This window comes from Streptomyces lucensis JCM 4490 (assembly GCF_014650035.1).
GTDB classification, from domain to species: domain Bacteria; phylum Actinomycetota; class Actinomycetes; order Streptomycetales; family Streptomycetaceae; genus Streptomyces; species Streptomyces lucensis.
Window position 1 is genome coordinate 57,672 of sequence record NZ_BMUE01000014.1, and the last position, 54,775, is coordinate 112,446.

The 54,775-nt window shown below is 73.2% G+C and carries 56 protein-coding genes and 1 riboswitch (2 of these 57 only partly in view); of the genes, 28 read left to right on the forward strand and 28 right to left on the reverse strand.

Annotated elements, in window-relative coordinates; genetic code table 11:
* Nucleotides 1-264, reverse strand: partial view of an NADPH:quinone reductase gene (locus IE177_RS26935; protein ID WP_190018036.1) — the 5' portion only. It extends 720 nt beyond the left edge of the window; only the first 264 of its 984 coding nucleotides appear in the window; its start codon is at nt 262-264; the stop codon falls past the left edge of the window.
* On the opposite strand from IE177_RS26935, the gene IE177_RS35640 reads away from it, so the two are divergent.
* Nucleotides 263-412, forward strand: coding sequence for a hypothetical protein (locus IE177_RS35640; RefSeq protein ID WP_190018037.1), 150 nt, complete (start codon nt 263-265; stop codon nt 410-412). The two genes, IE177_RS26935 and IE177_RS35640, sit on opposite strands and share 2 nt — an antisense overlap.
* A 206-nt stretch (nt 413-618) precedes the next feature.
* On the opposite strand, the gene IE177_RS26945 is transcribed toward IE177_RS35640, so the two are convergent.
* The 3 genes from IE177_RS26945 to IE177_RS26955 all read right to left on the reverse strand — a co-directional run bounded on the left by IE177_RS26945 (nt 619) and on the right by IE177_RS26955 (nt 2,887).
* Nucleotides 619-774 (reverse strand): DUF6131 family protein, encoded by a 156-nt coding sequence (locus tag IE177_RS26945; RefSeq protein ID WP_190018038.1) that lies wholly within the window; start codon nt 772-774, stop codon nt 619-621.
* 82 nt (nt 775-856) lie between these two features.
* Nucleotides 857-1,300, reverse strand: a complete 444-nt coding sequence (locus IE177_RS26950; RefSeq protein WP_190018039.1) for a DNA-binding protein — start codon at nt 1,298-1,300, stop codon at nt 857-859.
* A 93-nt stretch (nt 1,301-1,393) separates the two neighbouring features.
* Nucleotides 1,394-2,887, reverse strand: a complete 1,494-nt coding sequence (locus IE177_RS26955) for a long-chain-fatty-acid--CoA ligase (protein ID WP_190018040.1) — start codon at nt 2,885-2,887, stop codon at nt 1,394-1,396.
* 159 nt (nt 2,888-3,046) lie between these two features.
* Here IE177_RS26955 and IE177_RS26960 point away from each other — a divergent pair, with 159 nt between their 5' ends.
* Nucleotides 3,047-4,213, forward strand: a complete 1,167-nt coding sequence (locus IE177_RS26960; protein ID WP_229816287.1) for a PucR family transcriptional regulator — start codon at nt 3,047-3,049, stop codon at nt 4,211-4,213.
* Nucleotides 4,214-4,395: 182 nt separating this feature from the next.
* On the opposite strand, the gene IE177_RS26965 is transcribed toward IE177_RS26960, so the two are convergent.
* On the reverse strand, nt 4,396-6,588 hold the full coding sequence (locus IE177_RS26965) for an MMPL family transporter (RefSeq protein ID WP_190018041.1): 2,193 nt from the start codon (nt 6,586-6,588) through the stop codon (nt 4,396-4,398).
* A gap of 310 nt (nt 6,589-6,898) precedes the next feature.
* Here IE177_RS26965 and IE177_RS26970 point away from each other — a divergent pair, with 310 nt between their 5' ends.
* The 5 genes from IE177_RS26970 to IE177_RS26990 all read left to right on the forward strand — a co-directional run bounded on the left by IE177_RS26970 (nt 6,899) and on the right by IE177_RS26990 (nt 10,536).
* The gene (locus tag IE177_RS26970) at nt 6,899-7,843 is read left to right on the forward strand and encodes a MerR family transcriptional regulator (protein WP_190018042.1); all 945 of its coding nucleotides are present in this window, start codon (nt 6,899-6,901) and stop codon (nt 7,841-7,843) included.
* Nucleotides 7,844-7,907: 64 nt separating this feature from the next.
* The gene (locus IE177_RS26975) at nt 7,908-8,552 is read left to right on the forward strand and encodes an FMN-binding negative transcriptional regulator (protein WP_190018043.1); all 645 of its coding nucleotides are present in this window, start codon (nt 7,908-7,910) and stop codon (nt 8,550-8,552) included.
* A gap of 64 nt (nt 8,553-8,616) precedes the next feature.
* Nucleotides 8,617-9,198, forward strand: a complete 582-nt coding sequence (locus tag IE177_RS26980) for a sugar O-acetyltransferase (RefSeq protein ID WP_190018044.1) — start codon at nt 8,617-8,619, stop codon at nt 9,196-9,198.
* A 14-nt stretch (nt 9,199-9,212) separates the two neighbouring features.
* On the forward strand, nt 9,213-9,761 hold the full coding sequence (locus IE177_RS26985; RefSeq protein ID WP_190018045.1) for a TetR/AcrR family transcriptional regulator: 549 nt from the start codon (nt 9,213-9,215) through the stop codon (nt 9,759-9,761).
* 145 nt (nt 9,762-9,906) lie between these two features.
* Nucleotides 9,907-10,536, forward strand: a complete 630-nt coding sequence (locus tag IE177_RS26990; RefSeq protein ID WP_190018046.1) for a hypothetical protein — start codon at nt 9,907-9,909, stop codon at nt 10,534-10,536.
* 53 nt (nt 10,537-10,589) lie between these two features.
* On the opposite strand, the gene IE177_RS26995 is transcribed toward IE177_RS26990, so the two are convergent.
* The 5 genes from IE177_RS26995 to IE177_RS27015 form a co-directional block, all read right to left on the reverse strand.
* Nucleotides 10,590-11,627 carry an MBL fold metallo-hydrolase gene (locus IE177_RS26995; protein ID WP_190018047.1) on the reverse strand — a complete coding sequence of 346 codons (1,038 nt, stop codon included), beginning with the start codon at nt 11,625-11,627 and terminating at the stop codon, nt 10,590-10,592.
* A gap of 133 nt (nt 11,628-11,760) precedes the next feature.
* Complete coding sequence (locus tag IE177_RS27000) at nt 11,761-12,933, reverse strand: histidine kinase (RefSeq protein ID WP_190018048.1); 1,173 nt, start codon at nt 12,931-12,933, stop codon at nt 11,761-11,763.
* Nucleotides 12,934-12,967: 34 nt separating this feature from the next.
* On the reverse strand, nt 12,968-14,692 hold the full coding sequence (locus tag IE177_RS27005; RefSeq protein ID WP_190018049.1) for a sodium/solute symporter: 1,725 nt from the start codon (nt 14,690-14,692) through the stop codon (nt 12,968-12,970).
* Nucleotides 14,693-14,741: 49 nt separating this feature from the next.
* A complete protein-coding gene (locus IE177_RS27010; protein ID WP_190018050.1) occupies nt 14,742-15,161 on the reverse strand; it encodes a hypothetical protein in 420 nt (139 codons plus the stop codon).
* A 77-nt stretch (nt 15,162-15,238) separates the two neighbouring features.
* Complete coding sequence (locus IE177_RS27015; protein WP_190018051.1) at nt 15,239-15,964, reverse strand: FAD binding domain-containing protein; 726 nt, start codon at nt 15,962-15,964, stop codon at nt 15,239-15,241.
* Nucleotides 15,965-16,163: 199 nt separating this feature from the next.
* Between IE177_RS27015 and cpt the strand changes: the two genes are divergently transcribed.
* The 3 genes from cpt to IE177_RS27030 all read left to right on the forward strand — a co-directional run bounded on the left by cpt (nt 16,164) and on the right by IE177_RS27030 (nt 18,274).
* Complete coding sequence (cpt, locus tag IE177_RS27020; protein ID WP_190018160.1) at nt 16,164-16,688, forward strand: chloramphenicol phosphotransferase CPT; 525 nt, start codon at nt 16,164-16,166, stop codon at nt 16,686-16,688.
* Between the two features lie 91 nt (nt 16,689-16,779).
* Nucleotides 16,780-17,529: an SDR family oxidoreductase gene (locus IE177_RS27025; RefSeq protein ID WP_190018052.1), complete on the forward strand. Its 750-nt coding sequence runs from the start codon at nt 16,780-16,782 to the stop codon at nt 17,527-17,529.
* Between the two features lie 154 nt (nt 17,530-17,683).
* Nucleotides 17,684-18,274, forward strand: coding sequence for a YdeI/OmpD-associated family protein (locus tag IE177_RS27030; protein ID WP_229816288.1), 591 nt, complete (start codon nt 17,684-17,686; stop codon nt 18,272-18,274).
* 112 nt (nt 18,275-18,386) lie between these two features.
* Here the strand turns inward: IE177_RS27030 and IE177_RS27035 are convergent, their stop codons facing one another.
* From IE177_RS27035 to IE177_RS27045, 3 genes are all read right to left on the reverse strand, one after another.
* Complete coding sequence (locus tag IE177_RS27035; protein ID WP_190018054.1) at nt 18,387-18,836, reverse strand: peptidoglycan-binding domain-containing protein; 450 nt, start codon at nt 18,834-18,836, stop codon at nt 18,387-18,389.
* Nucleotides 18,837-19,035: 199 nt separating this feature from the next.
* Nucleotides 19,036-19,917 carry a diacylglycerol kinase family protein gene (locus tag IE177_RS27040; RefSeq protein ID WP_190018055.1) on the reverse strand — a complete coding sequence of 294 codons (882 nt, stop codon included), beginning with the start codon at nt 19,915-19,917 and terminating at the stop codon, nt 19,036-19,038.
* Nucleotides 19,918-19,976: 59 nt separating this feature from the next.
* The gene (locus IE177_RS27045; protein WP_190018056.1) at nt 19,977-21,569 is read right to left on the reverse strand and encodes an FAD-binding oxidoreductase; all 1,593 of its coding nucleotides are present in this window, start codon (nt 21,567-21,569) and stop codon (nt 19,977-19,979) included.
* Between the two features lie 119 nt (nt 21,570-21,688).
* Here IE177_RS27045 and IE177_RS27050 point away from each other — a divergent pair, with 119 nt between their 5' ends.
* Both IE177_RS27050 and IE177_RS27055 read left to right on the forward strand, forming a co-directional pair.
* A complete protein-coding gene (locus tag IE177_RS27050; RefSeq protein WP_190018057.1) occupies nt 21,689-22,288 on the forward strand; it encodes a TetR/AcrR family transcriptional regulator in 600 nt (199 codons plus the stop codon).
* Complete coding sequence (locus tag IE177_RS27055; protein ID WP_190018058.1) at nt 22,285-23,868, forward strand: glycerol-3-phosphate dehydrogenase/oxidase; 1,584 nt, start codon at nt 22,285-22,287, stop codon at nt 23,866-23,868. The genes IE177_RS27050 and IE177_RS27055 overlap by 4 nt, the downstream gene beginning before the upstream one ends.
* Nucleotides 23,869-23,944: 76 nt before the next feature.
* Here IE177_RS27055 and IE177_RS27060 read toward each other — a convergent pair whose 3' ends face one another.
* From IE177_RS27060 to IE177_RS27070, 3 genes are all read right to left on the reverse strand, one after another.
* Complete coding sequence (locus IE177_RS27060; RefSeq protein WP_190018059.1) at nt 23,945-25,396, reverse strand: WGR domain-containing protein; 1,452 nt, start codon at nt 25,394-25,396, stop codon at nt 23,945-23,947.
* A 104-nt stretch (nt 25,397-25,500) separates the two neighbouring features.
* Nucleotides 25,501-26,463: a threo-3-hydroxy-L-aspartate ammonia-lyase gene (locus IE177_RS27065; protein WP_190018060.1), complete on the reverse strand. Its 963-nt coding sequence runs from the start codon at nt 26,461-26,463 to the stop codon at nt 25,501-25,503.
* 15 nt (nt 26,464-26,478) lie between these two features.
* Complete coding sequence (locus tag IE177_RS27070; protein WP_190018061.1) at nt 26,479-27,114, reverse strand: helix-turn-helix transcriptional regulator; 636 nt, start codon at nt 27,112-27,114, stop codon at nt 26,479-26,481.
* A gap of 279 nt (nt 27,115-27,393) precedes the next feature.
* Between IE177_RS27070 and IE177_RS27075 the strand changes: the two genes are divergently transcribed.
* From IE177_RS27075 to IE177_RS27100, 6 genes are all read left to right on the forward strand, one after another.
* On the forward strand, nt 27,394-28,872 hold the full coding sequence (locus IE177_RS27075) for a glutamate-cysteine ligase family protein (RefSeq protein ID WP_190018062.1): 1,479 nt from the start codon (nt 27,394-27,396) through the stop codon (nt 28,870-28,872).
* A 197-nt stretch (nt 28,873-29,069) separates the two neighbouring features.
* Nucleotides 29,070-29,747 (forward strand): maleylpyruvate isomerase N-terminal domain-containing protein, encoded by a 678-nt coding sequence (locus tag IE177_RS27080; protein ID WP_190018063.1) that lies wholly within the window; start codon nt 29,070-29,072, stop codon nt 29,745-29,747.
* 101 nt (nt 29,748-29,848) lie between these two features.
* Complete coding sequence (locus IE177_RS27085) at nt 29,849-30,130, forward strand: hypothetical protein (protein WP_190018064.1); 282 nt, start codon at nt 29,849-29,851, stop codon at nt 30,128-30,130.
* Nucleotides 30,131-30,372: 242 nt separating this feature from the next.
* Nucleotides 30,373-30,537: a hypothetical protein gene (locus IE177_RS27090; RefSeq protein WP_190018065.1), complete on the forward strand. Its 165-nt coding sequence runs from the start codon at nt 30,373-30,375 to the stop codon at nt 30,535-30,537.
* 2 nt (nt 30,538-30,539) lie between these two features.
* The gene (locus tag IE177_RS27095; protein WP_190018066.1) at nt 30,540-30,815 is read left to right on the forward strand and encodes a DUF4190 domain-containing protein; all 276 of its coding nucleotides are present in this window, start codon (nt 30,540-30,542) and stop codon (nt 30,813-30,815) included.
* Between the two features lie 40 nt (nt 30,816-30,855).
* Nucleotides 30,856-31,530: a hypothetical protein gene (locus IE177_RS27100; protein WP_190018067.1), complete on the forward strand. Its 675-nt coding sequence runs from the start codon at nt 30,856-30,858 to the stop codon at nt 31,528-31,530.
* 42 nt (nt 31,531-31,572) lie between these two features.
* Here the strand turns inward: IE177_RS27100 and IE177_RS27105 are convergent, their stop codons facing one another.
* The gene (locus IE177_RS27105) at nt 31,573-31,992 is read right to left on the reverse strand and encodes a CBS domain-containing protein (protein WP_190018068.1); all 420 of its coding nucleotides are present in this window, start codon (nt 31,990-31,992) and stop codon (nt 31,573-31,575) included.
* A 264-nt stretch (nt 31,993-32,256) separates the two neighbouring features.
* Here IE177_RS27105 and IE177_RS27110 point away from each other — a divergent pair, with 264 nt between their 5' ends.
* Complete coding sequence (locus tag IE177_RS27110) at nt 32,257-33,138, forward strand: DMT family transporter (RefSeq protein WP_190018069.1); 882 nt, start codon at nt 32,257-32,259, stop codon at nt 33,136-33,138.
* A 39-nt stretch (nt 33,139-33,177) separates the two neighbouring features.
* On the opposite strand, the gene IE177_RS27115 is transcribed toward IE177_RS27110, so the two are convergent.
* The 3 genes from IE177_RS27115 to IE177_RS27120 form a co-directional block, all read right to left on the reverse strand.
* The gene (locus IE177_RS27115) at nt 33,178-34,224 is read right to left on the reverse strand and encodes a cytochrome P450 (protein WP_190018070.1); all 1,047 of its coding nucleotides are present in this window, start codon (nt 34,222-34,224) and stop codon (nt 33,178-33,180) included.
* A 118-nt stretch (nt 34,225-34,342) separates the two neighbouring features.
* Nucleotides 34,343-34,423: a tryptorubin family RiPP precursor gene (locus tag IE177_RS35860; RefSeq protein WP_358268116.1), complete on the reverse strand. Its 81-nt coding sequence runs from the start codon at nt 34,421-34,423 to the stop codon at nt 34,343-34,345.
* A 386-nt stretch (nt 34,424-34,809) separates the two neighbouring features.
* A complete protein-coding gene (locus IE177_RS27120) occupies nt 34,810-35,421 on the reverse strand; it encodes a TetR/AcrR family transcriptional regulator (RefSeq protein WP_229816289.1) in 612 nt (203 codons plus the stop codon).
* A 93-nt stretch (nt 35,422-35,514) separates the two neighbouring features.
* Here IE177_RS27120 and IE177_RS27125 point away from each other — a divergent pair, with 93 nt between their 5' ends.
* Nucleotides 35,515-36,345 (forward strand): SDR family oxidoreductase, encoded by an 831-nt coding sequence (locus IE177_RS27125; protein ID WP_190018071.1) that lies wholly within the window; start codon nt 35,515-35,517, stop codon nt 36,343-36,345.
* Nucleotides 36,346-36,369: 24 nt separating this feature from the next.
* On the opposite strand, the gene IE177_RS27130 is transcribed toward IE177_RS27125, so the two are convergent.
* Nucleotides 36,370-36,771, reverse strand: coding sequence for a RidA family protein (locus tag IE177_RS27130; RefSeq protein ID WP_190018072.1), 402 nt, complete (start codon nt 36,769-36,771; stop codon nt 36,370-36,372).
* Nucleotides 36,772-36,854: 83 nt separating this feature from the next.
* On the opposite strand from IE177_RS27130, the gene IE177_RS27135 reads away from it, so the two are divergent.
* Together IE177_RS27135 and IE177_RS27140 are read left to right on the forward strand one after the other, a co-directional pair.
* Nucleotides 36,855-37,772 (forward strand): LysR family transcriptional regulator, encoded by a 918-nt coding sequence (locus IE177_RS27135; protein WP_190018073.1) that lies wholly within the window; start codon nt 36,855-36,857, stop codon nt 37,770-37,772.
* A gap of 118 nt (nt 37,773-37,890) precedes the next feature.
* Nucleotides 37,891-38,865, forward strand: coding sequence for a pirin family protein (locus IE177_RS27140; protein ID WP_190018074.1), 975 nt, complete (start codon nt 37,891-37,893; stop codon nt 38,863-38,865).
* 91 nt (nt 38,866-38,956) lie between these two features.
* Here IE177_RS27140 and IE177_RS27145 read toward each other — a convergent pair whose 3' ends face one another.
* Complete coding sequence (locus tag IE177_RS27145) at nt 38,957-39,481, reverse strand: peptidylprolyl isomerase (RefSeq protein ID WP_229816290.1); 525 nt, start codon at nt 39,479-39,481, stop codon at nt 38,957-38,959.
* Between the two features lie 402 nt (nt 39,482-39,883).
* The gene (locus IE177_RS27150) at nt 39,884-42,520 is read right to left on the reverse strand and encodes a beta propeller repeat protein (protein WP_190018076.1); all 2,637 of its coding nucleotides are present in this window, start codon (nt 42,518-42,520) and stop codon (nt 39,884-39,886) included.
* A 219-nt stretch (nt 42,521-42,739) separates the two neighbouring features.
* On the opposite strand from IE177_RS27150, the gene IE177_RS27155 reads away from it, so the two are divergent.
* Nucleotides 42,740-43,975 carry an epoxide hydrolase family protein gene (locus tag IE177_RS27155; RefSeq protein ID WP_190018077.1) on the forward strand — a complete coding sequence of 412 codons (1,236 nt, stop codon included), beginning with the start codon at nt 42,740-42,742 and terminating at the stop codon, nt 43,973-43,975.
* A 73-nt stretch (nt 43,976-44,048) separates the two neighbouring features.
* Here the strand turns inward: IE177_RS27155 and IE177_RS27160 are convergent, their stop codons facing one another.
* The 3 genes from IE177_RS27160 to IE177_RS27170 all read right to left on the reverse strand — a co-directional run bounded on the left by IE177_RS27160 (nt 44,049) and on the right by IE177_RS27170 (nt 47,260).
* Nucleotides 44,049-45,149, reverse strand: coding sequence for an enoyl-CoA hydratase/isomerase family protein (locus IE177_RS27160; protein WP_190018078.1), 1,101 nt, complete (start codon nt 45,147-45,149; stop codon nt 44,049-44,051).
* 97 nt (nt 45,150-45,246) lie between these two features.
* Nucleotides 45,247-45,645 carry a (2Fe-2S) ferredoxin domain-containing protein gene (locus IE177_RS27165; protein WP_190018079.1) on the reverse strand — a complete coding sequence of 133 codons (399 nt, stop codon included), beginning with the start codon at nt 45,643-45,645 and terminating at the stop codon, nt 45,247-45,249.
* A 61-nt stretch (nt 45,646-45,706) separates the two neighbouring features.
* A riboswitch (cobalamin riboswitch) is annotated at nt 45,707-45,820 on the reverse strand.
* A gap of 87 nt (nt 45,821-45,907) precedes the next feature.
* Entirely contained in the window at nt 45,908-47,260 is a 1,353-nt protein-coding gene (locus IE177_RS27170) for a phosphatase PAP2 family protein (protein WP_373305188.1), read from the reverse strand.
* A 290-nt stretch (nt 47,261-47,550) separates the two neighbouring features.
* Here IE177_RS27170 and IE177_RS27175 point away from each other — a divergent pair, with 290 nt between their 5' ends.
* From IE177_RS27175 to IE177_RS27190, 3 genes are all read left to right on the forward strand, one after another.
* A complete protein-coding gene (locus tag IE177_RS27175) occupies nt 47,551-48,915 on the forward strand; it encodes an alkaline phosphatase (protein ID WP_190018080.1) in 1,365 nt (454 codons plus the stop codon).
* Nucleotides 48,916-49,208: 293 nt separating this feature from the next.
* The gene (locus tag IE177_RS35250; protein WP_229816291.1) at nt 49,209-50,063 is read left to right on the forward strand and encodes a MazG-like family protein; all 855 of its coding nucleotides are present in this window, start codon (nt 49,209-49,211) and stop codon (nt 50,061-50,063) included.
* A 138-nt stretch (nt 50,064-50,201) separates the two neighbouring features.
* Nucleotides 50,202-52,697, forward strand: coding sequence for a SpoIIE family protein phosphatase (locus tag IE177_RS27190; RefSeq protein WP_190018081.1), 2,496 nt, complete (start codon nt 50,202-50,204; stop codon nt 52,695-52,697).
* On the opposite strand, the gene IE177_RS27195 is transcribed toward IE177_RS27190, so the two are convergent.
* The gene (locus IE177_RS27195) at nt 52,666-53,514 is read right to left on the reverse strand and encodes an alpha/beta fold hydrolase (RefSeq protein ID WP_190018082.1); all 849 of its coding nucleotides are present in this window, start codon (nt 53,512-53,514) and stop codon (nt 52,666-52,668) included. The genes IE177_RS27190 and IE177_RS27195 overlap by 32 nt on opposite strands.
* Before the next feature lie 107 nt (nt 53,515-53,621).
* Here IE177_RS27195 and IE177_RS27200 point away from each other — a divergent pair, with 107 nt between their 5' ends.
* Nucleotides 53,622-54,221 carry a TetR/AcrR family transcriptional regulator gene (locus IE177_RS27200; protein ID WP_190018083.1) on the forward strand — a complete coding sequence of 200 codons (600 nt, stop codon included), beginning with the start codon at nt 53,622-53,624 and terminating at the stop codon, nt 54,219-54,221.
* A 45-nt stretch (nt 54,222-54,266) separates the two neighbouring features.
* Here IE177_RS27200 and IE177_RS35505 read toward each other — a convergent pair whose 3' ends face one another.
* Nucleotides 54,267-54,389, reverse strand: coding sequence for a hypothetical protein (locus tag IE177_RS35505; RefSeq protein WP_268253184.1), 123 nt, complete (start codon nt 54,387-54,389; stop codon nt 54,267-54,269).
* 240 nt (nt 54,390-54,629) lie between these two features.
* On the opposite strand from IE177_RS35505, the gene IE177_RS27205 reads away from it, so the two are divergent.
* Nucleotides 54,630-54,775, forward strand: the beginning of a protein-coding gene (locus tag IE177_RS27205; protein ID WP_190018084.1) for a polysaccharide deacetylase family protein. It continues 619 nt past the right edge of the window; 146 of the gene's 765 nt are visible here — the first part of the coding sequence; its start codon is at nt 54,630-54,632; its stop codon lies off the right edge, out of view.

The following is a 54,775-nucleotide window of genomic DNA, read 5'->3' on the forward strand; positions in this document are numbered from 1 at the left end:
GTTGCACCACACCCGGTCCCCGGCGCGGAAGCCGGTGACGCCGGGCCCCGTCTCCGCCACCGTGCCGACCAGGTCGCGGCCGATGACGAAGGGGAAGTCCACGTGCGTGCGGAAGACACCGGAGCGGACGAAGGCGTCCACCGGGTCGACCGCGGCGGCCAGGACGTCCACCAGGACGTCGGTGGGCCCCGGCCGCGGAGCGGCGATCTCGCCGTACCGGATGACGTCCGGCGGTCCGAGCTCCTCGATGAACGCAGCACGCATGAGTCACACCTCTGTGCCCGGCTGGAGCGCGGACTCGCCGTACGCCCTGATGTGGCCGCCGTTCGTGGCGCTCGGCCTGGGCGTCGGCTTGGTGATGTCGTCCCCCTCCCCCTCGCACGCCGCGGCGGAGCTGGGCAGGCGTGCGTGAACGGTGTCCACGTCCGCGTGCTGACCGCCGGCGTCCTGTGCGTCGCCGGCGCGCTCGTGGCGGCGGGCGGCGTGCGGCGCGCGCCCGAAGCGGCCGGTCACTGAAGGGCGGTGGGCCGAGTACGCCCGGCCGGGGCGGTGCGCGACACATGCCGCCCGCTTCCCGGCCGGGCGCAGCGGTTCCAGGTCAGCCGGCTACCGCCGCGGTCACCAGTAGTGCCGACGGCCGGCCACCGCGTGGCCCATGGAGCCCAGGATCCACAGCACGGCCCCGATCACCACCAGGATGATGCCGATGGTCCACAGGATCGACAGTCCCGTGATGAATCCGATGATGAGCAGGATGATGCCAAGGGCGATCATGACGTGCCTCCTGCCGATAGCAGTGCTCCTGCTCTCCGGGTGCCCCCACGCGGTGCGTTGAATCGAGCCGTCGCCCCGCTTTCTACTCCGCGTCCTCCCTCTCGGCCGCACGGCCGGCCAGGCGCTCGTAGCGCTGCCTGGCCGCCTGCGGGGTGCCGAGGCCGAGGCCGAAGGCGACCTCGTTCCAGGTCATGCCCCGGCCGCGCGCCATCCGAAGGAGCGAGGCCTCCAGTTCGTCCGCCTCCGCGCGCATCAGCGGGACGAGGCTCAACGCGGCGGTGATGTCGGCGTGGTCCACCTCCGGTTCGCCGTCGTCGAGTTGGGCGGCCCCGCTGAGCAGGAACGACACCAGCCGGACCGCCTCGTGGGGTCCGAGGACCGAGGGGTGGACCTGCCGGTGCCGTTGGCCTTCCGTGGCCGCGTGCCGCTCGGCGATGCGGAACAGCGAGGCGTACACCCGCCGGGCTCGCGCCTGCTCGGGCTGCGGAGGTGTGAAGGGGTCGGTGTGCCCGTCCGTCGATGACATGAGCCGATCGTCCGCGAGCACACGATCTGGCGTCAACCGAATATTGCAAACGAGTTGTTCACCCACTCGGCGGGCGCACGTCCGCCCGCCGCCTCAGGCCACCGGGGCCGTGATCTCCCGCTTGAGGATCTTGCCGCTGGGGCCCATCGGCAGGGCGTCCGTCAGCCAGATGCGGCGCGGGTACTTGTAGGCGGCGACCCGGTCCCTGACGAACCGCTGGAGTTCCTCCGCGCCCGCCTCGGCTCCCGGCCGCAGGACGACGGCGGCCGCCACCTCCTCACCGAGCCGTTCGTCCGGCACGCCGAGGACCGCGGCGAGGGCGACCGCCGGGTGCTCGTGCAGGACCTCCTCGATCTCGCGCGGGTAGACGTTGTAGCCGCCGCGGATGATGAGGTCCTTCTTCCGGTCGACTATGTAGAGGTAGCCGTCCTCGTCGCGGCGGGCCAGGTCGCCCGTGCGCAGCCAGCCGTCGGGGACGGTGGCGGCGGTCTCCTCGGGACGGTTCCAGTAGCCCTTCATCAGGTTCGGTCCGCGCACGGCGAGTTCACCGACCTCGCCCGGTGCGACGTCCCGGCCGGTGTCGTCGAGCAGCCGCACCTCCACGTCGCGGATGGGCGTGCCGATGGACCCGGCCTTGCGCGGACGGCCGGGGTGGTTGAAGGAGACGACCGGGCTGGTCTCGGACATGCCGAAGCCCTCCAGCACCATGCAGCCGAAGCGCCGTTCGAACCCGTGCAGGACCTCCACCGGCAGGGAGGCGCCGCCGGAGACGCACATGCGCAGACTGGACACGTCCGCCGCGGCCTCCCGCGGGTGCTGGAGCAGGGCGGCGTACATGGTGGGGACGCCCTCGAAGACGGTCGCCCGGTCGCGGGCGATGGCGTCGAGGACGGTTCGCGGGTCGAAGCGCGGGACCAGGGTGAGCGACGCTCCGCTGTACACGGCGACGTTCATCGTGCAGGTCTGCCCGAAGATGTGGAACAGCGGCAGGCAGCCGACGATCACGTCCTCGGACGTCATCCGCTGCACCTCGGTGACGTTGACCTCGGTGTTGTGGCGGAGTCCGGCGTGGGTCAGCGCGGCGCCCTTGGGGCGGCCGGTGGTGCCGGAGGTGTAGAGCAGCACGGCGACGTCGTCACCGGCGGTGGCGGCCACCTCGTGCCGCGGCTCCAGGCGCGCCAGTTCGGCGGCGAACGCGGCGGGCTCGACCGCCAGGTGCCGTACCCCGGCGGCCGCGGCGCCGGCGGCGCCCTCTCCGGGCGCCTGGTGCCACTCGAAGAGCAGCACGGCGCCCGAGTCCCGCAGGTGGTACTCGGTCTCGCGCTCCTTCAGCAGCGGGTTCATCGGTACGACGATCCCGCCGGCGCGGAGGACGGCGTAGTACAGGACGACGAACTCGGGCACGTTCGGGAGCATCAGCGCGACCCGGTCACCGGCGCGTACGCCCTCGGTGTGCAGCAGCGCGGCGGCCCGGGCGCTGAGCCGGTCCAGCTCGGCGTAGGTGGTGGTCACCGTCCCCAGCCGCAGCGCCGGGCGCTCGGGCAGCCGGCGCGCCGTGTCCACCAGGAATTCCGCCAGGTTGGCCATCATGCCTCCTTGCATGCGTGCTCTCGGCGCCCACGAGGTCCCGTCGTCAGCGCTCACGGCATCGTGGCGTGCGCCTTCACGGGCGTCCATGGCGGCGCGAACAGTTCGGTCGCCCCGGGTTTGTTCCCAGGGCCAAACCCGCCCCCGTACGCTGCGGGTATGGGTCTGTCGAGTGTGGGTGCCGCGCTGCGTGGGCGGCTTCCCGAGCTGGGTGAGCGGATGGCCGGTCGCATACGGGCGGAGGTCGAGTCGTACGCGGACGACGCGCTCATCCCCTTCGTGTCGCTGCGGGAGTCCTGCCAGGGCAACGCCGACCTGATCCTGGCCCGTTTCGCGTTCGGGACCGGGGCCGACGTGGGGGCCGCGCAGCAGACGGGGCGCCTGCGCGCCGAGCAGGGCGTGCCGCTGGCGGACACCCTGCACGCCTACCGGGTCGGATTCGAGTTCCTGTGGTCGGAGCTGGTCGAGGAGGCGCGCAGGCACCCGGAGGTGACGGACACCGAGCTGGTCGCCGGGTCGTCGGAGATCTGGGCCCTTTTCGGCCGGTACGCGGAGGCGGTGGCGGCCGCCTACCGGGAGGCCAGCGCCGAACTGGCGCTGCAGCGTGAGGCGCGCCGCTCGGCCCTGGCCGAGGCGCTCTTCACGGGCGCCCTCGCCGACCGTACGACGCCGTGGGAGGCGGCCGGCCAGCTCGGTCTGCCGGAGCGCGGCCCGTACGCGGTGGTGGCCGCGACCGTGCCGGACCCCGGACAGGAGCCGCTGCCCGGGATCGAGGCGGCACTGCGCCGGTCCGGAGTCCCGTCGGTGTGGCGTCTGCTGCCCGACCAGCAGATCGGGCTGGTGGCCCTCGCCCACCGCGACGCGGAGTCGGTGAGTCTGCGGGCGCTGCGCCGCCGGCGTGCGCGGGTCGGCGTCAGTCCCCGGTTCGACACGCTGCGGGACACGCCGCAGGCGCTGCGCTTCGCCCGGCTCGCCCTGACCGGTCTGCCCGGCGACGGGCCGGGTGTCACCCGCTTCGACGACAGCCCGCTGGCGATGCTGGTGGCGGCCGCCCCGGCGGAGTCGAGCCGGCTGGTCGAGGTGTTCCTGGGCCCGCTCCTGGCACTCCCCGCGGCCGAGCGTGGAAGGCTGCTGCGGACGCTCGGGCACTGGTACGCCTCGGGGGGTGTGGCCGCCGACGCCGCGGAACGGCTCTTCGTCCATCCGAACACCGTGCGCTACCGCCTGCGCCGCGTCGAGGAGCTGACGGGGCGTTCGCTCTCCGACCCGGTCGCCCTAGCCGACCTGGGGGCCGCGCTGTACGCCATGCGCCTGCTGCCCTGCTGAGGAGGGCGTGCGGGGAGGGTCCTGCCGGGCGGCAGGCCCGACGGACGTGGCAGGCCCGGCAGGCCTGACAGACGTGGCAGGCCCGACAGGCCCGATAGACCCGGCAGACCCGGCAGGCCTGACAGACGTGGCAGACCCGACAGGACCGACGGACCCGGCAGGAGCCCTCCTCGCGCGAAGTGCTAGCCGCGGCGCTCCTCGTGGCTCCCGGCCACCGTGTCCCGGCCGTCGCCGCCGGAGGCGGTCGCGGGCCCGTCGCTTCCGGTGCCCGCTCCCGGCGTCGTCACCGCCCGGTCCCCGTGGCCCGGCCACCACGCCGCGTGGCCGATCAGCGCGGTGAGGCTCGGGGTGAAGAACATCGCCATGACGAACGCGGCGATCGCGATGCCGAAGGAGACGGCGAAGCCCATCTCCGTGAGCAGCGCGTTGCCCGCGAGCATCATCGTGGCGAAGGTCGCCGCCAGGATGAAGCCCGCTGCGGCGACGGTCGGCCCGGCGTGCCGGAGCGCCATGCCGGCCGCCTCGCGCGGCTCACGCCCCTCTCGGGCCTCCTCACGCAGCCGGGCGATCATGAGGATGTTGTAGTCCGTGCCGATGGCGACCACGAAGAGATACATGATCACGGGGAGCATGAACATCAGGCCCGAGTGGCCCTGCCCCTCCTGGAAGATCCACACGGTGGCCCCGAGGGTGGCGCCGAAGCCGAGGCCCACCGAGGCGATCAGGTACCAGGGGGCGACCACGCTGCGCAGGAGCAGCCCCAGGATGACCATGATCAGGACGGCCGCCACGGGGAACACCGTGCGGTAGTCGTGGTTCACCGCGGTGTCGATGTCCTTGTAGATCGACGACATGCCGCCGACGAGGGCCTCGGTGCCGTCGGGGGCGTCGGCGTGGGCGACGTCGCGCACCCTGCCCACCGCCTCGATCGCCTGGTCGGTCGACGCCTCGTGGGTCAGCGTGACGGTGAAGTCCGCGGTGGTGCCGTCCTTGGCGACCTGCGTCATACGGCTGTTCGCGACGCCCTCGACGGCGCCCAGTTTCTTCGCGTAGGCGTCGAAGGACGCCTTGTCCAGCGGCTTGCCGTCGGTGCTGGACAGGTAGACGTCGGTGGGGGCGGCGGCGCCGGCGGAGTACGCCTTCCGCATCTCGTCCTGCACGACCATGGACTCCTTGGTCTTCGGCATCGAGCCGGAGGCCAGGTCGAACGTCGCGTTGAAGCCGAGGGTGCCGAGCGACAGCACGACCAGCACGATGCCGGAGACCGCGGCGGTCAGCGCGGGACGGCGCCGCACGCCCCGGCCGAGAGCGGCGAAGCGGGCGTTCTCCGGCTCCCGCTGCCAGGACTTGGAGGGCCAGAACACCTTGGGTCCGATGAGCGAGACCACGGCCGGGATCAGGGTGAGTCCCGCGACCAGGGTGGCGGCCACCGCGATGGCCAGCGCCGGGCCCATCTGCTTGAGGAAGCCCAGCGTGGACAGGATCAGCGCGAGGAAGGCGATGACGACCGCCCCGGCGGCCGAGGCGATGGCCTCGCCGACCCGGTCGACCGCGTTGACCATGGCCTGCTTGGGTTCGTCGCCGGCGCGCAGGCGTTCCCGGTACCGGAACATCAGGAAGAGGAAGTAGTCCGTGCCCACGCCGAACAGCACGACGATCAGGATCGACGAGATGGAGCTGTTGGCCTGCAGGTCGAACAGTTTCGTGGCATAGGCGATCAGTCCGTTGGCGACGGCGGACACCAGGCCGATCAGTACCAGGGGCAGTACGGCCAGGATCGGCGCGCGGAAGATGATCAGCAGCGTCACCAGGATGATCACGAAGGTGCCGACGCCGATCAGCGTCTGGCCGCGCTCGGAGGAGTCCTCCTGGTCGAGCGCCTGGGCCGCGGAACCGCCGAGCCTGACGTCGAGGTGCGTGCCCTCGGCCAGCTCCTTGACGTCCTTGCGCAGTTCCTCGGCGGCGTCCGCCTGCTCGGGCTGGCCCGCGCTCCGGCGGTCCATCTGGACGAGCGTCAGGTCGTACCTGCCGTCCTTCGACGGCCGGCCGTGGACGACCTTCTGCACCTGGTCGATGTGCTTCTCGCCCAGCTCGGAGGTGATGCGGGCGACGTCACGCCTGTCGGCGGCGGTCAGCGCGGCGCCGTCGGTGCGCTGGTACAGCGCGATCGCGGACGGGGTGAAGGCGCTGGGGAACGCCCTCTCCTGGAGGTCCGCGGCCTTGATGGACTCGTAACTCCTCGGCAGGAAACTGCTCTCGTCGCTGTTCGAGGGCAGACTCGGAGCGGTGGCCACGATCGCCACCGCGGCGATCAGCCATGCCACGATCGTCCAGACGGGATGTCGGACGACGGTGTTGCCTATTCGTCGGAACATGCGGGAGGTCCTCCTGGGCAGGAAGATCACCGCAGCCCGGGGAGACGGACCCCGGCATCGGCGACCTCGGCCGGCACGCGCGCAACGGTCCGGCCGCATGGTTGTCTTGCTCTCACATCGTAGTGACCATGCCCCAACCCCATGGATCCAGGCGCTTGTTGGGCGCGACCGGCATCACCCCGCCGGCCCGCACTCCGGCCCCCAGCCCGGGACCGGTGTGCCCTTTCGCCGCGCCTCCCCCCGCTTGACCTCCGCCCGCTTGACCTTTCCCCCAAGGGCAGGGTTTAGCTTGAGAGCCGAGGTGAGCGGCATGATGATCGGGGAGCTCGCACGCCGCTCCGGCGTGACGACCAAGGCAGTGCGGTACTACGAATCGCTGGGGTTGATCACCCCGCGGCGTCTCGGCAACGGCTACCGGGACTACACCGAGGACGACGTACGCCTCGTGCGGGAGATCAAGGCCCTGCACCGGATGGGCATTCCGGTCGAGCGCACCCGGCCCTTCCTGGAGTGCCTGGCGGCCGGCCGTGCGCACATCGACGACTGTCCCGCCTCGCTCGCCGGCTACCGGGAGGTCATCGACGAGCTCACCGAGCGCATCGAGGCCCTGACCGCCCGCCGCTCGACACTGATCACCAACCTGCGTGCCGCCGCCCACCGGGGCAGCACCGTCGCACCGGCCGGGACGGACGAGGACTACCTGACCCTGCCCGCGGACCTGCCCGCACCCGAGGACGACGGCGCCACGGCCCATCTGCCCGGCACGAAGGCACCGAGGATCACCCTGCCCAGCACGGCCGGCAAGGGCGTCCGCCTGGACGCACTCGGTGCCCGCCGCACGGTGATCTACGTCTATCCCCTCACCGGCCGCCCCGGCACGGATCTGCCCGAGGGCTGGAACTCCATCCCGGGAGCCCGCGGCTGCACCCCCGAGACATGCGGGTTCCGCGACCACTTCCAGGATCTCCTCGAGGCCGGCGCCGGCCGCGTCCACGGACTCTCCAGTCAGGACACCGAATACCAGAACGAGGTCGTGGAACGGCTGGGGCTGCCCTTCGACATGCTCTCCGACCCCGCCCTCACCCTTGCCGACACCCTCGGTCTGCCGACGTTCGAGGCCGCGGGGGCGAGGCTGTTCAAGCGGATGACGCTCGTCCTGCGCGACGGCGCGATCGAGCACGCCTTCTATCCGGTCTTCCCGCCGGACGAGCACGCCGCGGAAGTCCTCGCCTGGCTGCGCGAGAACCCCCTGTAGGACCGGCGCCGCGCCACCGGCGCCCCGAGACCCGTACCCCGATCACCCGGAAAGGCCCGCCCCTGTGTACGTCCCCAAGCACTTCGCGCCCGAAGAGGCCGCCGTGCTCGACCTGCTGGCGAACCACGGCGCCGCCGACCTGGTCACCGCGACCCCGCGCGGCCTGCTCGCCACCCTGCTGCCCTTCGAGTACGACCCGGACAGCGGCGAACTCGGTTCCCTGCTCGGGCACATGGCCCGCGCCAACGACCACTGGCGCGAGCCGGCACAGGGCGAGGCCATGGTGATCGTCCGCGGCCCCGAGGCCTACATCACGCCCTCCTGGTACGCGACGAAGGCGGAGAACCACCGGGTGGTGCCGACGTGGAACTATGTCGTCGCGCATGTCTACGGGCAGCTGGTCGTGCACGACGACCCGGCCTGGGTCGAGGCGCAGATGCGCCGCCTGACCGACCGGCACGAGTCCGGGAACGCCGAGCCCTGGTCCGTCGACGAGGCCCCCGCCAAGTACGTCGAGGGGCGGCTGCGTGCCGTCGTGGGTGTCGAGGTCCTCATCAGCCGCGTCGAGGCGAAGTTCAAGCTGAGCCAGAACCAGCCGCGGCGGAACGTCGAGGGCGTCGTCGCGGGTCTCGGAGCCCGTGACCGGGACCACGACGCCGCCCTCGCGGCCGCGGTGCGCGCGCACAACCCGGACCGCGCCGCGCCGTGACCCGGGGCGCCGCCGCCCCAGCTGGAGCGTACGTTCGTACACCCCGCAGTGTACGATCGTACACATGGCCACGGACCACTTCGCCGGCGACCCGCGCACCAATCTGGAGCGCATGCTCGCGGGTGACCTGTACATCGCCGACGACCCGGAGATCGCCCGGCGGCAGCAGCGTGCCATGCGGCTCGCCGCCGGCTACCGCGCCGCCTACGTCGAGGACGCCCGGAAAGCGAGGCCGATGCTGGCCGAACTCCTCGCCGAGGTGGGCGAGGACGTCGACGTACGGCCGCCGTTGTACGTCGACTACGGCAGCAACATCTCCATCGGCGCCCGCACCTTCGTCAACTACAACCTGACCGCGCTGGACGTCGCCCGGATCACCATCGGCGAGGACTGCCAGATCGGTCCGAACGTCCAGCTCCTCACGCCCACCCACCCCGTGGAACCGGAGCCCCGCCGCGACAAACTGGAAGCCGCGCTCCCCATCACCATCGGCGACAACGTCTGGCTCGGCGGCGGGGTCATCGTCTGCCCCGGAGTGAGCATCGGCGACAACTCCGTCATCGGCGCGGGCTCGGTGGTCACCAAGGACGTCCCGGCCGGTGTCGTCGCCGTCGGCAATCCCGCCCGCCCCGTGCGCACCCTCTAGGCACGCCACCGGACATGGCCACCGGACACACCGATCCGCAGCGGCGCGAGCGGATCCTCGCCGCCACCCTCGACCTGGTCAGCGACGAGGGCGTCGCCGGCGTCTCCCACCGCAAGATCGCCACGCGCGCCCAGGTGCCCCTGGGCTCGATGACCTACCACTTCACCGGCATCGACGACCTGCTGCGCCAGGCCTTCACGCGCTTCGCCGACCACATCGTGGCCGTCTTCGAGCACCACCTCGGCGGGGCGAGCGGGCCCGAGGAGGCACGTGAAGCCGTCACCGGCCTCGTGCACGCGCTGTCCGAAGGGCCACGACGGGACCTCGTGCTCGCCCAGGAGCTGTACACCCTCGCCGCCCGGCACCCGGAGTACCGCCGGCTGACCGCACAGTGGATGCGCCGCAGCCGCCGTCTCCTCGAGCAGCACTTCGACGCGGACACCGCCCGCCAACTCGACGCCCTCATCGAGGGACTGACCCTGCACCGGGCCCTGGACGACTCCCCGCCCGACCGGGCGCTGACCCGCCGGGCCGTCACCCGCATCACCACACCCACCGCATAGCGGCGCCGGGCAGCCGGGCAGCCGGACATCTCGCGCACCGGCGCCCCGGCGGGTGAATGCACGTGTGAACATGGCCGAACCAAGTGGAAACAGGCCTACCGGCCCGTATCATCCGGGACACATCGCGGTTGTCACCGGAGGACAGATGCCTGAGAACACCACACCCGTCACCGAGTTGACGTCCCACTACGTCAACCAGGTGGCCGGCGACCTCGAACAGAACCTGAAGGAACAGGAACGCATCACAGCGGAGATCACGGCGCTGCAGGAGCAGTTGGCCACGCTGCAGAAGGACCACACCATCCTGGTGAGCATGCAGCAGGCACTCGGCGTCACAGCTTCCAAGGGCACGGCCGTCGCGCCCGACAGCCCGGTGGTCCCCGCTCCGCGGAAGAAGCCCACCGCCGAGCCCGGCAAGCACCGGACGGGGAAGGCGGAGCCCGGTGCGCGGCCCAGGGCGAGGAAGCGGTCCGCGAAGCGAACGGCCGGGCCCGCGGCCGCGAAGGCGGCTGCCGGGGCGGCGCAGCCCACCCTCGTCGAACTGGTCCGCGATCACCTGGCACAGCAGAGCGAACCCCGCTCCGCCGCGGAGGTCGCCGAGGCGCTCGGCAAGGCACACCCCGAACGGGCCTTCCAGACCAAGGTCGTGCGCACCGCTCTGGAGAGCCTCGTCGCCAGGAACGGCGCCCAGCGCACCAAGCAGGGCACCTCCGTCTTCTACACCGTTACCGCCACCGCGGAATCCGCGCGGGAGGCCCGGCCCCCCGCGGAGTGAGCGACCGGGCCGGAGCGCGGGGAACCGGCCGCCGGTGCTCCGCGTCCGGCCGGTCACCGCGTGCGCGTGTAACGGTCGACGCCGTCCGCGCGGGTCACCGCCGCGTCGCCGCGCAGGACGAGCACGTCCAGGTGGGCGACCGTCTCGTTGACCGCCAGCATCTGGTTGAGGGCGTCGAGGTCGTCCAGCCGCCTCTCCCTGCGGGTCCAGGGGAGCCGGCGGGCGACCGTGAAGGCGTCGTGGGTGCCGTCCCCGAGCGCGGCGAGGGTCCGGTGGAGACGGTCGTCGTGGTGGGCGAGCAGTTCGGCGACCCGGGTGTGCGTGCTGTCGGCGACGGGTCCGTGCGCGGGCAGCAGGCGGGCGTCGGCATGGCGGGTCATGAGCCGCAGCGAGTCCAGGTAGGCGGCCAGCGGCCGGCCACCGGGTGCGGCCGGCTCGAACCCGATGGACGGTGTGATGCGCGGCAGGACGTGGTCGCCGGAGAACAGCAGCCCGCGCCGTTCGTCGAGGAAGACCACATGGCCCCTGGTGTGACCGGGAGTCGGGACGACCTTGAGTTCACCGCCCCCGAAGCGCAGGGTCTCCGCGTCCAGCCAGCGGTCCGGCGCCTCCCAGTCGGCGGGGTCGTAGCTGTCGGGGTAGGCCGCCCGGACGCGGTCGGCCAGTTCGCCGGCTCCGGCCTGCCGCAGGGTCCTCAGTGCGGTGGACAGCCCGCCGCGCAGCTCGTTGAGCAGTTCCAGGCCCGGGCGTTCGCCGGCGCCGAGGTAGACGCGGGCGCCGAGCAGCCGGCGCAGTTCCACCGCCTGGGTGTAGTGGTCGCGGTGGATGTGGGTGACCAGGATGTGGCTGATGTCCCCGAGGTCCCGGCCGATGGCGGTCAGCGCCTCCTCCAGGGCCTTGCGCGCCTCGGGGACGGCCCAGCCGCCGTCGATCATGACCAGGCCGCCGTCGTCGGCCAGACCCTCCAGCAGGTAGACGTTGACGGCGTGCAGACCGTCGTTCGGAAGCGGCAGTGGCACGCGGTGCACTCCGGGCTGAACGGTCTGGACGCCCGCTGTGGCCCAGGGGCCCTGGTCGAACCGCGTTGCCATAACTCTCCCCGTACTGCTGTGCGTCGAGGGACCCGCCCCTGAGGTGGGGGCCCGTGTCCGGTCACGAAGACGGCGCCGTCGCCGACGCAGAAGAATACGGCGTGGACGATCTCCGCCGGCTCCCCCACCCCTGTCACGCCCGGTACTTGGGGATCCGCACCGTGATCTTCGTCCCCGCTCCGACGCCGGTCTCGATGACGAGTCCGTGCTCGTCCCCGTACACCTGCCGCAGCCGTTCGTCCACGTTGCGCAGGCCGATGCCCGCCGTGGGTCCGCCGTCGCCGCGCAGGATGCGCCGGAGCCGGTCCGGTTCCATGCCGACCCCGTTGTCCTCGATCACGATGCGGACCGTCGCCCCCTCGTCCAGGGCGGCGATCGTGACGCGGCTGCGTTCTACGCTCTCCTCCAGACCGTGCTTGACCGCGTTCTCCACCAGGGGCTGCAGGCACAGGAACGGCACCGCCACGGGCAGCACTTCCGGTGCGATCTGCAGGGTCACCCGCAGGCGCTGCCCGAACCGGGCGCGCACCAGCTCCAGGAACTGCTCGATGGAGCGCAGCTCCTCCGTCAAGGTGGTGAACTCCCCGTGGCGGCGGAACGAGTACCGGGTGAAGTCGGCGAACTCCAGCAGGAGTTCCCGGGCACGCTCGGGGTCGGTGCGGACGAACGAGGCGATGGCCGCCAGGGAGTTGTAGACGAAGTGCGGGGAGATCTGGGCGCGCAGCGCGCGGATCTCGGCATCGGCCAGTCCCGTTCGGGTCCGGTCGAGGTCGGCGAGTTCCAGCTGTACGGAGACCCAGCGTGCCACCTCCTCGGTGGCCCGGACGACGGCTGCCGACTCCCCCGCGCCGAGCACGACGAGTGCGCCGAGCACGCGCCCGTCGACGGTCAGCGGCGCGACGGTCCCCCGGCGCACGGGGCAGTCCGGTTCCCGGCAGTCGACGGGGAACGTCCGGCCGCGGCCGGTGGCCAGCACCTGGCGCACCCGGTCCAGGGCGGTGTGCTCGTGGTGCCGGCCCGGGCCTTCCCAGGCCAGCAGCGTGTCCTCGTCGGCGAGGGCGAGCGCGGCCGTGCCGAACAGCGGACGGAGCCGGCGTACCGCCTTGCGGGCCGCGTCCGCGGTGAGCCCGGCGCGCAGCGGGGGTGCGGCCAGCGAGGCCGTGTGCAGGGTACGGAAGGTGGCGCGCTCCACGGGTGTGCCGAGGCCCGTGGTGTCCCCAACGGACCGGCGGGCGAGGAGGTGTCCCGCGGCGAGTCCCGCGGCGAACAGCAGCGCGCCGCCGGCGACGAGGGCGAGGCCGGTCACGCGCGGGTCCGGGCGGCGGGTGGGCGGGGTGGTGTCATGAGGTCGCTCCCGCCGGGCGTTCGGGCAGGTGGAGGCGGGCCATGGCCGCCTCGGTGCCGGCCGGTACCCGGTCCCGGGTGGCCACCGAGACCAGCACCATCGTGAGGAAGCCGAGCGGCACCGACCACACGGCCGGCCAGGCCAGCAGGGTGTGCGTCCAGCCGTCGGCCGGCGGCCCGGCGATGGTCAGGCCGACGGCGGTCAGGGCGCTGCCCCCGCCGGTGAGCAGGCCCGCGATGGCGCCGGGCGCGGTGAGGCCGCGCCACCAGATGCCGAGCACCAGCAGCGGGCAGAAGGACGAGGCCGCCACGGCGAAGGCGAGTCCCACGGCGTCGGCGACGGGCAGCCCGCTGACGGCCACGCTCGCCGTGGCGGGGACCGCGATCGCCAGGAGCGTCGCCAGCCGGAAGTGCCGGACGCCGAGTGAGGGCAGGACGTCCTGGCTAAGCACGCCCGCGACGGACAGGGTGAGTCCGGAGGCGGTGGACAGGAAGGCGGCGCAGGCGCCGGCGGCGATCAGGGCGCCGAGGAGGTCGCCCGCCACACCGCCGACGAGGCGTTCGCACAGGACGAGGACGGCGGCGTCCGTGTTGCCGGTGAGCAGCAGGTCGGGGGCGTAGATGCGGCCGAGGACGCCGTAGAGGGGCGGCAGCAGGTAGAAGCCGCCGACGAGGGCCAGGACGACGACCGTGGTGCGGCGGGCGGCGCGGCCGTCCGGATTGGTGTAGAAGCGGACCAGCACGTGGGGCAGTCCCATGGTGCCCAGGAAGGTGGCGAAGATCAGCCCGTACGTCGTGTACAGCGGATGGTCGTCCCTGCCGCCCGACAGGGGGGTGGCCCAGCTGGAGGCGCCGGTCCGCGGGCCGCTGCCGCCGTCCCGCTCGGGCACCGCGGCGCCGGGCGGGAAGCGCAGCCTCGTACCGGCCCGCACCTCGTGCACTCCGGGGTCGAGCAGCAGGGCGGCGTTGTCGTAGCGCTTGCCGTCCACGGCGCCGGCCGCGACGGCCCGCAACGGCTCGTGGAGCCTGATGCGGACGGTGCTGTCGACGGTGACCTGGGTGTGGCGGCGGAAGGCCGGCGGTTCCTCCAGGGCGGCGCCGGGCCCCGGGTCGCCGTGCCAGGCGACGACCAGGAAGACCGCGGGCACGAGGAGGGCGGTCAGCTTCAGGCAGTACTGGAACGCCTGGACGAAGGTGATGCTGCGCATCCCGCCGGCGGCCACGGCCAGGGCGACGACGACGGCGACGAGCACTCCGCCCAGCCGGCGCGGTGCGCCGGTGACGAGGCCGAGGGTGAGGCCCGCGCCCTGCAGCTGGGGAAGGAGGTAGAGCCAGCCGATGCCGACGACGAGCACGCTCGCCACGCGGCGTGCGGCCGTGGACTCCAGCCGTGACTCGGCGAAGTCGGGCAGGGTGTAGGCGCCGGAGCGGCGCAGCGGGGCGGCGACGAACGCCAGCAGCACCAGGTAGCCGGCGGTGTATCCGACGGGGAACCACAGCATGTCGACGCCCTGGGCGGCGACGAGGCCGGCGATGCCGAGGAAGGAGGCCGCCGAGAGGTACTCGCCGCTGACGGCCATGGCGTTGAGGTACGGCGGCACCGTGCGGGAGGCGACGTAGAAGTCCGACGTGGTGCGGGAGATGCGCAGTCCGGCGGACCCGATCACCAGGGTCGCTAGGACCGCCGCCAGGACGGCGGCGGTGCCGTACGTCTGGTTCACCCGGCGGTCCCGGGGGCGTGAGCACGGCGCGGCTGGACGTCGGTCACCGTCAGGCCCTTCCGGTGGGGTCTCCGGCGTCCCGTTCGTTGCGTTCGGCGTGTACGACGTACCACCGGCCGATGAGCAGGAGGGCGGGGTAGGCGGCCACGCCGAGGACGGCCCAGACGACCAGGGCGCCGCCGGGCCGGGTGGCCGCGTCGGGCAGCGCCCTGAAGGCGAGGGGCAGCGGGCCGATCAGGGCGACCAGCAGCCCGGACGTCATGGCGGCCAGCCGGAGCTGACGGCTCATCAGCGATCTGACGGCGGCGGGGTCGGCGGCGGGATCCTCGTGCGCCCGGATCCGGGCGGTGCCGCGGGGGCCGTGACCCCGGCGGGGGGTCCGGGCGGTGCCGGAGGGACCGTGGCCCTGACGGGAGGTCCCGGTGGCCCCGGTGACCACTTCACGCCGAGGAGTCCCAGGTGCACCCATGCCGCGTCCTCCGACCCGCGATGATCACGCTTGGCGTTGGAGTCTACGCACGACCCGTCCATCGGGGTAGGTTCCGGTCAATCCCCGGCGCCGCGTTCCTCCAGCAGACCGGTGACCTGCGGGGTGACGACCTCCCACGCGGCGGCCGGCAGATCGCCGAGCGCCGTCTCCCGCAGCGCGTCGAGCACCTGTCCGGCGCCGGTGGCGACGGTGGTGCCGGCGCTGAGCACGTCGTAGCCGTCCCGCACGGCGACCAGGAGGCGGTCGCCCCGGCCGTCGCCGCCGTGCAGCGCCGAGGCGACGACGAGCGGCGGCGGCCCACCCGCCTCGGCCGGCAGCTTCCGGTACGCGGAGGCGACCGGCGCGCTCCAGCCGAGGCTGAGCAGTACCGGTCGCTTGGCCACCAGTTCGGCCAGGTCGGTCTCGCGCACGCCGCCGGGTTCCAGCACCGCCGCCCGGGCGTCCAGTACCAGCGCCGCCGGCAGCAGGCAGCGCAGTGTGCTGCCGACCAGGTTGCCGCCGACCGTCGCCGTCCGCCGCACGGCGCCGGTTCCCACGGAACCGGCCGCCAGGCGCAGTACGTCCGGCACCCGGTCGTCGATCCGGGTCAGGACCACGGCGGCCCCCAGGGTCCGCGGCCCGATGACGTTGGCCTCCGGCACCTCGCGCAGCGACACGGCCGCCTGCGGGAAGCCGTCGCGCTGCCAGGTGGCCCACAGGAGGCTCGCCCCGCCGATCGGCACGGCTCCTTCGGCCAGGTACTCCCGCGCTTCGGACACCGATGTGGGCAGACGCAACAGCACAGCAGCCGACCTGCCTTCCTCGGGGAGTCGGGCGGCGGACGCACGGCGCGCCGGCCACCACCCCGCCGGAAGCGCAGTCTTCACGCACCGCCGGGGGCGCGTCCAGGGCTCACGCGAGCACACCATGCGCCCCGCCGGCCGGCCCGCACCGTCGTCCTGGCGCGGCGTGTCCGCCTACCGTGGCGGCGTGAAGCATCGAATGATCATCCTCAACGGCGGGTCCAGCTCGGGGAAGTCCGGGATCGCGCGCTGTCTGCAGGCCGTACTGCCCGGCCCCTGGCCGGCGTTCGGGATCGACTCGCTCATCGACGCGCTGCCCGTGCGGATGCGGGCCGCGGACGGCGGTATCCGGTTCACGGACGACGGCGGGGTGAGCGTCGGAGCGGACTTCCGCGCGCTGGAGGCCGCCTGGATGGCGGGTATGGCGGCGATGGCTCGCGCGGGCGCCCGGGTCATCGTCGACGACGTCTTCCTCGGCGGGGCGGCGTCCCAGCAGCGGTGGCGCGAGGCGGTGGACGGGCTGGACGTCCTGTGGGTCGGTGTCAGGTGCGACGCCGCGGTCGCCGCGGCGCGTGAGATCGCGCGAGGAGACCGGACCCCGGGCATGGCCGCGTCGCAGGCGGACGCGGTCCACGAAGGGGTCGTCTACGACCTTGAGGTGGACACGGCACACACCGAGTCCCTGGCGTGCGCGCGGGCCATAGCCGACCGCGTCGGCCGGTGAGCCACGCGCGGGCGCCCCGGCCCGGTGGCGCGGCGAACCCGGTGTCCGTTCGCCGCCAGCGCTCCGCGTGGGCGGCCGGTGGAATGAGGACATGACTTCACAAGCGACTTTGAACGGCAGGACGGCCCTGGTCACCGGAGGCAGCCGGGGCATCGGCGCGGCGACGGCGCTGCGGCTCGCGCGGGAGGGCGCGGACGTGGCCGTGACCTACGTGAACGGCAAGGAGGCGGCGGAGGGGGTCGTGCGGGCCGTGGAGGCCCTCGGGCGGCGGGCGGTGGCCCTGCGCGCGGACTCCGCGGACGCCGGGGAGGCGGTGGACGCGGTGGAGCGCGCCGCCGGGGTGTTCGGCGGGCTGGACGTCCTGGTGAACAACGCGGCCGTCGGGCTCATGGGGCCGCTGGAGGACATGGCCCTGACCGACGTCGACCGTGTCCTGGCCGTGAACGTGCGCGGAGTGTTCCTGGCCTCCCGAGCCGCCGCGGCGGTCATGGCGTCCGGCGGCCGGATCATCACCGTCGGCAGCTGTGTCACGCTGCGCGTGCCGGGTCCCGGCGCCACGCTGTACGCGATGAGCAAGTCGGCCGTGACCGGACTGACCCGGGCCCTGGCCCGGGAACTGGGCGGGCGCGGGATCACGGCGAACGTCGTGCATCCGGGCCCGATCGACACGGACATGAACCCCGCCGACGGTCCGCACGCGGCGGGACAGGCCGCCATGACCGCGCTGGGCCGCTTCGGCACGGCCGGGGAGGTGGCGTCCACGGTGGCCTATCTCGCGGGACCCGGGGCGCGGTATGTGACGGGCGCGGAGTTCTCCGTGGACGGCGGCTACGCCGCATGACCGGGCGCGGGGCGCGCCGGCCTCCCGGCCGGCGTGTCCCGCGCCCCGGGCCGGCCCGTGGGGCGCGTGCAGGGCGGCCGGAGGCGGTCCGGGGCTTGCCGCGGCCCGCCCGAGGTTGTTGACCGGGGCGCGGGTGCCGGTTTGGATGAGGGTCATGCCTGAGGGAGCACAGAACGCCGCGGATCCGGTCCTCTCCTTCGCCACGCAGGACGCGTGGGAGAAGTGGCTGGAGGAGCACCACGAGGGCGTCACGGGCGTCTGGCTGAGGATTCCCCGCAGTGGCTCAGGACTTGAAGGCGTAGGTTACGCCCAGGCCCTGGAGTCGGCGCTGTGCTACGGCTGGATCGACGGGCAGAAGCGCAAGCTCGACGAGCGGCACTGGCTGCAGCGCTTCACCCCGCGGCGGCGGGGCAGCAGGTGGTCGCAGGTGAACCGGCACAAGGCCACCGAGCTGATCGAGCGGGGCCGGATGCGGCCCGCCGGTCTGCGCGAGGTGGAGCAGGCCAGGGCGGACGGCCGCTGGGAGGCGGCGTACCCGGCGCAGAGCAGAGCGACGGTACCCGACGACCTCCGGGCGGCCCTCGACGCGGTGCCGGCGGCGCGGGACTTCTTCGCCACCCTGGACAGCCGTAACCGCTTCGCGGTCCTCCACCGGATCGCGGACGCCCGGACGGCAAAGACGCGGGCGGCCCGGGTCGAGAAGTACGTCGCGATGCTCGCCGAGGGCAAGAAGATCCATCCCTGACGGCCGCGGGCCCGGTCCGGCCTGGGGACACGCGCCGGCGCGACCGATGTGCGCCCCCGCCCCCGTCCGGACCGGGGGTGGGGGTGCCGCCGGTCAGCGTGACCGGAGGTGGTCAGTGGGCGTCGGCGAAGCGCTTGAAGGCGGCCTTGGTGCCGGAGCCGGCGATGCCGTCGACGGCGCCGCGGTAGCCGTAGCCGCTCTTCAGCAGGCGCTGGAGGGCCTTGATCGTGCCCTTGCCGGCGACGCCGTCGATCGGGCCCGTGTAGTGCCAGTACTTCTTGAGGCAGCGCTGGAACGCCTTCCAGCTGTTCGGGCCGAGCTTGCCGTCGATGGAGCCGGTGTAGTGCCAGTAGGTCTTCAGCCAGCGCTGGACCTTCTTCGCCTGGGCCGCGCTCAGGCCGAGGTTGTCGACCGCCTGCGGGGTGACGGCCGCGCCGGACACCGACGGGTGGGCGGCCGCGGGTGCCGCGAAGCTGGTGCCCGCGGCGGCGATGCCGCCCGCGGCGAGGGCCGTGACCGTGGTGGCGGCCACGAGCGTCCTGGTGAGCATGTTCGATCGCATGGTTCTTCCCCCTGGTTGTCGGGTGCCTCCCGGCACGCCGTACAAGCTACGGCGTCCGGTGCCGCGCGTCGCCAAACCGGGAGTTGACGCCCGGCTCCACCGGCCGCGGTACGTCCGTGCGGCGTACGACTTCCGCGGTACACGGGCGGCGGCGTCCGGCGGGTGAACCGGGGGAAGGACGCCGAGTCGTGAGCCGTGGTCAGTACAGCACCGGCAGGTCTCTGGGCCGGACCCGTACCGTCACCGGCAGGGTGGCGTCCACCTCGCCGTCGGCGCCGTAGGGGACGGGCCGGTCGGCCTCGATGCGCATCTCCCTGCCGCGCAGCACCAGCACTTCGGGGCGGTGGACGTGGACGCCGGACTTCAGCTCGTTCATCAGGGTGAAGAAGAGCCGGCGTGGCGCCTCGCGGATCAGCACCACGTCGAGCAGTCCGTCGTCGACCCGCGCGCCGGGGGCGATGAGCCGGCCGGAGCCGTAGTAGGGGGAGTTGGCGGCCACGACGGTGTAGCCGCGATGGGTGTGCTCCGTCCCGTCGACCGTGACCCGGTACCCGGCCGGCCGCCAGGTGGTGACGGCGCGCAGGCCGCCCGCGTAGTAGGAGGCCGAGCCACGCAGCAGCCGGGCGTTGTTGGCGTGCCTGTTGGCGAGCGCGTCGACCCCGGCGTAGACGCTGCCCAGGACCACGGTCCGCTGGTGGACGGCGGACTCCACCTCGACGGTGTCCACCGCTCTGGGCTCGGCGTGCAGCAGGATCCGGGCGAGCGCGGCGGGGTCGGCGGGCAGGTCCAGGGCGCGGGCGAAGTCGTTGCCGCGTCCGGCCGGTACGAGTCCGAGGACCGTGCCGGTGCCGCTGAGTGCGCCGCCTATGCCGCCGGCGATCCCGTCTCCGCCGACGGCGAGGACGATCCGGCCGCGCTCACCGGCGCGGCGGGCGATGTCCTGGGCGTGGGCGAGGCTGTGGCTGTACTCGGTCTCCAGCTCCGCCCCCGCCTCGCGCAGCAGACGGGCCAGGTGGAGCAGGCTCGCCGCCCCGGTGGGGCCCCCCGCGGTGGGGTTGACGACGGCGGTGAACTGTCGCATCGGGTGTGCCTTTCGAGGCAGGCGGGTCGATGGGGTCGGGCTCGGTGGACGGGGCGGTATCAGTCGGTGGGCAGCAGGACGCCGGGGTTGAGCAGGCCGTCCGGGTCCAGGCGGCGTTTGACGGCGCGAAGGGCCGAGACGCCGAGCGGGCCGGCCTCTCGGACGTACCAGTCGCGGTGGTCGGTGCCGACGCCGTGGTGGTGGGAGATGGTACCGCCGGCGGCCAGGACGGCTTCGCTGGCGGCGTGCTTGGCGGGGGCCCAGTGGGCCACCGGGTCCTCGCCCTGGGCGCTGACGACGGTGAAGTACAGGGAGGCGCCGTTCTCGTACACGTGGGAGATGTGGCACATCACCAGCGGCGGGGTGCCTGCCTGGGTGAGGGTCTCGGTGAGCGCGGTGCGCACGGCCGAGTACAGCTCGGGAACGCGGGACCAGAAGGCCGCCGTCTCCAGCGTCTCGGCGAAGGCGCCGACGTCGAGCAGGGCGTCGCGCAGGTAGGGCGCGGAGTAGCGGCCGTGGGCCCAGCGTTCGCCCGGTTCGGCTCCCACCGGGGTACCGCCGCAGGCCGTCAGGACGGCCGCCGCCTGCTCGCGGCGCCGCGCGGTGTCCTCGGCCGTGCCCTCGTAACCGGTGATCGCCAGGCATCCGGCGTCGGTGCGGGCCGGATCGCCGCCGATCGCGTCGGGCTGGGCGAGGCCGATGAGCGTCTCGGTCTCGTCGGACAGACGGAGCACGGTCGGCCGGGGGCCGTCCTGGGCGAGCCGGCGCAGTGCCGCGGCTCCCTCCTCGAAGGAGGCGAACCGCCAGCCCTCGTAGACGCGGACCTGCGGCAGCGGGCGGATCCGTACGGTGACGGAGGTGATGACGCCGAAGGCGCCCTCCGAACCGAGGATCAGCTGGCGCAGGTCGGGTCCGGCGGCCGAGCGGGGGGCGCGGCCGGTCTCGACGGTGCCTTCGGGAGTGGCGAGGGTCAGGCCGAGCACCATCTCGTCGAAGCGGCCGTACCCGGCGGAGGCCTGTCCGCTGGAGCGGGCGGCGGCGAACCCACCGATGGTGGCCCACTCGAAGGACTGCGGGAAGTGGCCGAGGGTGAAGCCGTGTCCGGCGAGCAGCGCCTCGGCCTCTGGGGCGCGCAGACCGGGCTGGAGCACGGCGGTGCGCGAGACGGGGTCGAGGTCGAGCAGGCCGTTCATGCGGCGCAGGTCCAGGGCGACGAACGCGCTGCGCTGGGGAGCGAGCCCGCCCACCACCGACGTGCCGCCGCCGAAGGGCACGACGGGCAGGCGGTGCGCGGCGCAGACGCGCAGCACGGCGAGGACCTCCTCGTGGGAGGCGGGCAGCACCACGGCCTGCGGCACGTCGGACAGGTCGCCGGCGCGGATGCGCAGCAGGTCGGGGGTGGACTTGCCGCGGGTGTGACGGACCCGGCTCTCCGCGTCCGTGCGGACGTGCTCCTCGCCGCCGACGGCTTCGGCGAGCGCCTCGAGCGCGGCGGGGGCGACCGTGACGGCGGGCGGGCTGATGCCGTCGAGGGTCAGCGCGGCGGTGGTGCGCGGCTTGACTCCGAGCAGGTCGCGCAGGAGTGCCGTCACCGTGCCGGGCAGCGGTGCCGCCTTGGCCGGGTCGCCCCAGCCGTTCCACAGCATGTCCATTGAACGGTCGTCCTCACAGGTCGGTGTGGTCGGTTCGCGCGGCGGCTCCGCGGCCGTGCCCCGGGGGCGGCGACGGTCTGCTGCTTCCGCCCGGGCCTCGGCGCGTTACACTGTGACACATGACGCCTATTCGTCACAACGGTTCGGACAGCGATCATGTGCTCGACGCGGTGCGCGACTGCGTACTGGCCGTCGGGGTACGCCGCACCACCCTCGCCGACGTGGCCCGCCGCGCCGGTGTCTCCCGGATGACGCTCTACCGGCGCTGGCCGGACCTGCGGACCCTGGTGGGCGATCTGATGACCCGTGAGTGGATCGACGTGGCGACGCGCGCCATACCCGAGCCCGCGCCCGGCACCAGCACCCGCGACCGGATGGTGGACGGGCTGGTGGACGGGGTCGAGGCGTTCCGGGCGCACCCGCTCTTCCGCAAGATCGTGGACGTCGACCCGGAGCTGCTGCTCCCCTATGTGCTCGACCGGCGCGGGGCGAGCCAGGAGGCGCTGCTGGCGCTGCTGGCCGACGCCCTGCGCGAGGGGCACGCGGACGGCTCCGTACGCCCAGGCCACACCGAGCGGCAGGCCCGCGCCCTGCTGCTGACCGTGCAGTCCTTCAGCCTGTCCCTGCGCACGATGACCGACGAGGACGACCCGGAGCTCGGCTCCGCCGCCCTCCTCGGTGAGTTGCGGACCCTTCTGGAGAGGACCCTGACGCCATGAGCCACATCGAGGCCGCACCCGGCTCGTCCCTCGGCGCATCCCGCCGCACCCGGGAACTGGCCGAGGCCGCCGACGGCCGCGTGGCCGACGTCCTGGTCGTCGGGCTCGGCGCGACGGGTGCCGGAGCCGCCCTGGACGCCGCGGCACGCGGGCTGGACGTCGTCGCGGTGGACGCGCACGACCTGGCCTTCGGCACCTCCCGCTGGAGCTCGAAGCTCATCCACGGCGGACTGCGCTATCTGGCCTCCGCCCAGTTCGACGTGGCGCACGAGAGCGCGGTCGAACGCGGAGTGCTGATGACCCGCACCGCGCCGCACCTCGTGGCGGCGCAGCCGTTCGTGCTGCCGCTGACGCCGCTGGTCTCCAGGGCGCAGGCCTCGCTCGCGTGGACCGGGTTCCGGGCCGGGGACGTGCTGCGGCTGGCGGCCCGGACCCCGCGCCGGGTCCTGCCCGCCCCGCGCCGGCTGTCGGCGACGGAGGCGCGCCATCTCGCGCCGGCGGTGCGCGGGGCCGGGCTGCGCGGCGGGCTGCTGTCCTGGGACGGCAAGGTCACCGACGACGTCGCCCTGGTGACCGCCCTGGCCAGGACGGCCGCCGCGCGGGGCGCCAGGGTGCTGACCCGGGTGCGGGCGCTGGAACTGACCGGCACGGGCGCCCGGGTCCGGGACGAACTCACCGGCGAGGAGGGCGAGATCAGGGCCCGTGCGGTGATCAACGCCACCGGGGTGTGGGCGGACGGCCTGGTCGACGGCATCCGGATACGGCCCTCCCGCGGCACGCACCTGGTCCTGCGCTCGGAGCGGCTCGGCGCCCTGCCCGCCGGCCTGCACGTCCCGATCCCCGGGGAGACCAACCGTTTCGTCCTGGTCCTGCCCCAGGGGGACGGCCGGGTCTACGTCGGTCTCACCGACGAGCCCGTCGAGGGCCCGGTACCCGACGTTCCGGACGTGCCCGAGACCGACATCGGCTTCCTGCTGGACGTGCTCGGCGCGGTCCTGGACGTGCCGGTGGCCCGCGACGAGGTCGTCGGCGCCTTCGCGGGACTGCGCCCGCTGCTCGACACCTCCGGGCACGCCGGCGTCGAGGGGGCACCGGCCCGCACCTCCGACATCTCCCGCCGGCACGCGGTGCTGACCTCGCCCGACGGTGTCACCACGGTGGTCGGCGGCAAGCTCACCACCTACCGTCGGATGGCCCAGGACGCCGTCGACGCCGCGACCGCGGCCCGTGGCCTGCGCGCCGCCCCCTCCCCCACCGCGGCGCTGCCCCTCGTAGGCGCCGCCGCACCCGAGCACCTGCGCGCCCTGCCGGCACCGCGCCGCCTGGTCCGTCGCTACGGCACCGAGGCCGCCGCGGTGCACGCCCTCGTCGTCCAGGACCCCGCCCTCGCCCGGCCCGTCGTCCCGGGCCACCCGGTCACCCGGGCGGAACTCGTGTGGGCCGTCCGGCACGAGGGCGCCCTGGACGAGTCGGACCTCCTTGACCGGCGCACCCGCATCGGCCTGATCCCCGGGGACCGCGCCGAGGCACTGGCCGCCGCACGGGAGGCCCTGGACCGGACGGCGGCCGCACGCCCCTGAGAGGCGCGGCCTCGGGCGGGTGCGCCGGACGGGCGGCGCCCTGCCGGCCCGCTCGCCGGGGCCATGTGACGGACCGTCACAGCAGGCGGCGGATGTCGCCGCGGACCCGGTAGAAACCGCCTGCCGCGGGGTGGAGGGCGTCCACGACGTAGCGGGCGCCCGGTTCGCGTATCGCGCGGGGGAACTGGACGTTCCAGGACGGCTCGTAGCCCTCCGAGACCACGTGCACCCGAAGCCGGCCGGCCTGCTGGACGCACTCGACCACGATCGATCCGGCCGGGGCCCCGGTCACGGTGGCCACCGCGGCCACGGCGGTGGCGGGCGCGTAGGTCGGCAGGGCGGCGGCGAGCTTGACGTCCCGCACGACCGGGACGGTGCCCTGCTGGGCCGCGGTGATGGCCGCCTCGCTCGCGTCCACGCACACCAGCGAGCCGTCCGTGGTCACCAGGTACAGGCGCTCGTCGCGGTACTGCATCGACAGCGCCGAGCCGCCGCCCGTGCCGAGCTTCCACAGCCGGGTGCCGTGCCGGTCGAAGCAGTACACGGACGAGGCGGCGTCACCGGCGAAGACGAACCGCCCGCCGGGCGAGGTGGCGCAGGAGTACACGGCGCTGTCGCAGGCGTACGTCGCCTCGACGGCGCCGGTCGCCTTCGACAGCCGCTGGACCACGCGCTGCGCGGTGCCCGCGTACACGGCGTCGTCCTCCTGCCAGCCGAAGAGAACGCCGCCCCGGGTGGGCGTGTGCCACAACTCGCCGCCCCCGTCCGGGGCGTAGGCGGTGACGCCCGCGAGGTGGCCGTGGTAGACGGCGCGGTCGTCGGCACGGATCATCCAGGCGTGCTCGCCCCGGCTGCGGCGGGCCCACTGGTGTTCGTCCTCGTGGTCGATGACGGTGAGCCGGCCCGCGCGGTCCGAGACGTTGAGGATGCCCTCGTGGATGTCCAGCCAGAAGATGTCGACGTCGGCGGCGATGTCGTACGCGGCGAACGGCAGCTTGGAGGACAGGTCGTAGACCTTGCCGTCGTCGCAGCCGGCGTAGATCCAGAAGTCGTCGGCGACCAGGCACTTCACGCCGTCCGGGAGGCTGAACCGGGCCAGGACGGCACCTTCGTGGTCCAGGGTGTAGACGTCACCGTTCTGGTTGCCCACCCAGCAGCGGTCGTCGTCGACATGGATGCCGAACGCCGCCGAGCCGGTGCGGAACCGCCACAGGACCGGCGCGACGGCCCCGGCGGTGGACGGTGCCGAGCTGACCTGGCGGCGGGTCACGGCGCGCGGCGCCCGCTGCCCCTGGACGGCCGGGGCGTATCCCTTGCGGACCTTCTCCCCCACCTTCTTCGCGGCGGCGGCCTGCGCCTTCTCCGCGGTCGGGAACGTCGTCGTCTGGGTCTGTCCCGCGGCACCGATCCGCCCGTAACGCACCGTCACCACCGTGCCGGCGATGGTGACCTCGTAGAACTTGTGGGCGCCCCCGCCCTCCTGCGACAGCTCCAGATACGTCGTCGACACCGTGGACGCCGTGGACATGGCAGACCCCTCCCCAGGACGGACCCGCGGCCGTTCCGGCAGGTCCTCACTGATCGAACCGTAGGGGGAGGGACTGACAACGGGGTGGGCCGGGAGCCGGCGGCTCAGCCGCTCACGAGCCGGGTGAACCGCTCGGTGTCGATGTTGCCGCCGGAGGCGATGATGCCGACGCGCGGCGGCAGTTCGAGGCGGCCCGCCAGGAGGGCGGCGAGACTCGCGGCGCCACTCGGTTCGAGGACGATCTTCAGGCGTTCGAAGGCGAAGCGCATGGCGTCGACGATCTCCGCGTCGCTGACGAGGGTGATCGCGTCCACGAGCCGCCGGTTGACGGCGAAGGTGAGCTCGCCGGGGGTGGGCAGGGCCTGCCCGTCGGCGATGGTGCGGGGCACCGGCACGGTGACGCGCGCGCCGCTCTCCAGCGAGCGCTTGGTGTCGTCACCCGCCTCCGGCTCCACGCCGATGACCCGGACACCGGGGTGCAGCGCCTTGGCCGTCACGGCACTGCCGGCGATGAGACCGCCGCCCCCTACGGGTACGACGAGGGCGTCCAGCGGGCCGGTCTCCTCGAGGAGTTCGAGTGCGGCGGTGCCCTGACCGGCGATGACATGGGGGTGGTCGTAGGGCGGGATGAGGGCGAGTCCGCGTTCCTCGGCCAGTGCCTCGCCGAGGGCGGTGCGGTCCTGGGTGTACCGGTCGTAGGTGACGATCTCAGCCCCGTACCCCGCGGTGGCCTCGCGCTTGGAACGGGGGGCGTCCTCGGGCATCAGGATGACGGCGCTGGTCCCCAGTTCCCTCGCGGCCAGGGCGGTGGCCTGGGCGTGGTTGCCGGAGGAGTAGGCGGCGATTCCCCTGGCCAGCTGCTCCTCGGAGAGCCGGGCGGCGGCGTTGTAGGCGCCGCGGATCTTGAAGGCTCCGACCCGCTGGAAGTTCTCGCACTTGACGAACACCTCGGCGCCGACACGGGCGTTCAGGGTGCGGGAGGTGAGGACGGGGGTGCGGTGGGCGACGCCTTCGAGGCGTGCGGCGGCATCACGGACGTCGTCGAACGTCACGGGCAGGGCGGCCATGGCGGTGTCCTCTCGTTACTTCGCGTAGTTGTAGACCGTCGCCCGGGACACACCGAGCAGGTCCGCGATGGTCTGTGCGGCGTCCCGCGAGTCGAAGTAGCCGTCCTGGTGGAGCTGTCGCACGAGCGCCCTCTTGTCCTCCCGGCTCAGTGAGCGGGGGGCGGCGGCGCGCCGCGCGGACAGTTCCTCCACCGCCCGGCGCAGCTCGCGCGCGTTGCGGTCGCGCAGCGTCTCCGGGGGCCGGTCGCGGTGCGTGGTGTCCGTGGCCACGAGGCCGGCGAGGGTGAGGGTCACGGGGGACAGCACGGAGATGTCGAGGTTGAGGCAGAGCGCCGCGACGTACTCTCCCGCCGCGTTCTTGATGCCGATGGAGGTGCTCTTCGCCGGGCGCCCGTCGGGGAACCGGTTGGGGTAGTTCTGGAGGACGCCGGGGTACTCGGGGTCGGCGATCCGGGCCAGCCCCAGCTCGGTCGCCGAGTCGCCCACCTGACGTCCCGACAGGTTGTTCTCGATCACCCGGATCGCGTGGTCCGGGTCCCGCAGGTCGTGCAGCACGACCTCGCAGAGCCCGGGGAACATGCGGCCGAGGGCGACGGCGATCTTCTCGGCCTCCCGGAGCAGGTGCTCGTCGGCCTCCACGGTGTCGCCCACACGGCCCCCTCGAACACTCTGGACGCAATTTCCAAATCTGGACGGAAAGCCTAAGCACGCTGCCTGGCCCTGTCCACTCCTGGCAGGAAACCTCCTTCGCCGGGAACACCGGGAGCGCCTTCCGCCGGGGACACCCGGAGTGCCTTTCGCCGGGAGCGCCGGGAACACCGGCGCGGGGCGGGCGGCGCGCCAGGGGCCGCTGTCACCGCATGGTGCGGGTCGCGCGATGGTGCGACGCTATGGGGAGAGGTGTCCGACGAGGGGAAACCTGGAGGGCCGATGGGGCGCGACGTCCCGGCGCTCGTCTTCACCCGCGAGGACCGCCGCCGGTACCGCATCAAGATGCAGGAGTGCCTCGACACGCTGGCGCAGATGCTGCGCGAGGCACGGTTCGAGTCCGAGCGGCCCCAGGTCGGCCTGGAGATCGAGCTGAACCTGGTCGACGACGCCGCCGAGCCCGCGATGCGCAACACCGACGTGCTGGAGGCGATCTCGGATCCGGCCTGGTCCACCGAGCTCGGCCGGTTCAACCTGGAGATCAACGTCCCGCCCCGGCGGCTGACGGCGGGCGGCCCCGACGCGTGGGAGTCGGAGATCCGTGCCGCGCTCAATCACGCCGACGAGCGGGCCCGGTCGGTCGGCACCCGGCTCATCATGATCGGCATCCTGCCCACGCTGCGGCAGGAGGACATCGGCGAGGAGACCCTGTCGGAGAACCCGCGCTACCGGCTGCTCAACGACCAGGTCTTCGCGGCCCGCGGCGAGGACCTGCGCATCCAGGTGGACGGCGCCGACCGGCTGCGGACCTACGCGGACACGATCACCCCGGAGGCCGCGTGCACCAGCACGCAGTTCCACCTCCAGGTGTCGCCCGAGGAGTTCGCGCCGTACTGGAACGCGGCGCAGGCCATCTCCGGCGTCCAGGTGGCGCTGGCGGCGAACGCGCCGTTCCTGTTCGGCAAGGAGCTGTGGCACGAGACCCGTATCCCGCTGTTCGAGCAGGCCACCGACACCCGGCCGGAGGAGATCAAGGTGCAGGGGGTGCGCCCCCGGGTGTGGTTCGGGGAGCGCTGGATCAACAGCGTCTTCGACCTGTTCGAGGAGAACCTCCGTTACTTCCCCGCGCTGCTCCCCCTGTGCGACGAACAGGACCCGGCGGAGACGCTGGACCGCGGTGACATCCCCGAACTGGGCGAACTCACGCTGCACAACGGCACCATCTACCGCTGGAACCGGCCGGTCTACGCCGTCTCCCACGACGTGCCGCACATCCGGGTGGAGAACCGGGTGCTGCCCGCCGGCCCGACCGTAGCCGACACCCTGGCCAACGGGGCCTTCTACTACGGGCTCACCCGGGCGCTGGTGGAGGAGGACCGGCCGGTCTGGTCGCGGATGTCCTTCGCGGCCGCCGAGGACAACCTGCACACCGCCGCCCGGCACGGCATCGACGCCCGGCTGTACTGGCCCGGGATGGGCGAGGTGCCGGTGCCGGAGCTGGTGCTGCGCCGCCTGCTGCCGCTCGCGCACCGGGGCCTGGAGCACTCCGGCATGGACGATGCGTGGCGTGAGCCGCTGCTCGGGATCATCGAGCAGCGCTGCGTGACCGCGCGCAACGGGGCGGTGTGGCAGAAGGAGATGTTCCACCACCTCGACGCCACCACGCACGCCGGCCGCCATGAGGCGCTGCGGCGGATGACGCAGCTCTACATCGACTACATGCACCTCAACGCCCCGGCGCACACCTGGCCGGTCGACTGACGGCGGGCGGTGCCGGGAGGGCGGCGCCCGGCCGGGCGGTCACGGGCGGGGCGGCACGGGCAGGGCGGTCACGGGGAGGGCGGCGCCGGGAGGGCTCGGGGGCAGCCGCCGGCGACGCGGTGTGCGTACGATGCGTGTGCTTACGATGCGTCAGGCCTTGGCCGACGACACGTCATCCGGTAATGACAGGGGGACGCATGACCATCGAGCACACGACGCCGGCGCGAACGCTGCGCGCGGCGTACGGGGCCGCCGCGGCGGCCGTCGCGGACCTGGGCGACGAGGAGTCGTGGCTGCCGACCGACTGCACGGGCTGGGCGGTGCGCGACCTCGTCTTCCACTGCCTGCAGGACGCCCAGCGCGGGCTGGTGGCCCTGCACACACCGGCGGACGGGCCCGCCGACCGGGACGCGGTGACGTACTGGCAGGACTGGCGGCCGAACACCACCGGGGCGGCGAACGGCCGGCGCTGGGCGCGGGTGAACGCCAGCATGTTCCTGGACTTCGGCCAGCTTCGCGGCCTCTATCTGGAGACGCTGGCGGCGGTCGTGCACGCGGCGCGGGCGGCCGACCCGGCGCGGCACGTGACCACGCAGGGGCACGTGCTGACGGCCGGTGACCTGATCACCACCCTCGCGGTGGAGGCGACCATCCACCATCTCGACCTGACCACCGGGCTCCCGCACGCTCCGGGGCCCGCGCCCGAGGGACTGGCGGCGGTGCGCGCCACGATGGACGGGCTGCTCGGCCGGCCCGCCCTGCCCGAATGGGGCGACGCGCACTACGCGCGCGTGGGCACCGGCCGGGCCGCGCTGACCGGCGCCGAGCGCGCGGCCCTGGGCGCCGCGGCGGACCGGTTCCCGCTGTTCGGCTGACGTCCGCCCGGCGTCCGGGCACACGCCCAACCGGGGACAGGGGGCGAGGACACCTGCGCGGTGCGGGGCGCGCCGGCCGGGTTGATGGAAACCTGCCGCTCATGAACAACCCTCCCGCCGTCAACAGCTACGTCGACCGGGTCACCGCGGGTCCCGGCGGAGCGATGACCGACGAGGCCGGCGTCCTCACGGGCGACCTCACCGTGGCGACCATCCTCCTGTCCGACGGTCGCAGCGTGCGTGTCGCCATCCAGCGCTCCGGCTCCGACACCTGGTACACCCTCACCGGCAGTCCCGCCCCGGTGCCCGCCGGCCGGCTCGCGGCCTACCACCGGGACCTGCTCGGCCGCATCCGCCGGGGCGGCGGGACGCGCGCCACGTGAGCCGTTCGCCGCCACCGGAACGGCGAGAACACGCCGGTGCCGGCGAACGGCCGCGTGAGCCGGCGCTCACGGGAAACCCGCGATGTCATGAACGCGTTGAGGAAGCGGCCGCGGAAGCCGCCGCACGGAACGACGAGGCACACGAGCACCGCCGGGCACGGGGCCCCGAGGCCGGCGACGGCACCGCCGTCCGCGGCCGCCGGCACCGCCACCGTCACCGTCACCGGGCCGGGGAGGTAGGGATGCTCTTCCTGGTCGTCGCCCTGCTTCTGCTGGGCATCGTGGTGGGAACGGCCGCCTACCTTCCCTGGCCCGTCACGCTGGTACTCGGCTCGGCCATCGCCCTGTGGCTCGCCGTCTTCGCGGGACGTGAACGGCGGCGGCGTGACCGGACGAGGAGGGCCTGACGATGCGGCTGACCGCTCCTCCCTCCGCCCGGACGGGCCTGCGCGACACCGAAGGCATGGCCGTGGCCTCCTTCGTCCTCGGACTCGTCGGGCTGCTCGTACTCAATCTCGTCCTCGGGCCGCTCGCCATCGTGCTGGCCCTCATCGCCCTGCGCCGTGACACGCCACGCCGCTTCCGTGCGTTCCTCGGCCTGGGGCTGGGCATCGCGGACCTCGTCGTGCTCGCCGTCCTCATGGCCGCGCAGGGCGCGGCGCCCTGGTCGGTGTGGGGCGGATGAGCCGGGTTTCGCCGCCCGCCCGTACGGGGAGCCGGTGCGCGTGAACGCGTTCGCGCGCGACCCCGGCCGACCCTCGCGATGGCGCTTCGACGGCTGGATCGCCGGGATCGGCACCAAGTCGGGGACACGCGTGGTGCTCGGCCACTGGCCCGGCTCCCCCTTCGGCCCGTTCAGCGACGTGATGCTCGAACAGGCCGACGGCCACCGCCTGCTGCTGGCGCCCGACAGGCGCACGGCGGACTTCATCGCCCGTACCTACACCTTCGACGAGGTACGGGTGGTGCCGGTGGAGGTTCAGGTCGGGGCGGACCACTGGACGGTCACGGCGGGTGAGCTGCTCGGGCTGCGCCTGACCGTCGGCCGCAGGGGCCTGCCCGGTCTCGCCCTGCGGGCCGTCCCCGGCGCACTGGCGGCCCGGCCCTCGTGGACGGTGGTGACCGACCCGGTCGCCCGTGTGCTGCTGGGCGCGCGCACCCGCGGGAGCGCGGGCGGCGGCCGGCGCGAGTGGTACGGCGCACGCGACCTGCGCCCGATCACCGCGGCGAGCGCGCTCCACGAGGGACGCGACCTCGGCGGTCTCGCACCGGTCGACCCCGCCGTCCGCTTCGGCTTCGGCTCGACCCCCCGGGCCCCGGCGCTGGTGCGCGTCACGACGACGGTGAGCGTCCCGCGAGCGGCCCGGCACGGGACGGGCGCCCCTGCCGCCGACGCGTGACGGCGCGGGACGGCACCGGACGGCACCGTCACGGTCCGGCCGTCAGCGGGTCGGTCCGGCCGCGCTGATGCGGCCCAGTGTGGACTCGGGGTCGTACTCCTTGGCCACGTCGCCGAGGGCGATGATCCCCACCACGCACCCGTCCTCGACGACCGGGAGCCTGCGCAGCGCCTTGCCCCGCATCAGCTGCACGGCCCGGTCCACGTCGTCGTCCGGGGCCACGGTGACCAGTTCGCTGCTGCACGCCTCGCCCACCGTCCGCCCGCTCACGTCCCCGCCGTCCGCGAGGATCCGCACGGTGAGGTCCCGGTCGGTGACCAGCCCGCGCAGCCGCTCGCCGGCGCAGACCAGGACCGCGCCGATGTCCTCGTCCCGCATGCGGGCGGCGACCTCGCAGACCGGGGTCTCCGGCCCCACCGCGACCGGGTTGCAGGTCATGATCTCGCGGACCGCCTGCGTCATCCACGCCTCCTCGTCCCTCACCGACCGGCCTCGCGGGGCTGGTACCCCGGATGAGCTCGTCCATCTCGTCCATCTCGTCCATCTCGTCGCGCCCACCCGGCCTGTCCGGCTCGTCGGGCCCACCCGGCTCGTCCGGCTCGTTCGGCTCGTTCGGCTCGTCCGGCTCGTCCGACTCGTCCGGCTCGTCCGGCGGGGTCGCCTTCCGTAGGCTGAAGGGGCAGCCGGCCCTCCCCCGGGAGGTCTGCCATCAGGCAGGAGACGGTCGTGATCGAACTGGCCGCGGCGTTCGCCGTCGCGGGAGCGGCGAGCAACGCCGTGGGCACCGCTTTCCAGCGCAAGGCGGCCTCGGCGAGCAGCCGAGGCGGCATCCGGCTGTTCGCGGAGCTGGTACGGCGGCCCGTCTGGGTGATCGGCATGGCGGGCGTGGTCTGCGCCGCCCTGTTCCAGAGCCTGGCCCTGGTCAACGGCCCGCTCGCGTTGGTGCAGCCGCTGTTCATCCTGGAGCTGCCGTTCGCGCTGCTCGTCGCCGCCCCGCTGATGCACCGGAAGCTGCCCCACGCGGGCTGGTGGGGGGTCGGCGGCTGCGTGGCGGGCCTCGCCGTCCTGCTCGTGGCCGCCGCCCCGCACGGCGCGACCGGCCAGGCGTCCCTGGGCCGGTGGATCCCCGCCCTGTGCCTGTGCGCGGGCGCGATGGCCGCCGCGGTGCTCCTGGCCGGGCGGGGACGGCCGCCGGCCCGGCGCGCCGCGCTGCTGGCGGCCGCCTCCGCGACGGGCAACGCCCTGACCGCGGCCCTGCTGAAGTCGGCGAGCGGCACGTTCGCCGACGAGGGCTTCACGGCGTTCCTGCGGTCCTGGCAGACGTACGGCTTCGCGCTCGCCGGCGTCGTCTCCGTGCTCCTGCTGGAGAACGCGCTGCAGGCCGGTCCCCTGGCCGCGGCACAGCCCGCGCTGACCATCGGCGACGCGACGGTGAGCCTGGCCCTGGGCATCGTCCTGTTCGACGAACGCGTCCGCACCGGCTGGTGGCTCGTGCCGGAGGCGTGCGGTGCCCTGCTCATCGTGGCGGGCGTGCTGGTCCTCAGCCGGGCCGTCCAGCGCATCGTCGTACTGCCGGTGCCGGCCGAGGAGCGCGACCTGGCCACGTGAGACCGCGGGCGCGCGCCGCACGCGCCGCCGCCCGGGCCGTCAGCTCGGCCGGACCAGCCGTACGTCCTCCACTCCCAGCAGGCCGAGGAGCGGGACCCTGCCGGTCCGCTGTGCGGGGTCGACCACCAGGCCGGCCCCGCGGACCAGGTCCAGCAGCAGTTCGGCGAGGGGCATGACCATGTGCCTGCCCCAGCAGCGCTCCGAGGAGTGGCCGAAGGGCAGGTATCCGGGGGCGGTGTCGGGGTCCAGGTCGTCCCAGCGGTCGGGGCGGAAGGTGTCCGGGTCCTCCCACAGGGCCGGGTCCCGGTGCGAGAGCAGCGGCAGCAACAGGACGTCGTCACGCGCGCCGATGCGGTCGTCGATGGCGGGGTACTCGGGCGAGGCGTTGCGCAGTATGTTCCACGAGGGCGGCAGCAGGCGCAGGGACTCCAGGATGACGCCCCGGTTGGACGTGCCGTCGCCGAAGGGCGAACCGAGCCAGAGGGCGTTGGCCACGAGCGTGGAGACGGTGAAGCACACGGGGGCCGCCGCCCTGCGGTACATGCCCATCGCGTACCGGCGTTCCTGGTAGCCCTTCGCCTGCGCGGCCCGTCCGGCGAGGCCGGTGAGCCGGTCGCCCGGCCGGGGCCAGCCGGGCAGGGCGGCGCCGACCGCGATCACCGACCAGGTCAGTTTGGGCGTGAGTTCGAGGTTGCGGCTCATCAGCATGCGCAGCCGGTAGGGGTCCCGGCCGAGGATGAGGTCGCGCAGGAAGAGGTGTCCCCGCAGCGGCCAGGAGCCGGCCAGGTCCGCATCGCCGGGCAGCGGGCCGGCCAGTGCCTCGCGCACGTCGTGGCCGACGGTGCGGGTGACCGTGGAGGCCTCGTTGCGGGTGATGGAACGCCCGTGCAGCGGCTTGAAGGTGGGCCGCTCGGTCTCCGTGGCGCGGCGCGCGGCGAGGATGCGGTCGGCGACCTCGTGTCCGGCGACGCCGATCGTGTCGGGTTCCAGCCGGAAGACGTCCCGGCCCAGGTGGTCACCGATGAGCGCGGCGAGCCGCGGGGCGAACACGGTGGTGCGCGCGAGCGCTGCGGATGACGGCGGCATTCAGGCTCCGTTGCGGGGACGTCGGCGAAGGCGGCGCGGCGGGCGCCGCTGCCCGGCGCCGGGCCGTGACCGGGCCCGGGCCGGACAACGACGTCGTCCCGGCCGCGCGCGAGCGGGATCAGTACCAGAGGTACCAGGCGTTGGCCTTGAGGCTCTTGGTGGCGGCGACCCGGTTGCGGATGGCGAAGAGGAGCTTCATCACTGCACCTCCTTTCGGGGGCGATCGGGCGGCACGCGCCCCTGCCGGGGCAGACCGGTGAAGATCACGTGCCGATGACTCCCGGAAACTTCCCTCCTCCGATCACCGGGTAATCACCATCCGGCTCAAGAGCCCTTCACGGGTGGCCTGTTCAGGACCTTCCGCAATCACCGGTGCTCCGCTTCGACCTGCCACGCCGGCAAGTCCGGTCAGCACGTGCCGGAGGGATCTCCCGCACTGGTGGCAGACCCTGCCGCACGTCCGGATGCCGGACGCGCGCACACGGAGAACGGACGCGCGCCAGGGGCGCCGGCGCCCCGTTTCACCGGCCGGAGATTGTCCGGATGCGAGCGCGGCCACCGCCGCGTCGGCCGGACGGGTCCGGGCTACCGTCCGGCGATGCCGTCGATCCAGGACCGGAGCCGTTCGCCCTGGGCCGCCATGAGGTCCGGGTCGCGCAGGGTGTTGGTGAGGACGGACATGCCCTGGTAGGCGGCGACGAGGTCGACGGCCAGGGCCCGGGCGTCGGAGCGGCCGAGTTGGGCGAACTGGGACTCCGCCCAGTCGAGCAGGGCCCGCATGACCTTCGCGGCGGCCACGTCCAGACCGTCGTCGCGCTTGTCGAGTTCGGTGGCGAGGGTGCCGAAGGGGCAGCCGAAGCGGGCCGCCGTCTCACGCTGCCCGACCCAGCCGGCGACGAGCTCCTTCAACCGGGAGGCGGGGTCCGCGAGTTCGTCCAGCCGGCCCGTCAGCGCGCCGAGCCGGTCGCGGTGGGCGTCCACCGCGGCCTCGACCAGCCGGTCCTTGCTCTTGAAGTAGTAGTACACGTTGCCGAGCGGGACGTCGGCCGCGCGGGCGATGTCGGCCAGGGTCGTCTTCTCCACGCCCTGCTCGTGGAAGACCCGGACGGCCGCGTCCACCAGTCGCTCACGCTTGCCGCCGCGCGCGGACCGGCCAGCTCGCGGCACCTCGAACTCTGCGGATTCTGAGTCAGTCACCTGACTGAGGATAGTAAAGGGATGGACAGCCGGGGCGGGCGGCCACTAAGGTCTCGACTAAGTCAGTCAACTAACTCACACAGGAGAGTCACGATGATCGTCGTCACGGGCGCCACGGGGAACGTCGGACGCGCACTGGTCACCGAGCTGGCCCGGAGCGGAGCCCCGGTGACCGCCGTCGCGCGCCGCATCGGCGGCGGGGACGTGCCGCCCGGCGTACGGGCCGTGGCCGCAGACATCGGGCGGACGGAGAGCCTCGTCCCGGCACTCGAGGGCGCCAAAGCCCTGTTCCTGCTCGTGGCGGGTGAGGACCCGGCCGGCGTCCTGCGGCGGGCCGCCGCGGCCGGAGTCGCTCATGTGGTGCTGCTGTCCACGCAGGGCGTGGGCACCCGGCCGGAGACCTACGCGCACGCCGCCGGCTTCGAGTCGGCCGTCGCCGGATCGGGGCTGCCCTTCACCGTCCTGCGCTCCGGCGGGCTGGCGTCGAACGCACTGGCCTGGGCGGAACCGGTCCGCCGCCACCGCACCGTCACGGCGCCCTTCGCCGACGTGGCACTGCCGTTCGTCGACCCGGGGGACGTGGCGGCGGCCGCCGCGACCGTGCTGCGCACGGACGGGCACGGCGGGCACGACGGCGCCACCTACACCCTGACCGGTCCGGAGGCCACCACCCCCCGGCAACGGGCCGCCGCCATAGCCGAGGCGCTCGGGGAGCCGGTGACGTTCGTGGAGCAGAGCCGCGAGGAGGCCCACGCGCAGATGCTCCGCCTCATGCCTCCCGCGGTCGCCGCGGGCACGCTGGCCGTCCTCGGCGAGCCCACTCCCGAGGAACAGGCCGTGGGAACGGCCGTGGAGCGGCTGCTCGGCCGGCCCGCCGCCCCGTTCGCCGCCTGGGCGGCCCGCAACGTCGAGGCGTTCCGCTGAACCGTCGCGGGGCCGCCCGCCGGCTCATCCGGCGGATTCGCCCGCGCGACGGCGGGCGTACACCTCTATCTCGATCTTCATACGGGGATCGGCCAGGCCGCACTCCAGCATGGTGGCGGCCGGCCGCACCTCACCGAAGCGGCGGCGCAGCACGGGCCAGCAGGGCTCGAAGTCGGCCCGGTCGGGCAGGATATAGCGCACCCGCACGACATCGGCGAAGGTGCACCCCGCCTCGGTGAGCGCGGCCTCGATGTTGCGCAGGCACTGCTCGGCCTGCTCCACGACGCCGTCCGGGATCGTCATGGCGGTGTAGTCGAAGCCGGTGGTCCCGGACACGTGCACCTGGTCGCCGTCGACCACGGCACGGGCGTAGCCGATCTGCTCCTCGAAGGCCGAGCCGCTGAGGATCGCACGTCGTTCCGTCATGCGCGGAACGCTAGGTGACCGGTTGCGATACGTCTAATACGGTGACCGGCATGGATCGATATCCCTTGGGATATGACTCGAGGGTGGAACGACCCGAAGTGCCGCTGCCGCAGCTGCACGCCTTCGTCGTGCTCGCCGAGGAACTGCACTTCGGGCGTGCGGCCGCCCGCCTGGGCATCGCCCAGCCACCGCTGAGCCAGCAGATCCGCCGGCTGGAGGAGAGGGTCGGCCACCCACTGTTCGAACGCGGACCCGGGCGGGTGACGCTGAGCCCCGCCGGGCGTGCCCTGCTGCCGGCCGCCGAGCGGGCCCTGGCCGGACTCGCGGACGGGCTGGCCGCGGCGCGGGCCGCCGGAAGCGGGCGGACCGGGCGGTTGCGGATCGGCTTCGCCGCCTCCCTCGCCCTGACCGTCCTGCCGGGCCTGCTGCGGGACTTCCGGCAGCGGTTCCCCGACGTGCGCCTGGACATCCGGGAGATGACCACCGCACCGCAGCTCGACGCGCTGCGCGAGAAGACGATCGACGTCGGCCTGTTGCGCGAGCCTCCGTCCGGGGAGCCGGAGCTGGACTTCCGGACCGTGCTGAGCGAGCCGTTCGTGGCCGTCCTCCCGTCGGGCCACCCACTGGCCGCCCGGCGGAGCGTGCCGCTGGAGCACCTGGCGGGCGAGCCGTTCGTGCTGCTGCCGCGCGCGGTCGGCCCGCGGCTGTACGACCGGATCACAGGCCTGTGCGAGACGGCGGGGTTCACGCCGCGCGTCTCGCAGCACGCGGTGGAATGGCAGACCGTGTGCGCCCTGGTGGAGACCGGGCTGGGTGTCTCCGTGGCGCCGGCGAGCATCCGCCGCATCCGGCTCAGGGGCGTCGCCTTCCGGCGGATCGATCCGGGCACCGCACGTACCGGGGTCGCCGTGGCCTGGCGGAGGAACGACCGCGATCCGCTGGTCGGGCACCTGCTGGCGACGGTCGGCCCGGAGCCGTGTGATCCGGGGACGTCCGAGTGAAGCTGGAGGTGTCGCCGGTCCCGGCTCTCGCCCGGGCGCGTGCGCGGAACCGGGCCCGGCACTATGATCAAGGCAACTTGTTGAATTCGAAACTATTATTGATGGGAGGTGGGTTCCGGTGAGCAACACCGAAGCGAGGCCCGCCGAGATGCGGTGCGGCTCCACTGCCGAGCGGCCCCGGCCGGACGCGGCGGTCGAGGTGCTCACGCCGCGGGACGTGCCGCTCGGCGGCCCCCGCGCCATGACCGTACGGCGCACGCTGCCCCAGCGGACCCGCTCCATGATCGGCGCCTGGTGCTTCGCCGACCACTACGGCCCCGACGACGTGGCCCGCAGCGGCGGCATGGACGTCGCCCCGCACCCGCACACCGGGCTGCAGACGGTCAGCTGGCTGTTCAGCGGCGAGATCGAGCACCGGGACAGCCTGGGCAGCCACGCGCTGGTACGGCCGGGCGAGCTGAACCTGATGACCGGCGGCCACGGCATCGCCCATTCCGAGGTCTCCACACCCCGCACCACCGTGCTGCACGGCGTCCAGCTGTGGGTCGCGCTCCCCCGGGAACACCAGCACACCGCGCGGGACTTCCAGCACTACGCACCCGAGCCGGTGCGTCTCGACGGCGCCCTGCTGCGGGTCTTCCTGGGCTCCCTCGCCGGCGCGGACTCCCCCGTGCACACCTTCACACCGCTGCTCGGGGCCGAGATCACCCTGGAGCCGGGCGCCGTGCTCTCCCTGACGGTGGACCCCTGCTTCGAACACGGGGTGCTCGTCGACCAGGGCGGGGTCCGCGCATCGGGCACCCTCCTGCGCCCGGCCGACCTGGGGTACCTGCCCAACGGCGGCGACACCGTCACCCTCGCCAACGAGTCGGACGGCCCGGCGCGCGTCGTCCTGCTCGGCGGACCGCCCTTCGGCGAGGAGATCGTCATGTGGTGGAACTTCGTCGCCCGGTCCCACGAGGAGATCGCACAGGCTCGCGAGGACTGGAGGACGGGGGCCCGATTCGGCGAGGTGAAGGGGTACGGCGGAGCTCCGCTGCCGGCACCCGAACTGCCGACGGTGCCGTTGAAACCACGGGGAAGGGCGCGCTGACCGGGACCTGGAGGGAGCTCGGCGCCGGCTGCTGCGGATCACCGTGGGCCCCGGCACACGGCTGGACCCACGGTGCCCGCAGCGCGGTTCATCAGGGCCGGCAGGACGGCCGGACGCTGAGCAGCTCGGTGCGCAGGACGGGCGTGCCGTCGACGGGCGCCGGGTCCTGGGCGGTCGGCTCGATACCGCCGGCAGCGATCTTGTCGAGCGTCTTCAGACCGGCGGTACCGACCGTGCCGAACACCGTGTAGTTCGGTCGCAGCGCGGAGTCGCCGTAGACGACGAAGAACTGCGAGCCGTTCGTGTCCGGCCCGGCGTTGGCCATCGCCAGCAGGCCGCGCCCGTAAAGGCGACGGGCGCCGGTCGGATCGCTCGGTGCCGGCGGCAGGTCCACCGGCAGCTCGTCCTTGTACTTGTACCCCGGCCCACCCTCGCCGGTGCCGGTCGGGTCGCCGCACTGCAGGACCTTCAGCGTCGGATACGCCGTCAGCCGATGGCACACCGTACGGTCGTAGAACCGGTGTCGCGCAAGGTGCACGAAACTCTGGACCGTACACGGCGCCTTCGCCCGGTCCAGACGCAGCGGGAGCGGGCCCTGGCTGGTCGGGACAGCCATGTCGACCGTGCCGTGACCGGGGGTGTGCCGCGGGTCGCGCGGCAGGGGAACCGGCCGCGCCGCCGGCTCGTCCGGTGTCCGGGTGTACTGGCAAGGACCGTGCGTGGTTCGCGGCGGGGCCTCGGAAGCGGAGGCGGTGGTGCCGCCCCCCGACGCGACCAACGCTGCTGCCGCCAATGCGGTCATGAGAGCTCGGTTCATCCTGCGCACCCTCTAGAAGATCGTCGGATTCGGAGCGGTCGGAGTCTAGAGCGCGGCCCGGCGGCCGAGAACACGTCCGCAAGCCACGTCCGCCTCCCGGCCTTCGGCCCGCGGCCGCGGGCCACTTCGTTCACCTGCGCCGGGTCAGGGACCGAAGGGTGACTCCGGCGGCCGAAGTCACCCCCTCCCCGTCGACGTGTGTCAACGGACTTCGTGCAGCCTGATCGAGTAGATGCCGCGGCCGTGCGTGGCCGCGTACAGCGTGCGTCCGTCAGGGCTCAGCTTCAGCTGGAGTACGGCGACGGCCGGCAGGGAGCCGACGCGCTGCCACTTGGTGCGGCCCGGCGCCCGGTAGACGACGCCGAGGTCGGTGGCGAGGACGAGACCGCCGTCCGGCGTGACCACGGCGGAGTCGGAGGGCACGTCGGGAAGGTCGGCCGAGACGTCCTTCCAGGTGGTGCCGCCGTCGGTGGACTCGAAGACGTGGCCGGTGCCCGCGCCGGGGCCCTCGGTCCAGTGCCGGGAGAAGCCGTTGACCGCGAGGAAGACGTGGTCGGCGTTCCGCGGGTCGACGGCGAAGCCGCTGAGGTAGCGGTTGGGCACGGTACCGTCGGCGGGCAGGCCGATGTCGTGCCAGCCGGTGCCGTCCGCGTTGCCCACGGAGATGCCGCGGGCGAACCCCTTCTCGTTGCAGGGGCCGCACCAGGCCGCGTACACCTTGCCGCCGGAGACCGCGACGGCGGTCGCGGTGCGGCCGGCGCCGAGGTCGTACACGTTCTTCCACTCGGAGCCGCTGCGGATGGCGTAGCCATGGGTCTGCACCCAGACGTGCCGGCCGCCCGCGACCCAGGTGGAGCTGTTCCTCATGTCGGCCGCGAGGGGTGCGATGAACCGGGCCTCGCCGGTGGCGTTGTCGGCCGGCGCGACGTTGTACGAGGTCGCCCTGCCGGGATCGGTGACCCAGCTGCCGTCGTTGACGGCACAGTTCTGGGTGACCTGCACGGAGAGGTACACGTACTCCTCGGCCATGTTGCAGCCGTCGGCCGGGTCGGTGAGGGTGTCGCCGCCGTCCCCGCCGAAGTTGGACCCCATCACCCTGTCGTCGCCGCGCAGGATCGACTGGCCGTTGTCCTGCAGGCCGCCGGTGACGGAGACACCGTGGTGTTCCAGGTCCCTGCCGATGCCGACGGAGTAGTACTGGAGGGTGTCGATGGTGCCGTCGTTGAGCGAGGTCCAGTCGGTGGCGTGCCCGGAGGAGTCCTGGGAGCCGTCGACGGGGCGCCGGTAGGCTCCGCCGTCGTTGCCGACGTAGACGTAACTCCTGCCGTGGTAGCGGCCGATGGCCACGCCGTGCTGGTCGGAGTGCGTGGTCGGGCTGCAGTCACCGGTCTGCTCGGCGGGGTCGATCCGCCAGCAGGGGAAGGTGAAGTTCCAGTAGGGGCCGGCGGTGGACCAGGTGGCGCCGGCGTCCTTCGTCTCGTAGACCTCCTCCAGTCCCGCGTACACGTGCTCGGGGTCGGCCGGGTCGACGGTGAGGAACTGGTTGTACCAGGCTTGCACACCCGGCATGTAGCCGTCGGTGGTCAGCGCGGAGCCCGCGGCCGCCAGCTGCTTGTAGTCGGCGATCTTCTTCCAGGGGCCGTACGGGGAGGACGCGCCGTAGATGCCCTGGAGGCCGCTGTCCGGGTCGGTCGCCATCTGCTCGGGCGACTGGTCGATGGCGTAGTAGCGCGAGCCGTCGGCGGAGTGGGCGAAGGTGACCGTGCCGACGTCGTCCGCGTCGGTCGGCATCTCACCGAAGCCGCTGGTGATCCGCCGCCAGCCGCCGCCGGACCGGGTGTAGAAGCCGTTGTAGTCGTCACCGCTGCGCCAGCCGACCGCGAGGACCACCTTCGACGGGTCCCTGGGGTCGAAGGCGATGTCGTTGGTGATGTTCTTGTAGGCGGCTTCGGCGTCCGTCGCCTTCGAACCGCCGGGCAGGTACTCGGGATTGGGCGCGAACTCCAGCTTCCAGGGGCCGCGCAGGTGCTTCGTGGAGTGGCTCCACACACCTTCGCCGGTCGCCGCCCACACCCTGCCGCCACCGAAACGCAGTTGGCGGACGGTGGTGCTCTCCAGCTCGTCGCCGCCGACCCGGTCGCGGGTGGTGAAGGCGCCGTGGTGCGGGTCGGACAGCACGTACACACCGCTGCCCAGGTAGGCGTCCGCGTTGGTGTTGGCCTCCCCGGTGCCCAGCCACAGCCGTCCGTTGCCGTCGAGGGCGAGAGCACCGGTGGACTGCGAGGGCAACCGGTCGCTGATGGGCCGCCAGTGCCCGCCGCCCGAACGTGAACGCCACACGCCGCCGCCCGCGCTGCCGGCGTAGAGGTAGCCGTCGTCGTCCGCGGCCATCGCGGCCATCCGCCCGGTGACGTGCCCGGAGCCGCCGCTGGAGTTGGAGTCGATGTCGCGGTAGCGGGGGTCGTCGGAGTCGTACGGCAGTCCGGTGACGTGCCGCCAGCTGCCGCCCGTGCCGGGCAGCTCGCGCAGATCACGCCAGGCCGCACCGTAGGCGCCCGGCGCGACGACGCCGGGCGCGGTGCGGGCCTCGGCGTACTGGGCGGCGCCTTCGGCGATCTCGTCGGCCTCGTTGCCGTCGTCGCCGTCGCCCGTCTTCGCCCTGGGGCCGGTGACGCCCGCCGCATGCTCGCGCTCCGCTGCGAGCCGGGCGAGGGCGCGGACTCCGAAGGGGCTGGTGTGCGAGCCGGGCGCGGCGCTCGCGGGTATCGCGAACAGCCCGGCCGTTGCGGTGATGGCACAGATCGTGAGCCACCGTCTTCCGCGGGTGTCTGCTGGCACCGGATCCTCCCGAACGGGTGTGGGTACAGCCGTCGCAGGAGACCCGATCACGAGTGGACGAGGACGTCCGACACTTGGCCAACTCTTTGTCCGGGACCTGTCATTGACGTCGGTCGCGCGAAGCCGTTCCGGGCGGATGTGGAAGTGTTCTGCCCACACGCACTCGCCACCCGACAGGCCGACGACACCGCTTCCCCCTGCCCGGTAAGGAATCACGGCATGACGAACGCGCACGACTTCCCCCTGGAGCCCACCCCGATCCATGTGTCCGACGAGGTCCTCGACGACCTGCGCACCCGTCTCTCGATGACCCGTCCGCCTCTGGACGAAGGGAACGAGGACTGGTCCTACGGCGTCCCGGACAGCTCTCTGCGTGAACTGGTCGCCTACTGGCGGGACGGGTACGACTGGCGCAAGGCCGAGGCCGCCATCAACGCCTACGAGCACTACCGGACCGGTGTCGCCGGTGTCCCCGTGCACTTCATGCGCAAGCCCGGCCGGGGCCCCCGCCCGATCCCGCTGATCCTCACCCACGGCTGGCCGTGGACGTTCTGGCACTGGTCGAAGGTGATCGATCCGCTCGCCGACCCGGCCGCGTTCGGCGGTGACGCCGCCGACGCGTTCGACGTCATCGTGCCGTCCCTGCCCGGCTTCGGATTCCCCGGCCCGCTCACCGGCTTCCCGGACGTCAACTTCTGGAAGGTCGCCGACCTCTGGCACACCCTGATGACCGAGACCCTGGGACACGAGAAGTACGCCGCCGGAGGCTGCGACATCGGCGGGATCGTCACCAGCCAGCTCGGCCACAAGTACGCCGACGAGCTGTACGGCATCCACATCGGCTCGGGGCTGCCGCTCGACTTCTTCAACGGGCCCCGCGCCTGGGACTTCGCACGGAACCGGCCCCTCACCGACGACCAGCCGGCCGACGTCCGCGCCCGCATCGTCGAGCAGGACCACCGCTGGGCGTCCCACCTGGCCGTGCACATGCTCGACGGCGCCACCCTGGCCCACGGGCTGAGCGACTCACCCGCCGGGCTGCTCGCCTGGCTGCTGGAGCGCTGGAACGCCTGGAGCGACAACGGCGGCGACCTCGAGTCCGTCTTCAGCAGGGACGACCTGCTCACCCACGCCACGATCTTCTGGGCGAACAACTCCATCGCCACGTCGATGCGTTACTACGCCAATGCCAACCGCTACCCCTGGACGCCCGCGCACGACCGCACCCCGGTCGTGCAGGCCCCCGTCGGCCTCACCTTCGTCACGTACGAGAACCCGCCCGGCATCCACACCGCCGACGAGCGCGTCCGGGCGTTCGAGACCGGCCCGCAGGCCGGCTGGTTCAACCATGTCAACGTCAACGCCCACGACCACGGCGGCCACTTCATCCCCTGGGAGAACCCCGAGGCCTGGGTGGGCGACCTGCGCCGCACCTTCCGCGGCCGCAGGCCCTGAACGGCCCCCCGGTCCCCGTCAGCCGCACCCGCCCCCTCACGGGCGGCCGGTGGGCATGACGGGCTGAGCGCTGTCACGGGCCGCACCGACCAGCGGTGCCGGAGGCGGGGCGGTCCCCGGCCGACGGCCCGGCGAGTCCGAGTTCGTGCTCGCCCAGCGGAGCGAAGAAGCGCTCCACGTCGGCGTCGGTCACCTCGGCGAGGGTGGCCGGCGACCAGCGCGGGGCGCGGTCCTTGTCGATGACCTGGGCGCGGATGCCCTCCACCAGGTCGGGGGTGCGCAGGGCGGCGCAGGAGACGCGGTACTCCTGGTCGAGGACCCGCTCCAGGGAGCCGAGGCTCCGGGCACGGCGTATGGCCACGAGGGTGACCTTGAGGGCGGTCGGCGACTTGGCGAGCAGGGTCTCGGCGGCCTCCTTGGCGGCCGGGTCGCCGTGGGCGAGCAACCGGTCGACGATCTCCTCGACCGTATCGGCGGCGTAGCAGTCGTCGGTCCACTCCCGCCGGCCGGACAGCTCACCCCGAGGCGGCGGCTGCGCATGGCGGGCGAGCGCGTCCCCCACCGGCAGACCGGCGAGGTCGTCGACGAAGTTCCGCAGCGCGTCGGCCGGTACCGAGTGGTCGGCGAGTCCGCAGAGCAGGGCGTCACCGGCACCGATCTGCGCGCCGGTCAGTGCGAGGTGCGTGCCCAGTTCGCCCGGGGCCCGGGTCAGCAGGTAGGTGCCGCCGACGTCCGGGACGAAGCCGATTCCGGTCTCCGGCATCGCGATCCGAGACCGTTCGGTGACGATCCGGACGCTGCCGTGCGCGGAGAGGCCGACCCCGCCGCCCATGACGATGCCGTCCATGACGGCCACGTACGGCTTGGGGTAGCGGGCGATCCGGGCGTTGAGGTGGTACTCGTCGCGCCAGAACGCCGCCGAGGCGGTGCCGTCGCCGTCGCGGGCGTCGTCGTGGATGCTCCTGATGTCGCCGCCCGCGCACAGGCCGCGCTCGCCCGCACCGGTGAGGACCACGGTCTCCACGGCCGGGTCGCGCTCCCACTCCGTGAGCGCCGCGTCGATGCGGCGGACCATCTCGTGGTCGAGAGCGTTCAGGGCCCGGGGGCGGTTCAGGACGATGTGGGCCGCCCGGCCGGTGGTGCGGAACAGGACGGGCTCGGCGGTGCCGGTCATCCGGACGCCTCCGTCAGGCCGCGGGCCACGATGACGTGCATGATCTCGTCGGGTTCCTTCCAGGATCCGGTGGACGCGAGCGGACGCGGCACACCTCTCACTTCTTCACGGTGCGCCGGGGCGGGGCGAAGGCGTACAGGCCGAGGATGTCCGGCGGCGGGGCCACTCCCGGTCCGCCGGCCCGTACCCAGGCGACGATGTCCTCGGTCGCGTCCGGGTCGTTGACGAGACCCAGCCACACCGGACGCCCACCGGCGGCCCGGCCCGTCGCGGACGGCTGTACGACCATGACGTTCGCCTGGTCGCACACGTCGAGGCAGTCGGAGATGCGCACCGGCACCTCCGCCCGCAGTCGCGCGGTCTGCGCGGCGTGATCGACTCCGGTCACCTTCGGAGTGCCGCAGCAGCAGTCCCGGCACACGACGACCCGGCACGGCACCGGTCCGTCCACCTCCGCGTCCGCGTCCGGTGTCTTTTCCGGCGGCGTCTTCGGCATGGCGTACCACTCCCCTCCCGGGGAGATCCGCCCCGGTGTCGCTCGAGGAGGCGACCGCGTGAGTCTCCTGGCTCCCGGGTCGCCGCTCGTGCCGTCTGCCCGCCCAGGGGGCGGCACCCGGAACTCGCTCACCGGTCACAGTGGCGGGACCGCGCCGGATTCACACCGGCTTCCTCGGACCGCCGTCGCCTGTTGTCGCCGGTCATCCTCTCATCAGGCGGCGCCGGCGCTCCGTCCGGCCGGCGGACGCCGGCGGCGCGGTTCAGGCGGGTTCGGGTTGCGGTGCCGGCTGCGGCGCCGGTGCGACCGCCGGTTCCCAGCGTCTCGTGGTCCGCACATAGCCGTAGACCATCGAGGTCATCGCCAGAACGAGCAGCGGCCCGGACAGCCACGGGGACGCGGCCATCTCCATCGGCAGCCAGCGGTACGACACGAGGAGCGCGGCGAAGACCGCGGTGCCGTAGCCGACCAGCTGGATGCCCGGCCGGTCCCAGCCGCGGTCGGACGAGCGCAGTGCCGTCTCGACGGTGAGCGCGAACACCACGCCGGCGATGAGGTCCACGCCGTAGTGGTAGCCGAACCCGAGCGTGGCGCTGAGCGTGGCGATCAGCCAGAACGCGCCCGCGTAGCGCAGCAGCCGCGGGCCCCTGCGGGAGTGGATGAAGATCGTGACGGCCCACGCGGTGTGCAGGCTCGGCATGCAGTTGCGCGGCGTGAACTCGTCGTACGGCACCCGGTGCGGGACGGCGACCGGCGGCGGCGTGTCCGGCCAGATGTCGGCCACCGCCCAGTGCACGCCGCCGGTGCCGGAGGCGCCCGGGCCGTAGGCGAAGACCGGGCCGACCACCGGGAAGATCATGTAGACGGCCGGGCCGAGGAGACCGATCACCAGGAAGGTGCGCACCAGGTGATGGCTCGGGAAGCGGCGCTCGGCGGCCACGTTGCGCAGCTGGTACAGCGCGACGACGATCGCGGCCACCGCCAGCTGGGCGTAGACGAGGTGGAGGAGCTGGTCACCGATCGGACCGGAGGCCCTGACCATCCGGCCCATCAGCCATGACGGGCTGCCCAGTGCGTGGTCGGCGGCCGCCAGGTACGGGTCGAGCACCTCCGGGCGGGCCTTGGAGGTGATGAGGAGCCAGGTGTCGCCGGTCTTGCGGCCGGCCACCAGCAGCAGTCCCAGCCCGACGCCCTTCAGCAGCAGGACGCGTTCGGCGCCCTCGCGGCGCGTGACGGCGATGACGGCACAGCCCAGCATCACCCACAACGCACCGTTGCCGAAGGCATGGCCCTCGGTCGTCCCGACGCCGGCCGCGTACCGCACCAGTGCGAAGACGACGTCGATGCCTATGGCGGCACCGGCCGCGATGAACCGCTGCCGCCAGGTGAGCACCACCATCATCAACGCCAGGCCGCCGTACAGCGGCCCCGGTTTGGGAGCCCATACCAGCCCTTTCACCTGATCGGTGATCGGTCCGGGCTGACCGTAGTGGCGAGCGGCGATCTCCAGTGCGATGAGCAGTACGAGGGCGGCCGCACCCGCCGCGGCCCACAGCACGGCTCGCCGTTGGCGCCACTCGGCCGACGCGGCCCTGCGGTCTGTACGCGAGAACACTCGCGACGCTCTAGATATCAATCGTCTGGCCGATTTGTTCGATATGGGTCAAGTGGACGCCAAGCGACGGCAATCGCCGCAAGTTCGAACATGCTAACGGAGCGGTGCGGCGCTTCGGCGGCCCGGTCGACGGGGCCTGAACACCGAGGACGGTGGCGATGGCGGGCCTGCGCGTCATGACCTGGATACGCGCACACGGCCGGCCGTTCACCTCCGCTTCGCCGGCGCCTGGTGATCTGGCTCCCGTCGATCCCCGCACCCGATCACCCGACGCGCCAAGGAGTCATTCCATGCACGGAGCCACCCGCCGCCGCCTCACGATCGCGACCGCCCTGGTCACCGCGACCACGGCCGCCGTGGCGATCACCACCGCCGCCGGCGCCTCCGGCGGCAAGGAGCAGGCGCGGAACGCGATCCGGGACGGGAAGGCGAAGAACGTCATCCTGCTCATCGGTGACGGCATGGGCGACTCGGAGATCACCCTGGCCCGCGACTACACCGTGGGTGCCAACGGGCGCCTGAACATGGACAGATTCCCGCTCACCGGCGCCTACACCACGTACTCGGTCCACGCCGACGGCACCCCGGACTACGTCACCGACTCCGCCGCGAGCGGCACCGGCTGGGCCACCGGCGTGAAGACCGTGAACGGCCGCATCTCCAAGACCCCCGGAACCGACAAGCCGGTGCGGACCCTCCTGGAGCTGGCTCAGAAGAACGGCTACGCCACGGGCGACGTCACCACCGCCGAACTCACCGACGCCACCCCGGCCGTGCTCGCCTCCCACGCCACCGACCGCTCCTGCCAGGGTCCGGCCGACATGGCCAAGTGCCCCGGTGACAAGCTCGCCGCCGGCGGTCCGGGCTCGATCGCCGAGCAGGAGGTCAACCACAGGGTCGACGTTCTCTTCGGCGGCGGCAGGCAGCGCTTCGGCCAGACCGTCACCGACGGCAGGTACAAGGGCCTGACCGTCACCCAGCAGGCGCAGAAGCTGGGCTACCAGGTCGTCACCGACGACGCGTCCATGAAGGCGGCCAAGGCGGGCCGGCCGGTCCTCGGCCTCTTCGCCGCGGGGAACGTGCCCACCGAGTGGACCGGCAAGACGGCGGCGATCGGCGGCACGGACCCGCAGCGGTGTGTCGCCTCCAACCCCACCCGCCCGTCCACCACCCCCAGCCTCGCCGCCTCCGCCACGAAGGCGATCCAGCTGCTGGAGGCCAAGCAGAAGGCGAACCACTCCAAGCAGGGCTTCTTCCTGCAGATCGAGGGCGCCTCGATCGACAAGCAGGACCACGCCGCCGACCCCTGCGGTCAGATCGGTGAGACCGCGGCCTTCGACCGTGCGGTGAAGGTGGCCCGCGACTACGCGGTCAAGCACCCCGACACCCTGGTCGTCACCACCGCCGACCACGGCCACACGAGCCAGATCGTTCCGCTGGAGGCCACCCCGCCCGGCCTGTCCTCCACGCTGATCACCGACGAGGGCCAGCAGCTGAAGGTCAACTACTCGACCAACACCCCCGGCCAGTCCCAGGAGCACACCGGCACCGAGGTGCGCATCGCCGCCCAGGGACCGCTGGCCTACCGGGTCCTCGGCGTCACCAACCAGACCGATCTGTTCACCACGGTCCGCGAGGCGCTGCGACTGCGCTGAGCCCGGGAACGGCGAGCGGGACGGCCGCCGCCGGCTCCCGCTCGTGCACCGTCCACAGAGCGTGCCGCCCGCCGGGCGGCACGCTCTTTCGGGTTCCCCTCGGACGCCGGGGCGGCTCGCACGAGCCGGCGGCAGGCTCGGCGTTTCGGCCACCGTCCCGCCGGTGTCCGGCCCTTGCGCCCGCTCGACCGTCGAACGCGACCACGTCCAGGTGGTAGGCCTTGTGACGCAACCCCGAGTACCGCCACGCCCCGCGCCACCTCGCCGACCGCCCGACAAGAAGGGCCGAACCCGTGCTCACTCCCCGCCGCGCCACACCCGCCGACGCCGACGGCATCACCCGCATGAGGTCCGAGTTCATCCTCTCCCAACCGCTCGATCCGGACTGGCTGGCCCTGTGCCGGGACCAGCTGGCCAAGCGCCTCCAGTCCGGTGGCGACGCCCGGGCCTACGTCGTCGACGCGCCCGGTGGAGGGCTCGCCACCTGCGCGCTGGCCCTGGTCGGCCCCGTGCTGCCCGCGCCCCGGTATCCGCAGGGGCTGGCCGCACGCATCCAGGCCGTCGCCACCCGGCCCGGGTACCGGCGCCGCGGCCACGCCAAGGCCGCCCTCGCGGCACTCCTCGAAGAACTGGAGGAGGAGAGCATCACCCTCTTCGAGCTGCACGCCAGCGAGGAGTCCAGACACCTGTACGAGGTGCTCGGCTTCTCCAGCGATCCCGCGCTCATGCGCAGGACCAAAGTGCCCGCGCCGTCCCGTGGGGACGACACCGCGCCTGCCGCACCCGCCGACGACTGGGACGCGGTCCACCGTCTGGCCGGCGTCTTCGGCCGCCTGGACACCGAGAACGGGCTTCAGCCGGAGGAGCAGTGGACGCTGCAGGTGCTCAAGCTCGCCGAGGAGGTGGGCGAGGCCGCACAGGCCGTCATCGGCGCCCGGGGCACCAATCCCCGCAAGGGGCACAGTCATTCGTGGGCGGACGTACAGGACGAGGTCGCCGACGCCGTCATCACCGGCATGGTCACCCTGGCGCGCATGCGCCCTGACGCACGCGAGCACCTCAGTGCCGTCCTGGCCCGCAAGACGGCGCGCTTCCTCCCGCCGGACGATCCGAGCGGCGACCCGAGCGGCGGCTCGTCGCGGCGCTGACCGAGCGTTCCGGGCCGGCCCCCGCAGAGTCACGGCCCCGTGCGCACGACGTGTACCTTTCGCCCCATCTGGGATGATTTGAAGCGGATCGCATTCACGCACGAAGGCGAGACTCCGGTGACACGTGCGGAGCGGCAGGTGCCCGCCCTACCTGTCGCAGGCGGAGAGGCCCAGGCCGAACGGCTGCCCTTTCGAGAGCCTGTCCTGAAGGCTGCTCGTGCCGCCGCCCAGGGGGCGGCCCTGGGGACCGCTCTGCTCGGCCTGCTGGGGCTGACCGGCTGGATCCTGCACAACGACGCCCTGAAGCACGTGCTGCCCGGTGCCGCCACTCCGATGTCGGCCAACACCGCCGTCGCCCTGCTGGCGCTCGGTCTCTCACTGGCCGCGGTGGCCCGGGGATCCCCGGCGCCCCGGCGGCCGGCCGCGGCCCGCTCGGGAGCGGCCCTGGCCGCCGTGATCAGCGCTCTCACCCTCGTCGAGTACGCGACCGGGACCGCCCTGGGCATCGACCAGCTCCTCTTCCGGGACACCGCGCTGGTGGCGACCGCGGCGCCCGGGCGGATGGCGCTGAACACAGCGGCGGCGGTGGCCTTCGCCGCCGTGGCCACCCTGTGCGCGACCGAGCCGCGGCTCCCCGCCTGGACGGCGCAGATCCCGGCCATGGCCGCCTTCACGCTCGGCATGCTCCGGTTCTACGGGTTCGCGTACCACGTGCCGCAGTTGGAGTCGTTCGGCAGCTACACGGGCATGGCGCTGCCCACCGCCCTCGCCCTGGTACTGGCGGGTGCCTCGGCCTTCCTGGTCCGGCCGGACGAAGGTCCCGCGGGCCTGCTGCTGAACGCGGGCACCACGGGTGCCCTGGGACGCCGCCTGTTCGCCACCACCCTGGTGGTGCCACCGCTGCTCGGCTGGCTGATCCTGGAGGGCGAGGACGCCGGGCTGTACGGGATGCGGCTGGGCACCGCTCTCCTGGTGTGCGGCCACGTCAGCGTCTTCAGCGTGGTCATCTTCGCCACCCTCACCGTCGGCCGCCGCATCGAGGTGGCGCACGCCCGCGCCGAACGGCAGGTGCGGCAGAACGAACTGCTGCAGGCCTTCATGGACCACACGCCAGCGGCGGTGTTCGTCAAGGACCTGGACGGCCGCTTCCTGGCGGTGAACACGACGTTCGAGGAGACCACGGGCCTGCCCCCGGAACGGGTGCTGGGCCATTTCGACCGCGACGTCATGCCGCCGGACTTCGCCAGTCAGGCCCGGGCGGCCGATCTCGACATGCTCGAGCGGGGCGGCCCCGTGCAGCGGCAGGACCACATCGTCCTGCCGGGAGGCCCCCGGGACTTCCTCACCAGCCTCTTCTCGCTCAACGACCGGAGCGGCAGGCCGTACGCGGCGTGCGGCGTGGCCATGGACATCACCGAACGAGTCGCGGCCCAGCGCGAGGTCCAGCGGGCCGGCCGGCGCTTCCGGGCGCTCCTGGAGTCCGCGCCGGACGCCACCCTGATCACCGACGGCGACGGCACCATCGGCATGGCGAACTCACGGGTCGAGTCACTGTTCGGCCACGCACCGGACGACCTGGTCGGCAGCAGGGTCGGCGACCTGGCCCCGGGCCCGCAGCGTCCGCGGCACAACGCGCTGCTCCGCCGCTACCTCGAGTCCGAGGACCCACAGCCACTGGTCCTGGACAGAGGCCTGTACGGGCTGCACCTCGACGGCAGGAAGTTTCCCGTCGAGGTCAGCGTCAGCACCTTCCGGGCGGAAGCGGAGAGGCTGGTGTTCCTCACCGTACGGGACATCACCGGACGCAGACGGGCCGAGGCCGAACGGGCCGAGCGCTACGAACAGCACCGGCACATCGCGTACACCCTCCAGCACAGTCTCATGGGCGAGCCGCCCCGCCTGCCGTACCTGCCCAGCGCCCACCGGTACCTGGCGTCCGTCCAGGACCCCGGAGTCGGCGGCGACTGGTTCGACATCGTGCCCCTGGACAAGGCCCGCACCGGGATCGTCGTCGGCGACGTGATGGGCCGCGGCCTGGAGGCGGCGGCCGTCATGGGCCAGCTGCGCGCCGCCTCCCACGCCCTCGCCCGCACGGGGTTCCGGCCGCGCCGGGTCATGGCGGGGCTCGACGCGTTCGTCAGTGACCTGGCGGATCAGATCGTCACCTGCGTCTACCTGGTCATAGACCAGGAAGCGCACCAGGTGACCCTGTGCTCGGCGGGACATCCGCCGGTCATCGCCCTGCCCCCGGACGAGCACGCCCGCCGGCTGCAGGCCCCTGTCGGCGTGCCGCTGGGCGTCCATGGCCTGCGCCGCGACGAGGTGCCGTACCAGGAGACGATCCAGCCGCTGCGGCCGGGCAGCACCCTCGCGCTGTACACCGACGGGCTGGTCGAGAAGCCCGGCGCCGACGTCGACGCCCAGATCGACGTCCTCATCCGCACCCTGGACGACGTGCTGAAGGGCTCTCCCGCCGACGAGGAGACCCTGGACCAGGCCGCGGACCGGCTGGTCGTCACGCTCATCCCGGACACGACGGCCCATGACGACGACGTGACGCTGCTCCTGGTCGGCCTGCCCGTGTCACTCGATCCGGCCGGGCTCAGGCCTTGCCCGCCGGGGGGTGTTCCCTGACGAAGCGCCGGATCTCGCGCACCAGGGCTTCCGGGTTGTCGAGCGGGACGAGCGTACGGGAGTCTGGGATCTCCACATAGCGCGAGTTCGGCAGCAGCCCGGCCAGCCGGCGGCCGGTCGCGGGCGGCATCATGCGGTCCTCGGCGCCCCAGGCCACGAGGGCGGGCCGGGTGAACGACGGCAGGTTCCCGGCCGCTTCCAGATAGCAGTCCTTGCGTGTGGCGCGCAGGAACCTGGCGAGGTCCCGCCGCACGTGCCGATCGGTCAGCAACGGCCGGTACCAGCGCGCGATCAGTTCCTTCGGCAGCGGCTTCTTCGCCATGCCGCCGAGTGAGGTCTCCATGCGGGCCAGGGCGGGGAACCGGAAGGACTGGACGAGGAGGAGGAGTCCGCCCGGGATCCTGCTCGCCGCGTGCAGCAGCCGGCCCTGGATGCCCGGTGGATAGTTGTCCAGGGCCTCGCAGGAGGTCAGGACCAGCCGGGCGATGCGCTGGTCCCGCACTCCGACGAGGAGCTGGGCGGTTCCGGCGTCGTTCTGGACGAGGGTGACGTCGCTCAGGTCCAGCCGGTCCATGAACTCGGCCAGCAGGCCTGCGACCCCGTGCGCGGAGAGGTCGGCGTCGGGGCGCATCGGGCGCCGGTGGCTGCCGAGCGGCAGCACGGGGACCAGCACCCGGAAGTCGGGCCGGAGGGCACAGACGACGTCGGCCCAGACCGACTCGTCGAAGCCGAGTCCGTGGGCCAGCACGACCGCGGGGCCGTCGCCTCCGGTGTCCTCGTAGTCGATGGTTCCCGCGCTCAGTCCGATCTCCGGCATGCCCTGCCTCCGACCCCGTCGATGCTCGCTCGCGACTAGATAGATCGTTCTAGTGACAGAATAGACCCCGAGCGCACCACGCGTCAGCGGCACCGCGGAGGTTCCCCTTGAGCGACGGCAAGGCCACCAGCACCCACGAGACCCGGCGGCGCATCCTGGACGCGGGCACCGAGCTGTTCCGGCGCAGGGGATACACCGGCACCGGCATGAAGCAGATCGCCGAGGCGGCCGGTGCGCCGTTCGGGTCGATCTACCACTTCTTCCCCGGTGGCAAGGCCCAGCTGGCCGAGGAGGTCGTCCGCACGTCGGGCGCCGTCTACCTGGGGCTGATCAGCGCGCTGATGACGCCGTACGAGGACCGGGTCGCCGCCACCGCGGACGCGTTCACCGCGGCGGCCGGCACGCTCGCCGAACTGGACTTCGCCGACCCGTGCCCCATCGCCACGGTCGCGATGGAGGTCGCGAGCACCGACGAGACGCTGCGGCAGGCGACTTCGGAGGTGTTCGACAGCTGGATCGGGCAGCTGGCCGGCTACTACGCCCAGGGGGGCGTCCCGGAGCCGGCCGCCCGGGAGACGGCGAGTTCGGTCGTCGCCCTGCTGGAGGGCGCCTTCATGCTCGGCCGTGCCGCGCGCAGCACCGCACCGGTGCTGGCGGCCGGCCATGCGGCGGCGGCGATCGTACGGGCGGCGCTCGGCGGCCGGTGACCGCCCTTCCCGGGGCGGCGGCGCGCGGTCACAGCTGCCGGCGTACTACAGGGCGAAGACGGTGAGCGCCACACCGGTCCAGCCGGCGGCGGTCTGCAGTACGGCGGCGCCACCGGCCTCGTACGCCCCGGTCAGCGCGAAACGGCAGGCGCCGATCAGCAGGAACACCGCCAGCCCGTCCCTCGGGCCCGAGCCGTCGTCCGGCGTGGGCCGTGTACGTCACGGAGTACCCCGATCCCGACGGGGTGCGCGTCGGCGGAGCGGACCACCGGACCGGTCCCGGAGGGGTCTGTCTCGGAAGCGCCCCGGAATTGTCCGTGATCGGTAACAGACGGATCCCGTGCTCGGGGCGGACCGTCCTGACAGGTGCACGGGGAACGGACCGATACGGCAAGGGGCGGGGCGGACATGGCGCGGCATGGCGGGCGGGGATGGTACGGCCGGTTGATCGCGGCGGCGGTCGGGGTCACGGCGGTGGCGGCCGCCACCTCGGTGTGGACCGCCCAGGCCGGTCAGCCGGGCGGCGGCTCCGACGGGACGGCGCGGCACTCCGC

Excerpts from the sequence above, each read along its gene's own strand:
- IE177_RS35640 (WP_190018037.1), top strand. The coding sequence starts at position 263 with ATGAGTCACACCTCTGTGCCCGGCTGGAGCGCGGACTCGCCGTACGCC.
- IE177_RS26945 (WP_190018038.1), bottom strand. The coding sequence starts at position 774 with ATGATCGCCCTTGGCATCATCCTGCTCATCATCGGATTCATCACGGGA.
- IE177_RS26950 (WP_190018039.1), bottom strand. The coding sequence starts at position 1,300 with ATGTCATCGACGGACGGGCACACCGACCCCTTCACACCTCCGCAGCCC.
- IE177_RS26955 (WP_190018040.1), bottom strand. The coding sequence starts at position 2,887 with ATGGCCAACCTGGCGGAATTCCTGGTGGACACGGCGCGCCGGCTGCCC.
- IE177_RS26960 (WP_229816287.1), top strand. The coding sequence starts at position 3,047 with ATGGGTCTGTCGAGTGTGGGTGCCGCGCTGCGTGGGCGGCTTCCCGAG.
- IE177_RS26965 (WP_190018041.1), bottom strand. The coding sequence starts at position 6,588 with ATGTTCCGACGAATAGGCAACACCGTCGTCCGACATCCCGTCTGGACG.
- IE177_RS26970 (WP_190018042.1), top strand. The coding sequence starts at position 6,899 with ATGATGATCGGGGAGCTCGCACGCCGCTCCGGCGTGACGACCAAGGCA.
- IE177_RS26980 (WP_190018044.1), top strand. The coding sequence starts at position 8,617 with ATGGCCACGGACCACTTCGCCGGCGACCCGCGCACCAATCTGGAGCGC.
- IE177_RS26985 (WP_190018045.1), top strand. The coding sequence starts at position 9,213 with ATGGCCACCGGACACACCGATCCGCAGCGGCGCGAGCGGATCCTCGCC.
- IE177_RS26990 (WP_190018046.1), top strand. The coding sequence starts at position 9,907 with ATGCCTGAGAACACCACACCCGTCACCGAGTTGACGTCCCACTACGTC.
- IE177_RS26995 (WP_190018047.1), bottom strand. The coding sequence starts at position 11,627 with ATGGCAACGCGGTTCGACCAGGGCCCCTGGGCCACAGCGGGCGTCCAG.
- IE177_RS27010 (WP_190018050.1), bottom strand. The coding sequence starts at position 15,161 with ATGGGTGCACCTGGGACTCCTCGGCGTGAAGTGGTCACCGGGGCCACC.
- cpt (WP_190018160.1), top strand. The coding sequence starts at position 16,164 with ATGATCATCCTCAACGGCGGGTCCAGCTCGGGGAAGTCCGGGATCGCG.
- IE177_RS27025 (WP_190018052.1), top strand. The coding sequence starts at position 16,780 with ATGACTTCACAAGCGACTTTGAACGGCAGGACGGCCCTGGTCACCGGA.
- IE177_RS27030 (WP_229816288.1), top strand. The coding sequence starts at position 17,684 with ATGCCTGAGGGAGCACAGAACGCCGCGGATCCGGTCCTCTCCTTCGCC.
- IE177_RS27035 (WP_190018054.1), bottom strand. The coding sequence starts at position 18,836 with ATGCGATCGAACATGCTCACCAGGACGCTCGTGGCCGCCACCACGGTC.
- IE177_RS27040 (WP_190018055.1), bottom strand. The coding sequence starts at position 19,917 with ATGCGACAGTTCACCGCCGTCGTCAACCCCACCGCGGGGGGCCCCACC.
- IE177_RS27045 (WP_190018056.1), bottom strand. The coding sequence starts at position 21,569 with ATGGACATGCTGTGGAACGGCTGGGGCGACCCGGCCAAGGCGGCACCG.
- IE177_RS27050 (WP_190018057.1), top strand. The coding sequence starts at position 21,689 with ATGACGCCTATTCGTCACAACGGTTCGGACAGCGATCATGTGCTCGAC.
- IE177_RS27055 (WP_190018058.1), top strand. The coding sequence starts at position 22,285 with ATGAGCCACATCGAGGCCGCACCCGGCTCGTCCCTCGGCGCATCCCGC.
- IE177_RS27060 (WP_190018059.1), bottom strand. The coding sequence starts at position 25,396 with ATGTCCACGGCGTCCACGGTGTCGACGACGTATCTGGAGCTGTCGCAG.
- IE177_RS27065 (WP_190018060.1), bottom strand. The coding sequence starts at position 26,463 with ATGGCCGCCCTGCCCGTGACGTTCGACGACGTCCGTGATGCCGCCGCA.
- IE177_RS27075 (WP_190018062.1), top strand. The coding sequence starts at position 27,394 with ATGGGGCGCGACGTCCCGGCGCTCGTCTTCACCCGCGAGGACCGCCGC.
- IE177_RS27080 (WP_190018063.1), top strand. The coding sequence starts at position 29,070 with ATGACCATCGAGCACACGACGCCGGCGCGAACGCTGCGCGCGGCGTAC.
- IE177_RS27085 (WP_190018064.1), top strand. The coding sequence starts at position 29,849 with ATGAACAACCCTCCCGCCGTCAACAGCTACGTCGACCGGGTCACCGCG.
- IE177_RS27090 (WP_190018065.1), top strand. The coding sequence starts at position 30,373 with ATGCTCTTCCTGGTCGTCGCCCTGCTTCTGCTGGGCATCGTGGTGGGA.
- IE177_RS27095 (WP_190018066.1), top strand. The coding sequence starts at position 30,540 with ATGCGGCTGACCGCTCCTCCCTCCGCCCGGACGGGCCTGCGCGACACC.
- IE177_RS27105 (WP_190018068.1), bottom strand. The coding sequence starts at position 31,992 with ATGACGCAGGCGGTCCGCGAGATCATGACCTGCAACCCGGTCGCGGTG.
- IE177_RS27115 (WP_190018070.1), bottom strand. The coding sequence starts at position 34,224 with ATGCCGCCGTCATCCGCAGCGCTCGCGCGCACCACCGTGTTCGCCCCG.
- IE177_RS35860 (WP_358268116.1), bottom strand. The coding sequence starts at position 34,423 with ATGAAGCTCCTCTTCGCCATCCGCAACCGGGTCGCCGCCACCAAGAGC.
- IE177_RS27125 (WP_190018071.1), top strand. The coding sequence starts at position 35,515 with ATGATCGTCGTCACGGGCGCCACGGGGAACGTCGGACGCGCACTGGTC.
- IE177_RS27130 (WP_190018072.1), bottom strand. The coding sequence starts at position 36,771 with ATGACGGAACGACGTGCGATCCTCAGCGGCTCGGCCTTCGAGGAGCAG.
- IE177_RS27145 (WP_229816290.1), bottom strand. The coding sequence starts at position 39,481 with ATGGCTGTCCCGACCAGCCAGGGCCCGCTCCCGCTGCGTCTGGACCGG.
- IE177_RS27155 (WP_190018077.1), top strand. The coding sequence starts at position 42,740 with ATGACGAACGCGCACGACTTCCCCCTGGAGCCCACCCCGATCCATGTG.
- IE177_RS27160 (WP_190018078.1), bottom strand. The coding sequence starts at position 45,149 with ATGACCGGCACCGCCGAGCCCGTCCTGTTCCGCACCACCGGCCGGGCG.
- IE177_RS27165 (WP_190018079.1), bottom strand. The coding sequence starts at position 45,645 with ATGCCGAAGACGCCGCCGGAAAAGACACCGGACGCGGACGCGGAGGTG.
- IE177_RS27175 (WP_190018080.1), top strand. The coding sequence starts at position 47,551 with ATGCACGGAGCCACCCGCCGCCGCCTCACGATCGCGACCGCCCTGGTC.
- IE177_RS27195 (WP_190018082.1), bottom strand. The coding sequence starts at position 53,514 with ATGCCGGAGATCGGACTGAGCGCGGGAACCATCGACTACGAGGACACC.